At 48.1% G+C, this 55,405-nt stretch carries 60 protein-coding genes, 1 tRNA gene, 1 pseudogene and 1 riboswitch (2 of these 63 only partly in view); of the genes and pseudogenes, 41 read left to right on the forward strand and 21 right to left on the reverse strand.

Annotated features, from left to right (window positions below; translation table 11 throughout):
• The 5 genes from A1sIIB60_RS02290 to A1sIIB60_RS02310 form a co-directional block, all read left to right on the forward strand.
• Nucleotides 1–290, forward strand: the final stretch of a protein-coding gene (locus A1sIIB60_RS02290) for a C40 family peptidase (RefSeq protein ID WP_095688968.1). Its footprint begins 841 nt before the window's first position; the window shows 290 of its 1,131 coding nt (coding positions 842–1,131); its start codon lies off the left edge, out of view; its stop codon occupies nt 288–290.
• 118 nt (nt 291–408) lie between these two features.
• Entirely contained in the window at nt 409–1,266 is an 858-nt protein-coding gene (locus A1sIIB60_RS02295) for a C40 family peptidase (RefSeq protein WP_095688969.1), read from the forward strand.
• Nucleotides 1,267–2,046 carry a WD40/YVTN/BNR-like repeat-containing protein gene (locus A1sIIB60_RS02300; protein ID WP_095688970.1) on the forward strand — a complete coding sequence of 260 codons (780 nt, stop codon included), beginning with the start codon at nt 1,267–1,269 and terminating at the stop codon, nt 2,044–2,046.
• On the forward strand, nt 2,043–3,074 hold the full coding sequence (locus tag A1sIIB60_RS02305) for a zinc-dependent alcohol dehydrogenase family protein (RefSeq protein ID WP_095688971.1): 1,032 nt from the start codon (nt 2,043–2,045) through the stop codon (nt 3,072–3,074). Before A1sIIB60_RS02300 ends, A1sIIB60_RS02305 begins: the two co-directional genes overlap by 4 nt.
• 153 nt (nt 3,075–3,227) lie before the next feature.
• The gene (locus A1sIIB60_RS02310) at nt 3,228–3,365 is read left to right on the forward strand and encodes a DUF2256 domain-containing protein (protein ID WP_190277198.1); all 138 of its coding nucleotides are present in this window, start codon (nt 3,228–3,230) and stop codon (nt 3,363–3,365) included.
• On the opposite strand, the gene A1sIIB60_RS02315 is transcribed toward A1sIIB60_RS02310, so the two are convergent.
• Nucleotides 3,366–4,430, reverse strand: a complete 1,065-nt coding sequence (locus A1sIIB60_RS02315) for an NADH:flavin oxidoreductase/NADH oxidase (protein WP_095688972.1) — start codon at nt 4,428–4,430, stop codon at nt 3,366–3,368.
• Between the two features lie 75 nt (nt 4,431–4,505).
• On the opposite strand from A1sIIB60_RS02315, the gene A1sIIB60_RS07265 reads away from it, so the two are divergent.
• Nucleotides 4,506–4,655, forward strand: a complete 150-nt coding sequence (locus A1sIIB60_RS07265; RefSeq protein ID WP_190279221.1) for a hypothetical protein — start codon at nt 4,506–4,508, stop codon at nt 4,653–4,655.
• 109 nt (nt 4,656–4,764) lie between these two features.
• On the opposite strand, the gene A1sIIB60_RS02320 is transcribed toward A1sIIB60_RS07265, so the two are convergent.
• Genes A1sIIB60_RS02320 through A1sIIB60_RS07270 form a run of 3 tightly spaced genes read right to left on the reverse strand, consistent with a single transcriptional unit; the run spans nt 4,765 to nt 7,083 of the window.
• Nucleotides 4,765–5,841: an HpaII family restriction endonuclease gene (locus tag A1sIIB60_RS02320; RefSeq protein ID WP_095688973.1), complete on the reverse strand. Its 1,077-nt coding sequence runs from the start codon at nt 5,839–5,841 to the stop codon at nt 4,765–4,767.
• A gap of 1 nt (nt 5,842) precedes the next feature.
• Complete coding sequence (locus tag A1sIIB60_RS02325; protein WP_223298713.1) at nt 5,843–6,799, reverse strand: DNA cytosine methyltransferase; 957 nt, start codon at nt 6,797–6,799, stop codon at nt 5,843–5,845.
• Nucleotides 6,799–7,083 (reverse strand): hypothetical protein, encoded by a 285-nt coding sequence (locus tag A1sIIB60_RS07270; RefSeq protein ID WP_190279222.1) that lies wholly within the window; start codon nt 7,081–7,083, stop codon nt 6,799–6,801. The genes A1sIIB60_RS02325 and A1sIIB60_RS07270 overlap by 1 nt, the downstream gene beginning before the upstream one ends.
• A gap of 211 nt (nt 7,084–7,294) precedes the next feature.
• Here A1sIIB60_RS07270 and A1sIIB60_RS02330 point away from each other — a divergent pair.
• The 6 genes from A1sIIB60_RS02330 (at nt 7,295) to A1sIIB60_RS02355 (ending at nt 10,995) form a co-directional block, all read left to right on the forward strand.
• Nucleotides 7,295–7,371, forward strand: a tRNA-Val gene (locus tag A1sIIB60_RS02330).
• 184 nt (nt 7,372–7,555) lie between these two features.
• Complete coding sequence (locus tag A1sIIB60_RS02335; RefSeq protein WP_095688975.1) at nt 7,556–7,795, forward strand: mycoredoxin; 240 nt, start codon at nt 7,556–7,558, stop codon at nt 7,793–7,795.
• A 112-nt stretch (nt 7,796–7,907) separates the two neighbouring features.
• Nucleotides 7,908–9,521 (forward strand): hypothetical protein, encoded by a 1,614-nt coding sequence (locus tag A1sIIB60_RS02340; RefSeq protein WP_095688976.1) that lies wholly within the window; start codon nt 7,908–7,910, stop codon nt 9,519–9,521.
• 63 nt (nt 9,522–9,584) lie between these two features.
• Complete coding sequence (locus A1sIIB60_RS02345; RefSeq protein WP_095688977.1) at nt 9,585–10,091, forward strand: hypothetical protein; 507 nt, start codon at nt 9,585–9,587, stop codon at nt 10,089–10,091.
• Nucleotides 10,088–10,489 (forward strand): DoxX family protein, encoded by a 402-nt coding sequence (locus A1sIIB60_RS02350; RefSeq protein WP_095688978.1) that lies wholly within the window; start codon nt 10,088–10,090, stop codon nt 10,487–10,489. Before A1sIIB60_RS02345 ends, A1sIIB60_RS02350 begins: the two co-directional genes overlap by 4 nt.
• Nucleotides 10,490–10,512: 23 nt before the next feature.
• On the forward strand, nt 10,513–10,995 hold the full coding sequence (locus A1sIIB60_RS02355; protein WP_095670904.1) for a phosphate-starvation-inducible PsiE family protein: 483 nt from the start codon (nt 10,513–10,515) through the stop codon (nt 10,993–10,995).
• A gap of 2 nt (nt 10,996–10,997) precedes the next feature.
• On the opposite strand, the gene A1sIIB60_RS07350 is transcribed toward A1sIIB60_RS02355, so the two are convergent.
• Nucleotides 10,998–11,120, reverse strand: a complete 123-nt coding sequence (locus A1sIIB60_RS07350) for a hypothetical protein (RefSeq protein ID WP_257789641.1) — start codon at nt 11,118–11,120, stop codon at nt 10,998–11,000.
• Nucleotides 11,120–11,497, reverse strand: a complete 378-nt coding sequence (locus tag A1sIIB60_RS02360; protein WP_095677241.1) for a hypothetical protein — start codon at nt 11,495–11,497, stop codon at nt 11,120–11,122. Before A1sIIB60_RS02360 ends, A1sIIB60_RS07350 begins: the two co-directional genes overlap by 1 nt.
• 143 nt (nt 11,498–11,640) lie before the next feature.
• Here A1sIIB60_RS02360 and A1sIIB60_RS07300 point away from each other — a divergent pair, with 143 nt between their 5' ends.
• Complete coding sequence (locus A1sIIB60_RS07300) at nt 11,641–12,189, forward strand: cytochrome b5 domain-containing protein (RefSeq protein ID WP_223298714.1); 549 nt, start codon at nt 11,641–11,643, stop codon at nt 12,187–12,189.
• A 1-nt stretch (nt 12,190) separates the two neighbouring features.
• Here A1sIIB60_RS07300 and A1sIIB60_RS02370 read toward each other — a convergent pair whose 3' ends face one another.
• The gene (locus A1sIIB60_RS02370; protein WP_095688979.1) at nt 12,191–12,649 is read right to left on the reverse strand and encodes a cupin domain-containing protein; all 459 of its coding nucleotides are present in this window, start codon (nt 12,647–12,649) and stop codon (nt 12,191–12,193) included.
• Between the two features lie 44 nt (nt 12,650–12,693).
• Here A1sIIB60_RS02370 and A1sIIB60_RS02375 point away from each other — a divergent pair, with 44 nt between their 5' ends.
• On the forward strand, nt 12,694–14,004 hold the full coding sequence (locus tag A1sIIB60_RS02375) for an O-acetylhomoserine aminocarboxypropyltransferase/cysteine synthase family protein (protein ID WP_095677243.1): 1,311 nt from the start codon (nt 12,694–12,696) through the stop codon (nt 14,002–14,004).
• Complete coding sequence (locus A1sIIB60_RS02380) at nt 14,004–14,483, forward strand: CoA-binding protein (protein WP_095688980.1); 480 nt, start codon at nt 14,004–14,006, stop codon at nt 14,481–14,483. Before A1sIIB60_RS02375 ends, A1sIIB60_RS02380 begins: the two co-directional genes overlap by 1 nt.
• Nucleotides 14,484–14,494: 11 nt before the next feature.
• Here the strand turns inward: A1sIIB60_RS02380 and A1sIIB60_RS02385 are convergent, their stop codons facing one another.
• Nucleotides 14,495–15,967 (reverse strand): cryptochrome/photolyase family protein, encoded by a 1,473-nt coding sequence (locus tag A1sIIB60_RS02385; protein ID WP_095670910.1) that lies wholly within the window; start codon nt 15,965–15,967, stop codon nt 14,495–14,497.
• A 42-nt stretch (nt 15,968–16,009) separates the two neighbouring features.
• Nucleotides 16,010–17,242 carry a hypothetical protein gene (locus A1sIIB60_RS02390; protein WP_095688981.1) on the reverse strand — a complete coding sequence of 411 codons (1,233 nt, stop codon included), beginning with the start codon at nt 17,240–17,242 and terminating at the stop codon, nt 16,010–16,012.
• Nucleotides 17,243–17,380: 138 nt separating this feature from the next.
• On the opposite strand from A1sIIB60_RS02390, the gene A1sIIB60_RS02395 reads away from it, so the two are divergent.
• The 4 genes from A1sIIB60_RS02395 to A1sIIB60_RS02415 all read left to right on the forward strand — a co-directional run bounded on the left by A1sIIB60_RS02395 (nt 17,381) and on the right by A1sIIB60_RS02415 (nt 21,229).
• The gene (locus A1sIIB60_RS02395) at nt 17,381–17,779 is read left to right on the forward strand and encodes a hypothetical protein (protein ID WP_095670912.1); all 399 of its coding nucleotides are present in this window, start codon (nt 17,381–17,383) and stop codon (nt 17,777–17,779) included.
• Between the two features lie 453 nt (nt 17,780–18,232).
• Nucleotides 18,233–19,117 carry a methylisocitrate lyase gene (gene prpB / locus A1sIIB60_RS02405; RefSeq protein ID WP_095688982.1) on the forward strand — a complete coding sequence of 295 codons (885 nt, stop codon included), beginning with the start codon at nt 18,233–18,235 and terminating at the stop codon, nt 19,115–19,117.
• Nucleotides 19,118–19,119: 2 nt separating this feature from the next.
• Nucleotides 19,120–20,574, forward strand: coding sequence for a bifunctional 2-methylcitrate dehydratase/aconitate hydratase (locus A1sIIB60_RS02410; protein ID WP_095688983.1), 1,455 nt, complete (start codon nt 19,120–19,122; stop codon nt 20,572–20,574).
• A gap of 4 nt (nt 20,575–20,578) precedes the next feature.
• Nucleotides 20,579–21,229: a UbiA family prenyltransferase gene (locus tag A1sIIB60_RS02415; protein WP_095677250.1), complete on the forward strand. Its 651-nt coding sequence runs from the start codon at nt 20,579–20,581 to the stop codon at nt 21,227–21,229.
• 19 nt (nt 21,230–21,248) lie between these two features.
• On the opposite strand, the gene lexA is transcribed toward A1sIIB60_RS02415, so the two are convergent.
• Complete coding sequence (lexA, locus tag A1sIIB60_RS02420; RefSeq protein WP_095670917.1) at nt 21,249–21,923, reverse strand: transcriptional repressor LexA; 675 nt, start codon at nt 21,921–21,923, stop codon at nt 21,249–21,251.
• Nucleotides 21,924–22,067: 144 nt separating this feature from the next.
• On the opposite strand from lexA, the gene A1sIIB60_RS02425 reads away from it, so the two are divergent.
• The 4 genes from A1sIIB60_RS02425 (at nt 22,068) to A1sIIB60_RS02440 (ending at nt 27,366) form a co-directional block, all read left to right on the forward strand.
• Nucleotides 22,068–22,445, forward strand: a complete 378-nt coding sequence (locus A1sIIB60_RS02425) for a LysM peptidoglycan-binding domain-containing protein (protein ID WP_095670918.1) — start codon at nt 22,068–22,070, stop codon at nt 22,443–22,445.
• Between the two features lie 217 nt (nt 22,446–22,662).
• Nucleotides 22,663–23,226: a transcriptional regulator NrdR gene (gene nrdR, locus A1sIIB60_RS02430; RefSeq protein ID WP_095677251.1), complete on the forward strand. Its 564-nt coding sequence runs from the start codon at nt 22,663–22,665 to the stop codon at nt 23,224–23,226.
• A gap of 22 nt (nt 23,227–23,248) precedes the next feature.
• Nucleotides 23,249–26,098, forward strand: coding sequence for a vitamin B12-dependent ribonucleotide reductase (locus tag A1sIIB60_RS02435; RefSeq protein WP_095688984.1), 2,850 nt, complete (start codon nt 23,249–23,251; stop codon nt 26,096–26,098).
• Between the two features lie 143 nt (nt 26,099–26,241).
• Entirely contained in the window at nt 26,242–27,366 is a 1,125-nt protein-coding gene (locus A1sIIB60_RS02440; RefSeq protein ID WP_150131909.1) for an MFS transporter, read from the forward strand.
• Here the strand turns inward: A1sIIB60_RS02440 and A1sIIB60_RS02445 are convergent.
• Together A1sIIB60_RS02445 and A1sIIB60_RS02450 are read right to left on the reverse strand one after the other, a co-directional pair.
• Nucleotides 27,363–28,124: an SDR family NAD(P)-dependent oxidoreductase gene (locus A1sIIB60_RS02445; protein ID WP_095688986.1), complete on the reverse strand. Its 762-nt coding sequence runs from the start codon at nt 28,122–28,124 to the stop codon at nt 27,363–27,365. The genes A1sIIB60_RS02440 and A1sIIB60_RS02445 overlap by 4 nt on opposite strands.
• Nucleotides 28,124–28,981, reverse strand: coding sequence for a fumarylacetoacetate hydrolase family protein (locus A1sIIB60_RS02450; RefSeq protein ID WP_095688987.1), 858 nt, complete (start codon nt 28,979–28,981; stop codon nt 28,124–28,126). The genes A1sIIB60_RS02445 and A1sIIB60_RS02450 overlap by 1 nt, the downstream gene beginning before the upstream one ends.
• A gap of 105 nt (nt 28,982–29,086) precedes the next feature.
• Between A1sIIB60_RS02450 and A1sIIB60_RS02455 the strand changes: the two genes are divergently transcribed.
• Together A1sIIB60_RS02455 and A1sIIB60_RS02460 are read left to right on the forward strand one after the other, a co-directional pair.
• On the forward strand, nt 29,087–31,081 hold the full coding sequence (locus A1sIIB60_RS02455; RefSeq protein ID WP_095688988.1) for an ATP-dependent DNA helicase: 1,995 nt from the start codon (nt 29,087–29,089) through the stop codon (nt 31,079–31,081).
• Between the two features lie 7 nt (nt 31,082–31,088).
• A complete protein-coding gene (locus A1sIIB60_RS02460; protein WP_095688989.1) occupies nt 31,089–31,685 on the forward strand; it encodes a TetR/AcrR family transcriptional regulator in 597 nt (198 codons plus the stop codon).
• Here the strand turns inward: A1sIIB60_RS02460 and A1sIIB60_RS02465 are convergent.
• On the reverse strand, nt 31,665–32,633 hold the full coding sequence (locus A1sIIB60_RS02465; protein WP_095688990.1) for a hypothetical protein: 969 nt from the start codon (nt 32,631–32,633) through the stop codon (nt 31,665–31,667). The genes A1sIIB60_RS02460 and A1sIIB60_RS02465 overlap by 21 nt on opposite strands.
• A gap of 2 nt (nt 32,634–32,635) precedes the next feature.
• Nucleotides 32,636–33,157 (reverse strand): hypothetical protein, encoded by a 522-nt coding sequence (locus A1sIIB60_RS02470; RefSeq protein WP_095688991.1) that lies wholly within the window; start codon nt 33,155–33,157, stop codon nt 32,636–32,638.
• Nucleotides 33,158–33,274: 117 nt separating this feature from the next.
• On the opposite strand from A1sIIB60_RS02470, the gene A1sIIB60_RS02475 reads away from it, so the two are divergent.
• The 3 genes from A1sIIB60_RS02475 to A1sIIB60_RS02485 are packed head-to-tail and all read left to right on the forward strand — an operon-like array spanning nt 33,275 to nt 35,735.
• A complete protein-coding gene (locus tag A1sIIB60_RS02475) occupies nt 33,275–34,159 on the forward strand; it encodes a heme/hemin ABC transporter substrate-binding protein (RefSeq protein WP_190279223.1) in 885 nt (294 codons plus the stop codon).
• Nucleotides 34,156–35,130 carry a FecCD family ABC transporter permease gene (locus tag A1sIIB60_RS02480; RefSeq protein ID WP_095688993.1) on the forward strand — a complete coding sequence of 325 codons (975 nt, stop codon included), beginning with the start codon at nt 34,156–34,158 and terminating at the stop codon, nt 35,128–35,130. The genes A1sIIB60_RS02475 and A1sIIB60_RS02480 overlap by 4 nt, the downstream gene beginning before the upstream one ends.
• Nucleotides 35,121–35,735: an ABC transporter ATP-binding protein gene (locus tag A1sIIB60_RS02485; protein WP_095688994.1), complete on the forward strand. Its 615-nt coding sequence runs from the start codon at nt 35,121–35,123 to the stop codon at nt 35,733–35,735. The genes A1sIIB60_RS02480 and A1sIIB60_RS02485 overlap by 10 nt, the downstream gene beginning before the upstream one ends.
• Here A1sIIB60_RS02485 and A1sIIB60_RS02490 read toward each other — a convergent pair.
• Nucleotides 35,697–36,164 (reverse strand): NUDIX hydrolase, encoded by a 468-nt coding sequence (locus A1sIIB60_RS02490; RefSeq protein WP_095688995.1) that lies wholly within the window; start codon nt 36,162–36,164, stop codon nt 35,697–35,699. The two genes, A1sIIB60_RS02485 and A1sIIB60_RS02490, sit on opposite strands and share 39 nt — an antisense overlap.
• 89 nt (nt 36,165–36,253) lie before the next feature.
• Here A1sIIB60_RS02490 and A1sIIB60_RS02495 point away from each other — a divergent pair, with 89 nt between their 5' ends.
• From A1sIIB60_RS02495 to A1sIIB60_RS02515, 5 genes are all read left to right on the forward strand, one after another.
• Nucleotides 36,254–36,991 carry a PKD domain-containing protein gene (locus A1sIIB60_RS02495; RefSeq protein ID WP_095688996.1) on the forward strand — a complete coding sequence of 246 codons (738 nt, stop codon included), beginning with the start codon at nt 36,254–36,256 and terminating at the stop codon, nt 36,989–36,991.
• A 5-nt stretch (nt 36,992–36,996) separates the two neighbouring features.
• Nucleotides 36,997–38,016 (forward strand): DUF4192 domain-containing protein, encoded by a 1,020-nt coding sequence (locus A1sIIB60_RS02500; protein ID WP_095688997.1) that lies wholly within the window; start codon nt 36,997–36,999, stop codon nt 38,014–38,016.
• Nucleotides 38,002–38,114: riboswitch (SAM riboswitch) on the forward strand. It overlaps the preceding gene by 15 nt.
• Nucleotides 38,115–38,122: 8 nt before the next feature.
• A complete protein-coding gene (gene metX, locus A1sIIB60_RS02505; protein ID WP_095688998.1) occupies nt 38,123–39,211 on the forward strand; it encodes a homoserine O-acetyltransferase MetX in 1,089 nt (362 codons plus the stop codon).
• Nucleotides 39,212–39,274: 63 nt separating this feature from the next.
• Complete coding sequence (locus tag A1sIIB60_RS02510; RefSeq protein WP_095688999.1) at nt 39,275–40,942, forward strand: RNA polymerase sigma factor; 1,668 nt, start codon at nt 39,275–39,277, stop codon at nt 40,940–40,942.
• Between the two features lie 30 nt (nt 40,943–40,972).
• Complete coding sequence (locus tag A1sIIB60_RS02515; protein WP_095689000.1) at nt 40,973–41,161, forward strand: CDGSH iron-sulfur domain-containing protein; 189 nt, start codon at nt 40,973–40,975, stop codon at nt 41,159–41,161.
• Here the strand turns inward: A1sIIB60_RS02515 and A1sIIB60_RS02520 are convergent, their stop codons facing one another.
• Complete coding sequence (locus A1sIIB60_RS02520) at nt 41,162–41,374, reverse strand: DUF7455 domain-containing protein (RefSeq protein ID WP_095527495.1); 213 nt, start codon at nt 41,372–41,374, stop codon at nt 41,162–41,164.
• Nucleotides 41,375–41,598: 224 nt separating this feature from the next.
• Here A1sIIB60_RS02520 and A1sIIB60_RS02525 point away from each other — a divergent pair, with 224 nt between their 5' ends.
• Both A1sIIB60_RS02525 and A1sIIB60_RS02535 read left to right on the forward strand, forming a co-directional pair.
• Nucleotides 41,599–43,710 (forward strand): DNA gyrase/topoisomerase IV subunit B, encoded by a 2,112-nt coding sequence (locus tag A1sIIB60_RS02525; protein WP_223298715.1) that lies wholly within the window; start codon nt 41,599–41,601, stop codon nt 43,708–43,710.
• A 15-nt stretch (nt 43,711–43,725) separates the two neighbouring features.
• Entirely contained in the window at nt 43,726–44,961 is a 1,236-nt protein-coding gene (locus A1sIIB60_RS02535; protein WP_150131910.1) for a hypothetical protein, read from the forward strand.
• Here A1sIIB60_RS02535 and abc-f read toward each other — a convergent pair.
• The 4 genes and pseudogenes from abc-f to A1sIIB60_RS02555 form a co-directional block, all read right to left on the reverse strand.
• A complete protein-coding gene (abc-f, locus tag A1sIIB60_RS02540; RefSeq protein ID WP_095670940.1) occupies nt 44,958–46,556 on the reverse strand; it encodes a ribosomal protection-like ABC-F family protein in 1,599 nt (532 codons plus the stop codon). The genes A1sIIB60_RS02535 and abc-f overlap by 4 nt on opposite strands.
• A gap of 55 nt (nt 46,557–46,611) precedes the next feature.
• A pseudogene (locus A1sIIB60_RS02545) lies at nt 46,612–48,123 on the reverse strand (DNA gyrase/topoisomerase IV subunit A); the annotation flags it as partial.
• 25 nt (nt 48,124–48,148) lie between these two features.
• A complete protein-coding gene (locus A1sIIB60_RS02550; protein ID WP_095689004.1) occupies nt 48,149–49,054 on the reverse strand; it encodes a carbohydrate kinase family protein in 906 nt (301 codons plus the stop codon).
• A 15-nt stretch (nt 49,055–49,069) separates the two neighbouring features.
• Complete coding sequence (locus tag A1sIIB60_RS02555; RefSeq protein ID WP_223298716.1) at nt 49,070–49,984, reverse strand: pseudouridine-5'-phosphate glycosidase; 915 nt, start codon at nt 49,982–49,984, stop codon at nt 49,070–49,072.
• 32 nt (nt 49,985–50,016) lie between these two features.
• Here A1sIIB60_RS02555 and A1sIIB60_RS02560 point away from each other — a divergent pair, with 32 nt between their 5' ends.
• Nucleotides 50,017–51,120: an alkaline phosphatase family protein gene (locus A1sIIB60_RS02560; protein ID WP_095689006.1), complete on the forward strand. Its 1,104-nt coding sequence runs from the start codon at nt 50,017–50,019 to the stop codon at nt 51,118–51,120.
• On the opposite strand, the gene sepH is transcribed toward A1sIIB60_RS02560, so the two are convergent.
• Nucleotides 51,117–52,025, reverse strand: a complete 909-nt coding sequence (sepH, locus tag A1sIIB60_RS02565) for a septation protein SepH (RefSeq protein ID WP_095670945.1) — start codon at nt 52,023–52,025, stop codon at nt 51,117–51,119. The two genes, A1sIIB60_RS02560 and sepH, sit on opposite strands and share 4 nt — an antisense overlap.
• Before the next feature lie 170 nt (nt 52,026–52,195).
• Here sepH and rplS point away from each other — a divergent pair, with 170 nt between their 5' ends.
• The 5 genes from rplS to A1sIIB60_RS02590 all read left to right on the forward strand — a co-directional run.
• Nucleotides 52,196–52,777 carry a 50S ribosomal protein L19 gene (gene rplS, locus A1sIIB60_RS07365; RefSeq protein ID WP_095689007.1) on the forward strand — a complete coding sequence of 194 codons (582 nt, stop codon included), beginning with the start codon at nt 52,196–52,198 and terminating at the stop codon, nt 52,775–52,777.
• A 14-nt stretch (nt 52,778–52,791) separates the two neighbouring features.
• A complete protein-coding gene (gene lepB / locus A1sIIB60_RS02575; protein ID WP_095689008.1) occupies nt 52,792–53,445 on the forward strand; it encodes a signal peptidase I in 654 nt (217 codons plus the stop codon).
• 13 nt (nt 53,446–53,458) lie between these two features.
• Entirely contained in the window at nt 53,459–54,064 is a 606-nt protein-coding gene (locus A1sIIB60_RS02580) for a ribonuclease HII (RefSeq protein ID WP_095677258.1), read from the forward strand.
• Between the two features lie 64 nt (nt 54,065–54,128).
• The gene (locus tag A1sIIB60_RS02585; RefSeq protein WP_095677259.1) at nt 54,129–54,506 is read left to right on the forward strand and encodes a YraN family protein; all 378 of its coding nucleotides are present in this window, start codon (nt 54,129–54,131) and stop codon (nt 54,504–54,506) included.
• On the forward strand, nt 54,503–55,405 hold the 5' portion of the coding sequence (locus tag A1sIIB60_RS02590; protein ID WP_095677260.1) for a YifB family Mg chelatase-like AAA ATPase. Its footprint extends 618 nt past the window's final position; only the first 903 of its 1,521 coding nucleotides appear in the window; the start codon lies at nt 54,503–54,505; the stop codon falls past the right edge of the window. Before A1sIIB60_RS02585 ends, A1sIIB60_RS02590 begins: the two co-directional genes overlap by 4 nt.

Raw genomic sequence — 55,405 nt, forward strand, 5'->3', positions numbered from 1 at the left:
TAAAGGTAGTTGAATTTGCTAAGAAACAAGTCTTAGCCGGCAAGCCATATATCTGGGGTAGTGAAGGACCAAATGCCTTTGACTGTTCTGGTCTTGTTTATGCCGCCTTTAAATCGGTTGGACTAGGTTGGCCGATTTGGGATCGCTTAAACTCAAGCCTTTATTACACCTACACAAAACAGATCCCAATTGCAGAGATGCAACCCGGTGATCTAATTTTCTACTCATATAAGGGAACCCAAAGCACCATTCACCATATAAGTATTTACGCTGGAAATGGCATGATGTGATAAGCGCGCTAGGGCCGATCTCGCTGTCGCCGTAAATCAATCACAGCAGGCACAGGCATCATATGAAGTAGCAGTAGCCGCCGTTGCCGGTACGCATCGCGAGATCGGTAAGTTGGCGATGAATGCATATATTTCAGGCGGTGGCTTAACAGATCTCGAATCAATTCTGAGTTCTAACGGACCACAGGATGTAATAGATCGATTATCAACTTTAGATAATTTAGGTGAGGGAAATAAAACTGCGCTAAGACGATTTAAAGTCGCTGAAGATATAGCAGAGGCGGCGAAGATTAAGGCAGAAGTTGCCAAAGCAAATCAAGCTGCAGTGACCGTCCGTGTTGCCGCGGCAAAGAAAGAGGCAGATGATGCCCGTAGCGAGCAGCAGAAAGAAGTTGATAAATTACAGGCTGTTCAAGATAAGTTGCAGCGAGATTTAGCATCAGCGAAGAAAGTTCGCATTACCTTGGAACAGAAGCGACAGTTGGCGATCTTGGAAGAAACGCGCGCTAACGAAGCTAGCAAAACCAAGACGCAGTCAAAAATTTGGAAAGGCGGAGGACCAACTGGCGTCTCCCGGATCAGGACCACGGAAGAACAACGTTTAAAGGTAGTTGAATTTGCTAAGAAACAAGTCTTAGCCGGCAAGCCATATATCTGGGGTAGTGAAGGACCAAATGCCTTTGACTGTTCTGGTCTTGTTTATGCCGCCTTTAAATCGGTTGGACTAGGTTGGCCGATTTGGGATCGCTTAAACTCAAGCCTTTATTACACCTACACAAAACAGATCCCAATTGCAGAGATGCAACCCGGTGATCTAATTTTCTACTCATATAAGGGAACCCAAAGCACCATTCACCATATAAGTATTTACGCTGGAAATGGCATGATGTGGGAAGCGCGTTCTACCAAAACTGGCCTTCGTTATTCAAATATCTATAGCGTCGAAGGCATGATGCCATATGCAGGAAGAGTTTAAATGCGACCAGTAAAAATTATGGCAACGGTATTTGCGCTAGCGCTTACACAAATCTCACCGTTAAGTGCCGCCACCTTTGATTCGGTCTCACATATTCACGGGATCAAAGCATTTAATAACACAATCTTGATGGGCACTCACGAAGGCTTATTTGAGTTTGTCGCTCAAAACAGTATGAAACCAATCGGTAAAGATCGCTTTGACATCATGGGTTTGGACAGCAACGGCGCAACTCTCTTTGCCAGCGGACACCCAAGTGCAAATTCAAAGCTACCCAACCCAGTCGGCCTCCTGCGCTCAGTTGATGGCGGCAAAACTTGGAAGTCATTATCGCTCCTTGGCGAAGTAGATTTTCACTTTCTAGAAGTATCTGGTTCTCAAATTTATGGTGGTAATGCGACAGATGGTTCGCTGATGTATTCCAAGAATCTAGGTAAAAGTTGGAAGCGAATCGGTGAAATGAAATATACAGATATCGCAATTTTACCTGGCACACAGGGTGGCGCCTTAGCAATTGAAAAGGGAAAGCTATTTAAAACCAGTAACTCATTTGCGAATTCCACTGCGGTATCTTTCAAATCTGAAATAGCGGCTGTGGAGAGCGTTGGCAAAGATCTTTACATTGCTTCAAAGAATCAGATCTTCCGCTCAACGGATCAGGCCAAAAGTTGGGAAATCTTTAAAAGCTACAAAGCTGATATTTCAGATTTCTCAGTCTCATCAAAGATATTGGCAGCCATTGTCGCCGGAGAGGTATTAACCATTAAAGTAGGCGCATGAACGCTATCTACTTCACGCAATTCAAGGGACCACTTGAAATCAAAGATATCCCGGTCCCAACTGCAACAAACGATGGCGTCGTAATCAAAGTAGAAGCAACGGGTTTATGTCGCAGCGATTGGCACGCTTGGATGGGCCACGACTCTGACATCGTCTTGCCACATGTTCCAGGCCACGAACTTGCAGGTGTTATCTCCGAAATCGGCAGCGCAGTTACCAAATTTAAAGTTGGCGATCGCGTAACCGTTCCCTTTGTCTGCGGCTGCGGAAAATGCCAATACTGCACACGCGGTGATGCTCAAGTCTGCCCAACCCAAACTCAACCTGGCTTTACCGGCTTCGGCTCATTCGCTGAATACGTCGCGATCAATAACGCCGACTTCAACTTAGTAACAATTCCCGAAAACGTTTCCTTTGCAACCGCCGCAGCTCTTGGTTGTCGCTTTGCAACTTCCTATCGCGGCCTCATTAAACGTGCACACGTTAAAGCAGATGAGAAAGTTATTATCTACGGATGCGGCGGCGTTGGCCTAAGCGCAATCATGATCGCCAAAGCCCAAGGCGCACACGTTTACGCCGTCGACATCAACGATGCCGCACTTGAAATCGCACAATCACTTGGCGCCGAAACAATTAACTCCAGCAAAGTCGATCCCGTTGCCTTCATGCAAAACCTCGGGGGAGCAGATGTCGCAGTCGATGCACTAGGCAGCCAACAAACCGCCAGCGCATCCGTACTTTCACTTGCTCGTCGTGGTCGCCACTTACAACTCGGACTCTTACTCACAGCAAACGGTTTAACTGATATCCCAATGGCCCGCGTTATCGCTTGGGAGTTAGATCTTCTTGGTTCACACGGAATGGCCGCAAAGGATTACCCAGAAATGTTGGCGCTCGTTGCCAGCGGCAAGTTAAACCCGGCATCACTAATTACACGTGAAGTTGGCTTAGTTGAAGGCGCCAAAGCACTCGCTGAATTAGATTCCCAACCTTTCGGTGGCATCACAGTCATTACACCTGAGCTTTAGCAACTAATTCACTAAAGCTTTGCAAAGTAAAAGCCCGCGGATTTCTCCACGGGCTTTTCCTGTAACTCACACTCCTGCGACGTGGTTAAAAGATACAGCCGATTTCTCCACGAAGTTCTCTTAATTACTCTGCGTAACAACTATTCTTCTAATGTGATCGCAAAGACCAAGAACGGCTTCCCGCCAAAGATCTGCGCAACCTGCGGTCTGCCCTTTGAATGGCGCAAGAAATGGGCGCGCGATTGGGAGAACGTTAAATACTGTTCAGAGAAATGTAAGAACGGAAAGTAATTAAATAGTTCGGCCGCGATCAAGCGGCAACGACCAGTCAATCTTCACACCCAACGCCTCTGCCGCGTTCATCGCCCAACGTGGATTGCGCAACATCGCACGCGCCAAGAAAACCGCATCTGCTTCTTCAGTCTCAATAATGTATTGCGCTTGCTCTGGCTCGGTAATCAATCCAACTGCCGCAGTTGGAATTCCCGCCTCTTTACGGATCGCAGCCGCAAAGGGAACTTGAAAACCTGGCGTTGCCTTAATCGGTGCGTTATGAACGGCGCCCCCTGATGAAACATCAATCAGATCAACGCCCGCAGCCTTTAACTTCGCCGCCAATTCAATCGAATCAATTAAGTTCCAACCTTCATCAACCCAATCAGTTGCCGAGATACGAACAAAGAGCGCCACTTGATCACCAATCGCAGCGCGCACCGCAGTGGTTACCTCCATCAAGAAACGGATCCGATTCTCAAAGCTGCCACCGTATTCATCGGTGCGATCATTAGAAACCGGTGAATAGAACTGGTGCAACAAATAACCATGCGCTGCATGTATTTCAATTACATCAAAGCCAACTGCCACAGCACGTCGAGCCGCATCAGCAAACTCACTTACCAACTGCGCAATCTCAGCAACCGTTAAAGCACGTGGCGCCGGATATCCCTCAAAGGCTTTATCCGTTGATGAAACCGCTTGCCATCCGCCTTCACCAATTTCAGCCATTCGCGTTGTATCCCACGGACGCATCGTCGATGCCTTGCGTCCAGCATGTGCCAACTGAATTCCCATCTTCACGCCCTGCGAATGCGCAAAATCAACCATCGGTGCAAATGCCTGGGCATGCGCGTCATCTTCAATCGTTGGACAACCAATTGAGATTCGCCCCTCTGGAACAACACCAGTTGCCTCAACCATGATCAACCCCGGCGCACCCGTTGCAAACGCTCCCAAGTGCGCGCTATGCCACGCACCCACAAAACCATCCGTTGCGCTGTATTGGCACATAGGAGAGACCCAAACGCGATTCTGAAATGTAACTCCGCGCAGAGTAAATGGATCAAAGAGTGTGTTCATATCTCGATCTTACTCTGAAATAAAATCACTTACCCAGTAAGATTTAAACAAGAGCGATCAAACAAGGAGAATAAAATGGGCGCTTGCGCTTGCGGATACACAACGGATCCAGAGAAGAACTGCAACGGCACTCACAATGTAGTCAAGGCTGTTAAAGCCGACATCATCGCAAAGCTCGAAGCCAGCGGCCACACAGATGCCGCGGAGTCGCTAAAAGCTAAGTAATCTCTTTATCTTTAAAGTAAAAAGAAAACCCCGCCATCTCTGGCGGGGTTTTTCGCTGTTACTCAGCAAAAGCATCCTTTTGACGAAGGGTGATAAAGCGGTATCAGATTTAGTTGGAAAATCTAATTTGGAGGTTTAATTTGATTTTATCTACGCCCTCATCTGTATAAATAAAACCATATTTATGCTTTTTCGTGTCACCACGCTCGAAAGCTACGTTATTGAAAAGATACTCTTCAAATTTCTTTCTGTTGTACAAATAGTAAAAAACAATGTCACCATTCTTTTTCACAACAAGAATTCCGCTGAACTTAGTAGTGTCGCCATCCCATGATTTGCTAGGTCGCAAACCCATCGCTACGGCTCCAAGAAATTCTTTTAGTTTGAAAATTGGTTGCCTTGAACCCACGGCTTCTTCTGGAAAGACATTCTGAACTGCAGCAGAGAATGTTTTATCTCCCGTTAAATAGTATTGAAGCAGGACTTTTGCCAAATAATCAGGAAATTTCATGTCTAAAAGTGTCAAGTTTTCATAAAAATTCGGATTCGCCGTTTCCAAAAATTCAAGATGAAATCCAGCTGCATATAAAGAATTTATGTTACTAATATGTTTACCGTGCTCGAACTTTGGATAAGCTCTAGCTACATTTGGATCGTCAGGGACAATTTTATAGATGAAATTTGTAGCTCCAGAGGCATTTAAAAGAGTAGCTCTTGCACCAATTTGGGATTTTATGCTGAATCCAACTCTAGGTGTTGCTACTTGAGTGACTTGATCCTCTAAAACGAGATCCAGATCATTCTCGTGGCTGCTAGAGGCTGCACTAATTCTCGTTCTTTTCAGAAGTTGCATCAGTTCAGAACCAGTTGCCAATGCGAAAGTTTTTTTATGGGTGCCATCTGTTAATTCGTTGAGCATCAGTTCAAGAGAACGCTGTATCAGGCTGCGATCAATATGCCCAACTTCGTTCCCACCGACCAGAATTGCGACGTCGGATGGACCAATCACATAATTTGTTTCTGGAGCATCTACGGTTTCAGCCAAGTAAACCTGTAAGACTTTATAGAAAATCTCAGGTATAGCTGATTGTTCTTCATCAGCAGCAAATGCTCCGCCATGGACCAATAAATATCCGAGAGTATAAAGTTCGCTCCACTCACCAATATTTCCCCGTGGGTCAGGCATATTATCCCCTGGGATTCTCTAGGGAGTAAATAATCTGTTTCGCATAATCTTGAATCGCAGAAACCGCGACACTGTTTCCCAGTTGCTTCATTGCCGCTATATCAGAAACTGGAAATTTGAAACTTGCTGGAAATCCTTGCATTTTTAAACCTTCACGTGGAGTAAGGCGCCTGACTTTGCCATTCACGCGATACCCATCCCAGTTGCGGCGGTCATCAATTGGCGACGTTCTCCCCCCAACGCGGAGTGTGTAACCGATTTCACGATCAACTTTCCCGTCCATCACGTCGGACATGTTGAATTTTAGTTCCCGTTTTTTTGGAAATTCAAAGACCGTATCAGGATTTCGGAATCCAACCATAAATAGTCTTGGTCGATGTTGAGGTAATCCATGGTCTGAGGCCTTAACAATCGCATGGTGGAATGAGTAGCCGAGATCCTCCGTTAGAGTCTCTTTAATTGTTTGAAAGGTTCTTCCACCGTCATGCGAGTAAAGTCCTCGCACGTTTTCTAAGAAGAATGCCTTTGGCTTCTTTATTTTGATAATTTCGGCAATATCGAAGAATAGGGTGCCACGTGTATCTTCAAATCCCTTTTTGAAGCCTGCCTGACTAAACGGTTGGCATGGAAATCCGCCAGTTAAAATGTCAAAGTTTGGAATAATTGATTTCTTCACTTGCGTTATGTCGCCAACAAAGTTGTTGGACTTAAACAACTTTGGAGAAATCTTCTTAAAGTTCGCCTCGTAAGTAAGCCGCGCATCCTCATCCCATTCAGATGCGAAAACGCACTCTGCGCCAGCTTTATGGAAGGCTAAATGGAAGCCGCCAATTCCAGCGAAAAGGTCGATAAATTTGTACTTAGACAATGCTTCTCCTCTTAATGATCCGACTTTATCTGCTGACAGGGCTGAAATCTGCTCGGAAACGTTCGTTGCGTGTATTTCGGTTGAATTCACTACCGATGCTTCCCAACCTGTTTTAACTTCCGCAGCGCTTTCGGCGTGATCTTGCCACCGAAAGTTCCGCGCTTTGGTGCAGTGAGAAAGCCGATATCCATTGCAGTGCTCACGCATTCTCCGATGAATTCTTCGGGGAGGACGAGTTCGTAGGCGAGGTCGATAACGGGGATCTGTGAACCGGTGAGGACTACGCGGTTATAGAGCCAAGCGATTTCAAGGAGGTATTCCTCGCTATCGGAGTCGGGTGTAAGGGTGCGGGCGCGTTCGAGTGCGAAGTCCATGTGGGGAATCTATGGGTGGGGTGTGACATGGGGAGAGAAAGCGAAAACCCCGCCATTGCTGACGGGGTTTTCTGCTGTGCTCTTAAGAGCACCTCTATGACGAAGTAGTAAAAGGATATCAAAAAGTTCTTAATTCTATTCTCGAAGTTATACACAGTTAAGAGATTAAAAAATTTGACTCAGCCAGATGGCATTTAAGTTGCGCATGTGTCTGGCTGTAGCTCAGCGGATAGAGCACCTCTATGACGAAGAGGACGGTCGTGGGTTCGAATCCCGCCAGCCAGACCACACATTAGAGGCCCTGGGATTTCGTCACCCGGGGCTTCTTTGTTTTTATTTGAAGTTATGTGGAAAAGCGAAAACCCCGCCATTGCTGACGGGGTTTTTCGTTGTAGCTGCGGATAGAGCGCCTTCTGACGTAGTGCATTTACTTTAACAAACATTTATCAGTGTGCGCCAGTACTCTTAGGGCATGTCATTTGTTATGTATTCAACTAGCTGGTGTGGTTACTGTAAGCGTTTGAAATCTCAATTAGGTGAACTCGGAGTTACTTTTGAAGAGATCAACATTGAGGAAGTACCGGGAACGGCTGAGATCGTTGAGAAGGTAAATGGTGGCAATCGCACGGTGCCGACTTTGGTTTTCTCAGATGGAAGTGCGATGACCAATCCTTCGGCTAAAGAAGTTGTTGCGAAGTTGGCATCGCTTTAATTGCGCTAACTGGATATATTTAACGCTGAAAGAAGCTCCGGATTTAGTCACCCGGGGCTTCTTTCTTTTGTAGGTATTCCTAAATGTCGGTCGCTGGCTTTAGGATCATTGCGTGAAGCGCATAGTGAAATTGATTGCGGTAGTTTTGCCGCTGACATTGATAGCGAGCAATTCTTATGCTGCAGTTAAACCTGGTGCGGCCTGTAAGAAGGTTGGACAGATCACTACCGTTTCGGGAAAGAAGTACACCTGCGTTAAAAAGGGTAAGGCGTTTGTTTGGGATAAGGGTTCAGTTGTTTCCAAGCCATTACAAACAAAGCCATCTTCTCCCGCTCAACCAGAGCCGGTTGCTACAAAGAGCGCTGAACCCGTAGCTGCAAAGGTTGATTACTCGAAAACTTTTTCAACCGACCAGGGCTATTACACAGACTTTAGCGGCCCCTGCCAAGAGGATCGCGCACTGGATGTTGCGCTAGCAGAGATCCAGAAGTACTTCACTGATTTTCAATGGTGTGCCGGTCAAATGCGCATCAATAAATACGAATTGGGCAAAGATCGACCAAGTAGCACTTACGATGCAAAAACGTTGTTCAGCGATACGGAACCTTGCAAATTAGTCACGCCAACAGGAGTTCAAGGAAGTCTGGGATACACCACCGCAGAGCCGTGGCGCAATCAGTACGACTCGATTCGAAAATTCCCTTCACCGAACGCGGTTATTCAACTCATTCCAGTCTATTCAACCGATAGCGCACAACCCAAGAATTCACCTGCTCAAGACTACGACGTCTATATGAAGTTGCTCAAAGACTGGTTTGAATATTCGGCTGACTTTCCATCATCGGTAGATATAAGAATTCCGGATCAGTATATAAAAATGAATTCCAAGTTAGGTGACTATAAGATTGTCCACACTGCGCGCCACGATGCTCCAAATCACGTTCGCTTTAATCGCGATCTTGTCGCTGCCGTTGATCCGGTTATAGATTTCAAGGGCGTGAATATCGTCATCGTTGTACCCCCTGCTGGCTCAGATGCGAGCATTCTCGCGCAAGCATCAATTGGTTCCCTAAACACTGCAGAGGGATTTGTCGCCCTGGGTTCAACTCAACAGGCGCACCTGGCTGCTAATCCAAATAGAGAATTTTTGTCTGAGCTAGGTCATCCATTTTGGTGGATACACGAGCTCTTTCATGCTGGTGTCGGATTTGATGATCATTACGGCGATAAGTTGCAGAACATCAATACCGAGTACGGCATGGGTTGGCTCACCATGATGACGCCATGGGGTGGAGATTTAACCACTTGGGAAAAGTGGCGACTTGGTTTCATCAAAGATTCGCAAGTTCAGTGCGTAACAAAAGGTGGTTCAAGCATCCATTGGATTGCGCCATCTACTGTTCAAACGAATGAAAGCAAATCAATCATTATTCGAGTCTCTGCCACCAAGGCGATAGTTGTTGAAACACTTCGACCTGCAGGTCTTTACTACAAACTTCCTAAGCAGAGCCAAGGCGCCTTGGTTTACGAATTGGATATAACCGAGACACGTCACGGTTTTGGAATGAAGTTATCTCTACCGATCGGGCGAACGGTCACCAGTGAGCCATTCTTTATGGCGTCATACCCGTTGAAGCAGGGCGAGAGCACAATTTCTAATGGGTACAAAATAACGATTGTTGAGTCAGGGACTTTTGGAGATATTGTTAAGGTAGAAAAAGTTTAGGTGCTCGCAATTTAAGACGCAGGTGAATACTCCGAGACCTTTAAGTGAAAATTAGGGAGCCGCATGAAGAAGATAATTGCAGCAACTCTGGCTCTGACTTTGCTTGGCATGGCGCCGGCAGCTGCGCATCAACCGGTGGATTTGTTAAATAGCGACACCACGCCAAGTGCTGGGCCTCTGTTGGTGGATGGCACAGTCTCATTTGCGGTGCGCGCATCATTTACTAAGGCTGGACAGAAGAAGGCATTTCGCGCCGCCTTAAAAGAAGGCGATCAGTTGGATGTTCAATACCTAATCATTGATAAGAAGCCAGAGAATAAACTGAAGAATTCTAAATTACCGCTACTGGTTATAACTTCGCCGTCGGGTAAGAAGACAACAATGAAATTCACCGAGCGAACTGAGTTCTTGGAAACTTATAGTCGGACCATGTATTTGTATTTATCGCGCATTAGCGAAGTCGCAGAACCTGGGATCTATAGCTTCATGATCACTGCGCGTACTAAATCTGCGATAACGCTCGGGGTTGGTGCGAGAGAAGTGCCTGGCGAAGTTCTGCGCGGGCAATGAGATTCGTCCAAGGTTTTGCACGGGTAGCCCTAGGTATTGCGCTTGGGTATGCGGGGTTTACACATTTAACTTCTAGCCGTTTGGAATTTCAGGCACAGGTTCCGAACTGGGTTCCATTTAGCGCTGACTTTGTGGTTCTGGCATCTGGTGTGGTGGAGATTGTCTTGGGTCTGGCGTTGGTCTTTTTAGTTAAGTACCAAGTGCAAGTGGGTTGGGTTGTGGCTGCGTTCTTTGTGGCGATCTTTCCGGGAAATATCTCGCAGTATGTAAATGGGATAGATGCATTTGGGTTAGATACCGACCGGGCGCGGTTGGTGCGTTTGTTCTTTCAGCCGCTGCTTGTGGCGTGGGCGCTATGGGCAACTGGGGCGTGGCGAGCGGTTCGACGGGCGAGGTAAAGAACGCGGGTGTACCGTTTTCTATGGCAAAAAAAGAGATTGAATCTGAAGATAAAGTCTATGGAGAGAAATCCATCCTTCCACTGAAGTACGTGGACATGATGGAAGATATCTTTCACGCAGTTCTTGCACTCGCCTTGTTGGGTATCGGCATTGGCGCATTTTTCTTTAGCATCAAACGCTTAATTGAGACTGCGCCCTTCTTTCCAAATGGAATGATCCAAGGCGTAAATGACATCTTGTTTATCGTCATCATTCTTGAAATCTTGCGCACTGTTATCTCGCGCTTTACCGATGGCGTTTACCAGCTCGATAAGTTTTTGATTATTGGTGTCATCGCTGCTGTGCGACATATCTTGACGGTGGGCGCATCGCTTACCTTGCAGACAGGCAAGAGCGATGTGGCATTTGAGCGCGCGATTTACGAGATGGGGTTAAATGCCCTGATAGTTGTTGCTTTGGTATTTGCGATCTTCTTATCGAAGAGCGCGCATCGCCGTAAGTAGAACTACTCGAAATCTCCGCCGCGGCCGGTAAGGCGCTTCGGGTCTTTGCGCGGCCGATCAAAACGCGTTGCCAGAGCAATGACCGCTATCGCATTGATGGCAATTAAGACAAGACCGATCTTCATTAGGCGCCTAGTACTGCCCAGACAACGAGAGCGAAGATTGCAATATCAAATGCGATGATCGCAATTGCTGAAAGTGAAACAAGGCCGCGTGAATCTGCGATCTTTTCAGTCATTGCAGATGGCTTCTCTACTTTGCGAAGATCAACGATCAACGCTTCGCCTTCACGCACTGCTGCGTATTGGCTGATAGTTGCAAGGATTCCGGTAACGGCTGCAACGCCAAGGGCTAAGTACTTCGCGCCATCTGATGCGGTTTCAAAGGAACCGATTGCAGCAAGAGCGACAATTGCAATAAGAACTAGAGCTGGGGCAACTTGTGCCTGAATGATTTGAAGACGTAGGTGGTTCCACTGCTTGATAAGTGACTTTTCGTCCATGAGCGTTTCCTCTCCAAGAAACTCTGTTATCCGTTTGGATACCTTAAAGGTTAGGCGCACGGAAGGAGAAGTGCGACCTGAAAAATCCATGTGAATTTTGGTTCTAGCGCGCATAGCCCAGCACGCTGGTTTACCCTTTCGCTATGAAAATTTATGCGATCGCCACTGGCGCAACCGTTGCTCTGGCTCTAGTTGTTGCCCCATCTGCCTCTGCCGCTGCTAAAGAAGGTGCGGCATGCAAGAAGGCGGGACAGTCTTCGACAGTATCTGGTCGCAAATTTACTTGTGTGAAAAAGGGAAGTAAGTTGGTTTGGAATAAAGGTGTGGTGGTTAAGAGCGCACCAACTGCATCGGCAACTGCTGCTGCAAGTGCGGCACCTGCTGCACCAGCGATGAGTGCAACTCCAATGGCAACCAAATCTGCAGAGCCAAGTAAATCTGCAGCTCCAGCTTCAACGGGTTACACAATGGAGCGCGTAAAAGCTAACGGCACATCTTCTAGTTGTTGGACTGTAATTAATGGATATGTTTACGATTTAACGAAATGGATTGGTTCTCATCCAGGCGGATCAGGTGCAATTACATCTTTATGTGGCACAGATGGCACATCAGAGTTTCTTGCTATGCACCGTGGACAGGGAAAGCCAGAAGCGCGCTTAAGTGGTTATGCGCTTGGCAAACTAGAAAAGTAAGTTACGAGCGAATAAAAGCGGCAACTTCAGAATTGCTCTTCATTTCGGCAAGTTCTTCAGCGGTTGGCAGAGTTGGGCGATCGCGTTTTACCTTGACCATACATAGGAAGCCAAGCACTTCGTTTTCAGCGGCGCGGAATTGGTGCCACGCCCATGATGGAACGTAGACCAAGTCATGAATTGCTAGAGGTAGAACTTCATCGCCAACTAAACAAGAGCCCTTACCTTTAATCGGAATCACTAGGTGGGTGTGCTCGTGCTTTTCGAGAGTGGTGTGGCCGCCGGCATCTACTTCGAAGTAGCGAACTTCCATACCTTCTTGATGTTCTTCACCAAATAAGACGCGGCGGGTTACATCTTTAAATGTGGCATCGCCATCTTCATCTTTGTAGACGAGCTCTTCAACGTTGCGCCAGCGATGAGGTTCATCTTGGGTAACGTGGAATTTGCTCGTGCTCATTCGGCGATTATAGCCGCGATACGGAATTGGTGTTTAATTGGTTTATGAGCGAACACAAGTGGGGCTTTAAAACTAAGGCTCTGCACGCTGGCACGCAGCCAGATCCACAAACTGGTGCGCGCGCACTTCCGATTTACCAATCATCAGCATTTGTCTTTGAAAATACCGAAGATGCCGGAAATTTATTTGCGCTACAGAAGTACGGCAATATCTATAGCCGAATTGGTAACCCAACAGTTTCAGCCTTTGAAGAAAAGATTGCAGCACTTGAAGGCGGCATCGGGGCCGTTGCAACATCTAGCGGACAAGCAGCGCAGTTCTTAACTTTCGCAGCTCTTGTCGGTACAGGCGATCACGTAGTTGCATCATCTGCTTTATATGGCGGCACGTTGACTCAGTTAGATGTCACCTTGCGCCGCTTCGGTGTGGATACAACTTTCGTAAAGTCGGATAAGGCTGAAGATTTTGCCGCGGCGATCACTGATAAAACCAAGTTTCTTTATGCCGAGATGGTGTCCAACCCAGCATCACAAGTTGGCGATATTGAAGCACTGGCAAAGGTGGCACACGATGCTGGCCTGCCTTTAGTTATCGATTCAACTGTTGCCACACCATATTTAGTGCGCCCAATCGAATTTGGTGCTGACATTGTTCTTCACTCAGCAACCAAGTTCTTAGGTGGACACGGCACAACACTGGGCGGTGTAATCGTTGAATCCGGCAAATTTAATTGGGGTAACGGCAAGTTCCCTATGATGACCGAGCCAGTTCCTTCATACGGTGGAGTCTCTTGGTGGGAGAACTTCGGTGAATTTGGATTCTTAACCAAGGTTCGCGTTGAACAGCTGCGCGATATCGGAGCATCGCTAAGTGCGATGTCAGCTTTCTTATTGGTGCAAGGCGTTGAAACGCTGCCACAACGTATGCGCGATCACGTCATCAATGCCAAAGCCGTCTCGGAATGGTTAGAAAGTGATTCACGTATTGCCTGGGTCAAGTACTCAGGACTTGCTAGCCATCCACATTATGCGCGCGCTAAGAAGTACATGCCAGAAGGTCCTGGTTCAGTATTTTCATTTGGCGTTAAGGCATCAGGTGATTTATCTGGACGCCAAACAGGTGAGAAATTTATTAACTCGGTGCAGTTAGCGAGCCACTTAGCCAATATCGGAGATGTGCGCACGCTAGTGATTCACCCAGCAAGCACCACGCACCGCCAGTTAACTGATGATCAGTTGATTGAGGCCGGAGTTCCACAAGACTTGGTTCGCATAAGCGTAGGCTTGGAAGATATTGAAGATATCTTGTGGGATCTAGATCAGGCTTTAACAACTGCAACAGGTAAGGCTCGCTAATGGCATTTACTGAACCAAACGCGATGGAGCGTTTGAAGTACATGCAGGATGCCAAGACCGTTGCAATCGTTGGGGCATCAGATAACCCATCACGCGCTAGTTACTTTGTTGCAACTTATTTACTCTCGGCCGCGCACTTTAAGTTGTTCTTTGTAAACCCGAAGGTCGATGAGATCTTAGGCCAGAAGGTTTATAAGTCACTTGCTGATATTCCAGAGCCAGTGGACATTGTCGATGTTTTCAGAAAGGCATCAGATATCCCTGGCGTCCTTGATGAGGCGATCGCAATAAAGGCTAAGACTTTCTGGATGCAGCTCGGAATTAGCGATGATGTATCTGCCGAACGTGGCGTGGCTGCGGGGCTAAATGTTGTGCAAGATAAATGCATAAAGATCGAGCATGCCCGCTTTGCTGGCGGGCTTAACCTGGCGGGTTTTAATACCGGGATTATCTCTTCCAAGCGCAATAAATCTATTTAGTTAAAGTTAATTTAAATAGTTCCTGCATCTAAACCCTTTAGAACTTCTTTCGCGCGCACCTTTAACTCAGGTAGATCAGATAAGCGATTAAGACCGAAGATCTGCTGGCTCATGCGGTGGTTCTTCTTAAAGGTTTCAGAGTGACGATCTAGGAAATCCCAATACAAAGTAGTAAATGGACAAGCGGTATCGCCGGTGCGCAGTTTGGGGTTGTAGGCGCAGCCTTTACAGTAATTAGACATGCGCGAGATATAGGCACCGCCTGCCGCATATGGCTTAGTCATCATCGCACCGCCATCTGCGTGAACGCCCATACCAATAACGTTGGGAACCATTACCCATTCGGTGGCATCGATAAATACTTCGCGCATCCAATCGAGAAATTCTTGTGGGTTGGTGCCGGTGATCAGGGCTAAATTACTTAAGACCATAAGGCGCGGGATGTGGTGAACCCAGGCGCGATCTTGAATATCTGTGACGATAGTTTTAACGCAGTTCATCTGGGTCTTGGTGGGATCGCTAAAGAGCGGCAGAAGTTTCTTGGTGGCGTTAAGTTGATTGTTATCGCGGTATTCAGGGCCTAAGTACCAGTACATGCCATTTACATATTCGCGCCAGCCAATTACCTGACGGATGAATCCTTCGGCAGATTCGATCGGAATATCACCGGTGTTGAACTTCTTTACTGCGGCATCGATAACTTCGCTGGCGTGAAGAAGTCCATTGTTTAGGTATGGGCTAAGAAGTGAATGGTGGAGCGCCCAGTTATCAAGTGCCATGGCATCTTCATATGGCCCAAATGTTGCAAAGTGGTTTTCGATGAAGTTATTTAACTGAGCAAGTGCGCCTTTGCGAGTAGTCGCCCATGTTGTGGTGGGAGTGAAGCCCAGTTCTTTACCAACCTCAAGATCAATCGCATCTGGTTTATGTTCTAAATACTTGGGCCAGGTGTAATTTTTTGGGGGAGGCAAGCGGTTCTCTTTATCGAAGTTCCACGCACCCCCGGTTGGTTTGCCGTTTTCGATCAAGATATTTAAGCGAGCACGTTGAGCGCGATAGAAAGTCTCCATCAGATAACTCTTCTGCGAATCTGCCCAGATAAAGAAGTGCTTGCGGGTGGTTAGGAAGAAGTCGTTTTCTACTAATTCTGCGCCGAATCCTTTGAGTTGTTCCATCTGGCGATGAGATGAAGGTTCGGCGCAGATTAACTTGTGGGTCTTATATTTCTTTTGAACCTTGGTTATGCCATCGATTGTGGTTGGAGCTTTCTCATATTCCACGGTGAAGCCTTCATCGCGCAGTGATTGTGCAAAGTGGCGAGCGGAGGAGATAAGAAAGTGCAGGCGCTGTGGGTGCCAGTTCCGGCCGGTGGTCATGCGCGCACTTTCGACCATCACAATTACATCTTGCTTAGGGTCAGCGTTCTTTAGCGCGCCAAATTTGCGGTGCAGGTGATCAAAAGGAAGATAGATCAGCTGCGACATGCGTAAAGAGTAATTGGATCAGCGTTTTTACGCGCCTTTTAGCTACTTCTTTTTAAAGCCAGTTGGGCACTTAGGTGGTGCGCCGGTTACTTTCTTGGAGGTCTTGCCTTTGACGCAAGTGATTGTGGATTTCTTTGGCGCAACTGTTTTAGTAGCCTCCGCTGGCTTCTTAAAGCTAACTGCCAATCGCGGTGATGAGTAAGAGAACCCGTAGGCACGCAGATTGATCCAATCGTTCTTTGCGTCATAGGTCGCAGTCACTGTTGCAACCTTCTTGGTGCCATCGTCATAGGAAACTTCAACTTTGGCATATCCGGCAGCGATTGCTGGGTCGATACCCCACCAATCACGTGCGCGATTTCCTTTAACTTTCAACTCCAGCCAGCCTTCGATCTCTTTGCCGTTTTCATCAAAGTGAACGTTGCCAACCTTTACAACGATCTGCTGGCTATCGCGATCAAAGCGGAAATCACTTAGACACCACCAGCCGTTGGTTCCGAGGATCACATCATCGGCGCGAGTATCTGAAGTTTTATTTCCTGCATCCCAATAGACCATGTTGACTGCCATATTGCGTTGAGTTGATGCGGCTTTCAAAAGATTAGATTCGCAGACCGGATCGTTCGGGCGGGCTGCCGGGCTATTTTCAGGGAGTCCCTTAACGGTAATTAAATCTCCAGTGACGCTAACTTGTGGATCGCGAACATTGGAGAGCACCCATTTGATTCGCTTGGAAAAGCCTGGGCTCTTTAAAATAAATTGAAAGTAGTAGCCCGCTGGAAGAGAAGCCTTATTCATATCATTTGAAGTTAAATAGATCTGCAGACTGCTATTCATCAAGTGAACGCTGGCGCTGACTTCACTTGATCCATCAGTAGTTGTTACACCAGCAGGTAGAGTCCAGATATGAGCTAATCCGCCGAAGTCCTTTACTGAAGAGTAATTCTCAATTTGTTCTCCTTGAGGAGATGAAATCATTTGCCACTCTTGAACGGCAGTAGTTGGGTCGAAGTTTGGTTGCTTCTTGTATTTCATTTCACCAACTTCGGTGCCATCTTCTTTAATAACCTTGATGCTCTGAGTGCAATCTGTTGTGATCTTCCACTGCTCATCGCAAGGGAGCCAAACTCCGTAACGCACATCGGTGATGCCAGTTTGCTTCCACCACTTTGGTTCAGGTGGCATCGGAAAAGGATCGGCGGCGCTGGCGGGGGTAAGAGTGGTTGCAGCCAGGAGTAAGGCGATTGCGATGCGAAGCGCTGAACGAGTTTTCATGGCTACTTCACCGTTTCTTTTGCCACTTTTTATGCGCCCAGTGCGGTTGTCGGCGCGCTGGATTAGAGTCTAAATCTAGGTAGTCCTATGCCCATCGGCAATAGCAGGTGGCGAACTTGTACTCACAAGGAGGCAGAAATGTTCGAACTATTGGCTCTTACGGCGGTTATCTATCTCTTTATCAATCGCAGGAAGAAGGTGCGCAAGCCGCGGGGGATCGATGCCGAACTCCGCGAGCTAGTCGAGAGCACTTATTACTCCGATGCGATGGCCGCTGAGATCAAGGGTTATCTGCTTTCAGTTGTTGGCGATGATCGCGATGGCGCCGAGAAATTTTCCGATGCACGAATTGCGCAGGCGCAATCTATTTTAGATAAGGCCGGGCCTTCCGCTTTTTACTGGATGACTGAAATCGCAACGCAATTAGCGGTTTTATCTGCCGCCAAGATCAATGGCATCGCCACAAATGTTGAAAGCGAGATTGGCGCTGACCCAGTAACGCCGGAAAGCGTTGTTCGCATCGTCGTTCAAGGTTAAGAAAATTACAGAAAGTAGTTTTAATTATTTGATTAAATTATTTGATTGCACTTGCAGAGAAAGAATTTTGATATATATTTAGTGGACCGCGCCGGTTCGCCAGAACCGACACGGCCGCCAGATGCGAATTAAAGATTGCTGAGATCCGGCCCGTCGTTATTTCGACGGGCGCTTCGCATTTCCACGTATCTAAATACGAGGTCGGCTAAGGCAACGACAAGCGTCACCCAATCGGTAGCTCTCATTTCATTTGCACTCCTTTCTCCATTCTCAGCCTTTGCTGAGTGAACAAATGGGTCGCTGGCGGCGCGCATCTGCGTGGAGTTAAGGATTAAGGCGTGCGAAAGGTATTGGTAACAAGCCGCCAAGATTCAGATTTCTCCTTGGCTGTGGATATATCTCAATCAGCCGCTCGGATTAGTTAATTAATTGGCCGCTGATTAGAATGCGCAGATGAAGCCAGAATCGGCCGGAAGTAAATTTAAGAAGGCGCTGCAGGAAGAGAAGCCACTGCAGATTGTTGGTGCAATAAATGCAAATCATGCGTTGCTGGCAAAGCGGGCTGGATACCGCGCCATTTACTTATCTGGTGGTGGGGTCGCCGCAGGTTCACTGGGTGTTCCAGATCTTGGAATAACAACTTTAGAAGATGTCTTAACTGATGTTCGTCGAATAACTGGAGTTTGTGATCTGCCCCTGTTGGTTGATGCCGATACAGGTTTTGGGCCATCGGCTTTTAATATCGGTCGCACTGTAAAAGATTTAATCAAAGCAGGCGCAGCTGCAATGCACATTGAAGATCAGGTGCAGGCAAAGCGTTGTGGCCATCGCCCGAATAAAGAGATTGTTAGCAAGGGCGAAATGGTTGATCGCATTAAGGCAGCCGTTGATGCGCGCACGGATGCAGATTTTGGAATCATGGCGCGCACAGATTCGATTGCAATTGAAGGTATCGATGCTGCGATTGAAAGAGCACTTGCCTACATTGAAGCTGGTGCTGATTTTGTTTTCCCTGAGGCGATCCGCGATCTGGAAAGTTATAAGAAGTTTGCCGCCGCTGTTGGTAAGCCGATCTTGGCTAACATCACCGAATTTGGTTTAACCCCTTTATTTACTCGTGACGAACTCGGCGCCAATGGCGTGGGAATGATCTTGTATCCGTTGTCAGCTTTCCGCGCGATGAACAAGGCGGCCGAAAACGTTTATGAGGCGATTCGCCGTGATGGAACCCAAGCCGGTGTCATCGATTCGATGCAGACCCGCGAAGAGTTGTACGAGCGAATTAATTATTATGAATTCGAAAAAGCGCTAGATCAATTCCAGAGCGAAAAGGATTAGTAATGTCGGCAAATATCACCCGTGTAAATCAGGAGTTCGATAAAGAAATCGTAGATATCGTCGATTACGTCTTTGATTACGAAGTTACTTCGGATCTGGCATATGAAACTGCGTGGTCATGTTTGATGGACACCTTGGGTTGTGGCCTGGAATCACTCGAATACGAAGCCTGCACCAAGTTGCTTGGTCCGCTAGTTCCAGAACTTCAGGTTAAAGATGGTGTGCGCGTTCCGGGCACCGCTTATCGCTTAGATCCAGTGCAGGGTGCATTTAATATCGGTGCCCTTATCCGTTGGTTAGATTTCAATGACACCTGGCTTGCCGCTGAATGGGGACACCCATCAGATAACTTAAGCGCGATCTTGTCTGTCGCTGACTGGATCTCGCAGCATCCGCAATATGGCACCGGTAAGAAACTCACTATGCGCGATGTAATGACTGCGATGATCAAGGCCCACGAAATTCAGGGCTGCATCGCACTTGAAAATTCATTTAACAAAGTTGGTCTAGATCACGTGATCTTGGTAAAGATCGCATCCACCGCTGTGGTTTCGCAGATGCTCGGTTTAACTCGCGAGCAAGCGCTTAACGCGGTTTCACTTGCTTGGATCGATGGACATTCACTTCGCACATATCGCCATTACCCAAATGCGGGATCACGTAAATCTTGGGCGGCAGGCGATGCCACATCTCGCGCGGTGCGTCTTGCACTTATGGCCAAGTTAGGTGAGATGGGTTATCCATCTGCACTAACTGCCAAGACCTGGGGTTTCTACGACACCTTGTTCCGCGGCAATCACTTTAAATTCCAACGCCCATACGGTTCATATGTAATGGAGAACGTGCTCTTTAAGATTTCCTACCCAGCAGAGTTCCACTCACAAACAGCGGTAGAAGCAGCATTTACGCTGCATAAGCAGATGGTTGCTGCAGGAAAGACCAGCGATGACATCGCCAAGATCAGCATCCGCACCCACGAAGCATGTATCCGAATCATCGATAAGAAGGGGCCGCTTAATAACCCTGCAGATCGCGATCACTGTATCCAGTACATGGTTGCGGTGCCGTTGATCTTTGGTCGTTTAACTGCCCGTGACTACGAAGATGTAATCGCGGATGATCCACGAGTTGATGCGCTGCGCGCGAAGATGCACCTGCGCGAAGATGAAAGCTTTACTGCAGATTACTTTGACCCCGCAAAGCGTTCGATCGCTAATGCAATGACCATCGAATTTAACGATGGAACAGTGCTTGGTGAAGAAGTCGTCGAATATCCAGTAGGCCATGCTCGTCGTCGCGCTGAGGGAATTCCGTTGCTAGTTGAGAAATTCAAGATCAACTTAAACCGCATCTTCGACGCCAATCAACAGAAGAAGATCTTGGACCTTTGCTTAGATCGCAAAGCGCTGGAGGCCACTGAAGTTAAGGACTTCATGGCGATGTTGGTCAAGGAATAAACCTTTGAAGAAATTGCGCGGCCTGCTTAAAGCCTCACACTTTGGGCCGACGCTAATTGTCACGAGCATTTCTTGGTTCTTTGCCGCGCATTACTGGTGGGAAGGACCCGCCTATGTAATCGCTTTTGGTGTATTTACCGGTCAATTGGTTGTCGGCTGGAGCAATGATCTATATGACTATAAAGATGATTTGATGCATAACCGGCAGAACAAACCACTTGTATCTGAACTTATCTCGCAAAGCTATTTAAAGCGCTGGTTAACTTTCATGGTGCCGTTCTCATTTGTGGCAAATTTGCTTGGCCCGCTTGGGTTTAAAGGCGGCTTGGTTTATATGTTTGGAATATCAATGGGAGTTGCCTACAACTTCTACTTTAAATTCAATGTCTTCTCATGGTTTCCATACGCGCTGGCTTTTGCGGCGCTACCTTCATGTATTGCGATATCAAAAGATGTAACTCCACCAGTATGGATGTGGCTTGGGGGAGCGTTGCTGGGATCTGCTGCACACTTTATAAATGTAATTAAAGATATGGATCAGGATCGCGCAAGTGGCATTGGTGGTGCGCCACAGCGAATCGGTAAGCGCAACTCAATAGTGGTTGCAGGGCTGTTGATCGCCCTAGGGCTTTCAACGCTAGTTGTATTTAACTAATTTAAATTAAAGTAATTAACTAGCGAACGCTGCGCATAACAGCGGTGACTTTGCCCAAGATCTCGCAATTATCGCCATTGATTGGCTCGAATGCGGGGTTGGCAGGAAGTAACCAGATGTGGCCGTTCTTGCGCTGGAAAGTCTTAACAGTTGCTTCGCCATCGATCATCGCGGCAACGATCTCGCCATTGTTGCAATCCTTCTGTTCGCGAATAACAACGTAATCACCATCGCAGATTGCGGCATCGATCATTGATTCACCGACAACTTGCAACATGTAGAGGTTGCCCTTGCCGACCAAAGTTTCAGGGAGTGCAAAAGTTGATTCAACGTTCTGTTCTGCGGTGATTGGGCCACCGGCTGCGATACGACCAACGAGTGGAACCTGCTTGGTGGCTTCGACTTCGAGTTCGGATTTCTCGCCAGGCATTAATACTTCAAGTACTCCGCCGCGAGTTGGGTGGGCGGTGATAAAACCCTTTTCCTGCAAGATCTCGAGCTGGTATTTGACGGAGGCAGGGGATGAAAGGCCGGCGGCCTTAGCGATCACACGCATTGACGGTGGGTAACCCTCGTCGTCCATGCTCGCCTTGATGACCTGGAGGATCTTGAGCTGGCGGGCGGTTAGCTTCTCCTCGTCGGAGGTGAAGTCTGGGAGCTCGGTTACTTTGCTGGATGCGGGTTTCTTAGCCATGGGCTAATCGTCCCACGCCTAGGAAAAAAAATCAAACATATGTTCGAAAATAACTTGCCGATGTCGGTGGCATGGGGTTTAATTGGCCTTGTTCGAACAACTGTTCGAATACCTTCCCCAAGGTAGTACCAGCAGGAGAAAACCATGAGCACAGTTTCTTTAAACGCAACAAGCGCGCAAACCCTTATAAATCAAGGGTTTCAAGGCTATTCAACCAATCCGTCCGGCTTTCGTTTAAATCGCCGTGGTCGCCTAGCCCGTACGTTCGTGGTTCTCTCACTCGCTGTGGTCCTAGCCAGCGTCTTTGGCTTCCAGGCCGGGGCCGGCACAACCGACACCGTTGGCGCCCCAACATCTTTTATTGAGATCACCGCAGCCCCTGGGGATACCCTCTGGTCGCTGGCTACCCGTATGGCAGATGGCGGAGATGTTCGCGCGCTCGTAGATGAGATCGCTTCCGTTAACTCGCTGGCAACGGCTGAGCTCCAGGCAGGCCAGAAGGTACGCATCCCGCTCGATTAGTTTTGAATTAGTTTTAAGAGATAGCCCCGACACGCCCTAGCAATGGTTAATGCGTACTCATCAGGAAAACTCTCAAGATTTGCTTTATAGTTCCCACTATATGTAGGGGTCGAAACGAAGAAAACTTCCATAAGTAGTGTTTTTAGGGTAGTTTCAGCGGTTCGCCAATACATCTAAATTTGGGAATATCTAGTATTTCGAAGGGAGACACGCCGAGATGATTTGCCCGTTCTGCAGCCACGATGATTCTCGAGTTGTTGACTCTCGTCCGGTCGAAGATGGCACTCAGATCCGCCGTCGCCGTGAATGCCCACAATGTGGCGAGCGCTTCTCAACTCAGGAAGTCGCTCTTCTCAACATTATTAAACGATCTGGTGCAACCGAGCCATTTGCTCGCGAAAAAGTTTTGGTTGGCGTACGTAAAGCCTGCCAAGGTCGCCCAGTCGGCGAAGATGATCTAGTCCTGTTGGCCCAGCGCGTTGAGGAAACCCTTCGCCGCACTGGCAAAGCAGAAATCGAAGCTCAAGAAGTGGGCTTGGCAATCCTTGCGCCACTTCGCGAACTCGATGAGGTGGCTTACCTGCGATATGCCTCGGTATACCGTAACTTTGCCTCCCTTGAAGATTTCGAAGGCGAGATCGCGTTACTGCGAGCGGTGCCTTCGAGCGCTATTTCCCACAGCGCAAACTCAGCAAGTGCAAATTCCTCAGTAAATGCAACAAAAGAACAAAGCGACGCCCCATCGTTAAAAACGAATCAAACAACAACGAGCAATCGTTAAAAGAGAAGACGGGAAAATAAAAATGTCAGATACGGTCATCAACCGACCAATCAAGATCAAAGCTCATAACACCGTAAAGGGTAAGGGCTTAACGATCGAACGTATTTATACAAATGAGGGAATTCATCCATACGATGAAGTTAAGTGGGAGCGTCGCGATGTTGTCCAGGCTAACTGGAAGACAGGCGAGACAGTATTCGAACAACTCGGTGTTGAATTTCCAGATTTTTGGTCAGTAAACGCATCAACAATCGTTACTACCAAATACTTCCGCGGGGCAGTGGGAGCAGAAAATCGCGAGTGGTCTCTAAAGCAGGTCATCGATCGCGTAGTTCTTACATATACAAAGGCCGGAAAAGAATTCGGTTACTTTGCAACAGATAAAGATGCAGAGATCTTCGAGCACGAGCTAACACATATGCTCTTGCACCAGATCTTCTCCTTTAACTCACCAGTTTGGTTTAACGTCGGAACAGCAGCACCTCAGCAAGTAAGCGCATGCTTCATTTTGTCGGTTGATGACACGATGGATAGCATCCTTAACTGGTACCGCGAAGAAGGAATGATCTTCAAAGGTGGATCAGGTGCAGGACTTAACTTGTCACGTATCCGTTCATCAAAGGAACTTCTAAAGTCCGGTGGAACAGCCTCTGGCCCAGTTTCATTTATGCGTGGTGCAGATGCATCTGCAGGAACAATCAAATCTGGTGGCGCAACCCGTCGCGCAGCCAAGATGGTTGTTCTAGATGTTGATCACCCAGATATCGAAGAATTCATCGAAACCAAGGTCAATGAAGAAGACAAGATTCGTGCACTACGCGATGCTGGCTTTGATATGGATTTGGGAGGCAAAGACATAATCTCTGTGCAATATCAGAACGCGAATAACTCAGTCCGCCTTTCAGATAAGTTCATGCAAGCGGTTGAAAACGGAGAGCAGTTTGGTTTAACAGCTCGCTCAACTGGCGAAGTTATCGACACAGTTGATGCGCGCGAACTCTTCACAAAGATTGCACAAGCTGCATGGGCATGTGCTGATCCTGGAGTTCAATTTGATGACACCATCAATGATTGGCACACAACTCCAGAGTCAGGTCGCATCAACGCGTCAAACCCTTGCTCTGAGTACATGTCACTAGATAACTCATCATGTAACTTGGCTTCACTTAACTTGATGAAGTTCCTAAAGGATGATGGATCATTTGATGCCAAGACATTTGGACGCGCATCTGACTTGATCATCACTGCAATGGATATCTCAATCTGTTTCGCAGATTTCCCAACTGAAGCGATCGGCGACACAACTCGCGCCTTCCGTCAGCTCGGAATCGGATACGCAAACCTTGGCGCACTTCTTATGGCTTCAGGTCTTGCCTACGATTCAGAGGGTGGACGCGCTCTTGCTGGTGCAATCACTTCACTTCTAACCGGAACAACATATAAGCGCTCAGCAGAACTTGCTGGCATTGTTGGTCCATATGCAGGCTTTGCACAAAATGCTAAGCCTCATGCCCGCGTAATGCGCAAGCATGCAGCAGCATCATCTGCAGCTAAGCAGCTTTCAACTCTAGATATCGATGTCTGGACTGAAGCAAATAAGGCATGGGATGCATGTCTATCAACTGGCGACAAGAACGGCTGGCGTAACGCACAGATCTCTGTGCTTGCACCAACCGGAACAATCGGCTTGATGATGGATTGCGATACAACTGGTATCGAACCTGACTTCTCATTGGTTAAGTTCAAGAAGCTCGTCGGTGGCGGCTCAATGCAGATCGTTAACCAGACAGTTCCAGCTGCGCTACGTAAGCTCGGTTACAACGAAGAGACAATCGAAGCGATTGTTGAATTCATTGCAGCCAATGGCCACGTAATCGATGCTCCAGGGCTAAAGACAGAGCACTACGAAGTATTTGACTGTGCACTAGGTGCGCGTTCAATTGCTCCAATGGGCCACGTACGCATGATGGCTGCTTGCCAGCCGTTCCTATCAGGTGCGATTTCAAAGACAGTTAACCTCCCAGAGGATGCAACTGTTGAAGAAGTTGAAGAAGTTCACCTTGAAGCATGGCGCATGGGTATTAAGGCGCTCGCTGTCTACCGCGATAACTGCAAGGTTGGTCAGCCACTTTCTGATGGAAAGGCTAAGAAGAAGGATGCTCCTGTAGAAGCTGCAGCAGCGCCAGTTCGTAAGCGTCTTCCAAAGTCACGTCCATCAACTACAACATCATTCTCTGTTGGCGGCGCTGAGGGTTACATGACCTCAGGTGCATACGCTGACGGTGCACTTGGTGAAGTATTCCTAAAGCTCGGCAAGCAGGGTTCAACTCTTGCCGGAGTAATGGATGCATTCTCAATCGCAGTTTCAATCGGACTCCAGTACGGCGTTCCACTAGAAACATTCGTTGAGAAGTTCACAAACTTGCGCTTCGAGCCAGCAGGTATGACAGATGATTCAGATATCCGCATGGCGCAATCCATGATGGATTACATCTTCCGTCGTCTTGCACTTGATTACTTACCATTCGATCAACGTTCAGCGATGGGGTTGTTTACATCCTCAGAGCGTGCACGTGCGCTAGAAACAGGCGAGTACACACAAGATGCAGCACCTGCGAGTGCTGATACCCCAAAAGCAGTAGCTGCTCCTGTGGCGGCTCCTGCGGCTGTACTAATAACAACTCCTAAGCCAGTTGAGGTAAAGATCGAAGCAGCACCACTTGATCGTGCAATCGGTTCATCATCTGATCTCCTTGAATCAATGGGAATCAAATCAGATGCACCGCTCTGTATGACATGTGGAGTCAAGATGCGTATGTCAGGTGCATGTTTCGTATGCGAAGGCTGCGGAAATACATCTGGTTGTTCATAAGACTTTAAACCACCCCGTTAAAAAGCCCCGCTGATTAATTTCAGCGGGGCTTTTTTTATTAAACAGTTCAATTCGCTAGATTTCTTCAAATGCAAGGGCTTGGCAAAGATAAGATATGTACTTCGCAAGTTAAGGAGAAGTAATTGCCACAAGCCCTGCCCCGCAAGTTGGTGCATCGCTTGGTGACCTTAAATGCGATGAGCTCGTTTCTAATGGGTTCTCTCGGATTTTCAATTCAACTAATTAAACGCGACTTTGAGTTAACCCGCGTAGTAGCCAGTTGGCACAACATCGGCTGGGCGGCAGCCTTGGTATTTATCTCATTTATATTGCTCGGTCATGGCCATCGCCGGCCTGCCCACCAAACTATTCGCTTTGGTTGGGCGCTATTAATTCTTGGTTCACTTGTCTATTGCCTTAGCCCAAATATTTATTTCTCAGTACCTGCCGTGATCCTTACTGCAACTGGTTCGGTTATCGCAGGCAACACAACGACGGCAATCTTGGGCGCGCATTCAAAGACGGCGCTGAAGAATATGTTCCGATCAACCGGAGTCGGTTTGTTTGCGGCATCCGTTTCTCCAACGGTAATTGGCATTACGACGCAGGCAGATATTCCTTGGCGCGCAACAGTTGCAACAACTGCTGTGCTTATTGGGCTAGTTGCCTTAAAGATCGTTCCTGAATTAGAAGCTCGTCCAGAGCCAGACCATGCCGATAGCAAGATCATCTGGAATAACACGATGATCGCAATTCTTCTCTTTGCTTTTATGACGATAACAATGGAAGTTTCACTATCGGCTTGGGCGCTAGATCTTTTAACTGAGCGTGGATCAGAGGTTAAATCTGCGGTTCTATTTGCAACCATCGCACCTTATTTCGTGGCGCTAACTCGCATCTATCTTTCAACTAAGAATGAACATAACCTGTATCGCATCTGGCGATTCTCATTTGTGGCGATCGGATCAGGTGTATTGCTCGTTATCTTTGCATCATCACCAACGCTTACCTTGGCAGGTTTGATTATTGCCGCTGCAGGTATTGGGCCATGTGCATCTATTGCTATCGCAAACGCATCTTCGACCGCGCAGGGTTCAGATCGCGGTATCGCCGCCTTTGTGATTGGTATGGGCATTTCAAATGGCACATCACCATGGATCATGGGATTTGTCAGCGAGAACTTTGGATTTGCCGCAGCCTACGGAGTCATCTTGCTTGCACTAATTGCTGCAACTTATTTCTTTGCAACTATAAATAAGAAAAATTAACGAGGAAGGCGAAGCCCCTGCATTCCGCCATCTACGCCAAGTGCGGTGCCCGTTGTAGATGCTTGTGCAGGATTTGCCAGAAAGATAATCGCGCTAGCAACTTCTACAGGTGAAACAAGACGCCCGATTGGTTGGCGCGCTTGCAAGGCGGCATATTCCTGATCAGGGTTATCTGCCTTAGAAAGTAAGTTTTTAATCCAAGGGGTATCTGATGTTCCAGGGTTAACGCAGTTAACGCGAACACCGTGAGCAATTCCATCGGTTGCCATAGCAAGAGTAAGTGCGTAGATCGCACCTTTGCTTGCACCGTAAACCGCGCGATTTGGAACGCCAGCTGTTGCAACTAGCGAACAAGTGTTAACGATTGCGGCATGTGAACTGGCCTTTAGGTATGGCATCGCTGCAGCGCTCATGCGCCCTGTGCCAAAAACATTTACATTGAAAACTCGTAGCCATTCTTCTTCGGTGGCTTGCTCGACGGTGCCGATAGCGCCGATGCCAGCGTTGTTGATCAGAATATCTAGCGTCTTGCTCTGGCTGGCGAATTCAACAAATGCTTTCTTAACGCTATCGGGGTTGGCGATATCGCATTCAATAAATGTTGCTAGCTGACCCATATCACCAGAGCGAAGATCAAAGCCGAATACCTTCGCACCTTGCTCAGTTAACTTACGGGCAACTTCTAAACCGATACCAGAGCCTGCGCCTGTAACAATGGCGGTTAAGCCTGCGAAATCTTTACTTATTGATTGGCTCATTACTTGACCTCTGCTTTATAGGCTTTAACGTGGTTGGTAATTTCGCCGATACCTTCGATACCGGTCTTAAGAACGTCGCCAGCCTTTAGATAAATAGGTGGCTTAAAGCCCATGCCTACGCCGAAAGGCGTTCCGGTATTGATGATGTCACCTGGGCAGAGCTCCATAAATTGGCTGATGTACCAAACAATGTGGTTGATTCCGTATAACAAATCATCGGTATTGGAATCTTGCTTCATCTCGCCATTTACTGAACACCATAAGCGCAGGTTATGAGCGTTAATTGAATCTGCTGAAACGATAACTGGACCAACTGGATTAAAGGTTGGGAATGATTTGCCCTTAACCCATTGCCCGGCGCGCTCCATCTGCCAGTGGCGCTCTGAAACATCCTGCGAGATTGAGTAACCCAAGATGTGCTCGGCTGAATCTTCAGGAGAATTTAGATAAAGCGCGGACTTGCCAATAACAATGGCGAGTTCAACTTCGTAATCTGTGGCTGCGCTATTTGGTGGAATAACAACATCATCATTTGGACCGGTGATTGAATCTGGTGCTTTCATAAAGATAACTGGCTCAGGTGGAGTATCGAACCCCGCCTCTTTGATATGCGCTAAATAATTAAGACCTACGCAAATAATCTTGGTTGGCTTATTGATAACTGCGCCGTAGCGAAGACCGGCAAGTGGAGTGCGGGGAAGTGAATTCAGATCAGCGTTGGCAACGCGTAGATAACCACCGGCTTCTAAATTTTCGCGATCCCAGTCGCTGACAAGTGAGTCAACATAGATTGCGTTATCACCATCGATAACTGCTGGGCGTTCTGATCCGCGTTCACCAATTCGTGCGATTTTCATTGTTCCTCCAGGTCTTACACAACCTTATATGAGCAAGTAAGGCTTGGTCACGGGCGGTGTCACTGATTTTCGCTACTGTGGCCCCATGGGGATTGAACTACAAATATGAGTGATCTATCGGCGAAAGTGCGTTCGGCCCTAGATGCAGCAGTCGCCGCCATTGGGGGATCACCACGTGAAGGCCAGATCGAAATGGCTGAAGCGGTGGCAAATGCGCTCACCGATCGCCACCATTTAATGGTGCAGGCCGGCACTGGAACCGGAAAATCTCTAGCTTATTTAGTTCCAGCCCTCGTTCATGGCCGCAAAGTTTTGATTGCAACAGCAACTCTTGCGCTGCAACGTCAATTAGTAGAACGAGATTTACCTGCCGTTGTGCCAGCACTTGAAAAAGAGTTAGGCCGTGAGATCACTTATGGAATTTACAAAGGCGTAGGCAACTACATCTGCTTGCAGAAGATGAATACCGATGAACCAGATCCTGATGGCCAAGTTTTATTGGAAGTTAGTTACCTAGAAAAAGATGCCAAACGCTTACATGCTTGGGCAAAGACGCCCGGTGTTTCAGGTGATCGTGATGATGCACCAGATGTCGACCGCAGAGTCTGGGCGGCAAATTCACTTTCTGGACGCGAATGCGTTGGCGCCGATGTCTGTAATTACGGGCCACAATGTTTTGCAGCACTCGCTAAAGCGAAGGCACAGACCGCAGATGTTGTAGTCACCAACCACACCTTGCTTGCGATCGAAATCGTTGATTCACATCCGATCTTGCCCGAACGCGATGCGGTGATCTTGGATGAAGCCCACGAGTTTATGGATCGCACTACGCAGGCAGTGACCGAAGAGCTCACATCTGCGCGCGTGATTCGCGCAGCCGCGATGGCGCGCAAACATATGCCGGGCAAGTTAGCTGATGCGCTCACTAAAGCTGCCGATAATTTCCACGATGCGATGGCAGATTATGGCGATCAGATCCGCGGTGACTTTGCCGCACAAGGTCGGCTTGAAGAAATTCCTTCTTCACTTGAGGCACCGATTCGTAAAGTTAAAGATGCGGCAGCTGCGATCGTGCAGATCATCAACGCCGATGACGACATTATCGATTCTGATGCGATTGCAGAGCGCGCCCGTGTAAAAGGTGCGGTCTCTGAGATCAATACAACTTGTGGCAAATTGTTAAAGATGGGCAATACCCACGTGCTCTGGTATGAACCAACCTTTTCAACACTGCATTTAGCACCGCTTTCTGTCTCTGAAGTTCTCCGTTCAAACCTATTAACCAAGACTCCAGTGATTGCGACATCTGCAACGCTCACCGTTGGCAATGGCTTTGATGCGATGGCGCGCAGTATTGGTTTCGTCGTTGGTTCAGATGCAGACACTGAAAGTGAAGATGGCGATATTGATCCGGCAAATGTGCAGATGCTCGATGTTGGCTCACCATTTGATTTCGCCAATCAAGGCGTTCTATATATGCCAAAGCATCTACCTGAACCAGGTCGCGATGGACCAAGTCCTGAAGTCTTAACTGAACTCGGCGAGTTAATTGATGCAGCGGGTGGACGCACCTTGGCGCTATTTAGTTCATGGCGCGGTGTTGAAGCAGCCGATGCCCATCTGCGCAGCGTTTTAAAAGAGTTACCGATCACCATAATTACTCAGAAACGTGGAGATGCAGTTGGTCCGCTCGTTGAACGTTTTGCGAAAGATGAAACATCAATTCTGCTCGGCACGATGTCGCTCTGGCAGGGCGTTGATGTTCCAGGTTCATCTTGCATCTTGGTTGCAATTGATCGAATTCCATTTCCGCGTCCTGATGAACCGGTTATGTCAGCTCGTGCATCGTTGGCAGATGCCGCAGGTGGCAGTGGCTTTATGCAAGTATCACTACCGCGCGCAGCGCTACTGCTGGCGCAAGGCACTGGCCGCTTAATTCGCAGCGTTGATGATCGCGGGGTAGTGGCCATTTTAGATTCGCGAATTGTGACCAAACGCTACGGAAGTGTCCTACTTAACTCGATGCCGCCGCTCTGGCGCACCAGCGATCGGGCTGTGGTGATCGATTCACTGCGCAGGCTTTCGCAAACCATGAAATAATTTTTTTATGCCCAAGATTTCCACGCAAGATCTAGCCTCGCATCGCGATTGGCGCCGTAATCAATTGATTTCAGCGGCCACCCAGATCGCACTTGAGGAAAGCTCTGCCAGCATCTCAATCGCAGCAGTGGCAGCGCGCGCCGGGCTGTCGCGAACTTCAGTCTATGAATACTTTTCGAGCAGCCAAGATCTCGTTGCCGATCTGTTAATCGAAGAGTTAAAGAACTTTGGCGAACTCTTACGCGGCGCCATCGAAGATGAAAGCGATCCGATTTCTGCGCTAACTATCTGGATCGAAACATCCCTTAACTATGTGGGCGATGGACGACACCTACTTGCCAAGTCACTTCACGCCACAACTTTGCCGCGCGAGCGAAACGCTGAAATAGGTGCGGCCCACCGTCAGATGTTGGCGCCACTTAGCAAAACTTTTGCTTCTCTTGGCATCACAGATACCGCACGCGCTTTCGCGCAGTTGCAGGCGATCACAGATGTAGCAACCCGCCGCATCGAATCAGGCGCCGCAACGCCACAAGATGAGATCGCAGTTACAACCGATTTCTATATCGCCGGAATTAAGACGTTAGCTAACTCTAATTCTTAGCTCTTGCTTAAGCGCTAGCCACATTCCTTCTTTAGCCGGCGCTGTTGCGACGATGGTGCAGATCCCGCGCTTCTGAGCCTCTATTAGATTTAACTCAACGCGACAGTTCTTACTCAAACTTCTGTAAGAAATTGTCTCGCCGAAGTTGGTTTCAGCAGGCATCGCCTTTGGCTTACCCTTTTTGAGTTCCTTGGTAGCGCGCTCAACCTTCTGAACTCCAGGTTCGAGAATAAATGGGTAGTTTGCAGAACTTGCTGCGAACTTATCGTTGCCGGCAGTTCGGTGAGCAAGTGCGCACTGGCCAGCTCCCTTGAGCGCAGTTAGCGTTCCATTTGCGTATGAGCATTCCGGAGTCAACGAAGTTAGTGTCACTGGCAGACCAGATTGCGCAGTTGCAACAATCTTTGCGCTCTGGCGATAAGCAAGTGCCATCGGAACATTTCGGGTTAGCGGCTTGGTATTCAATGTAACTGTTACTACATCAGCCGGTAGCAAAGGCGCGGCAGCACCTTCGCGGAAGGTAATCGGAAGGAATAAATCTTCGCTGGTATCTGCAGTTGCAGAACGATCCAGGCGGAAGAAGATTCCACAAGATGTTTTGGTGCAGTCAACCGCTACGCCGCGACCAGTGATCTGTGCTGCGACCTTAAATGCGATTGGCCCGGTTGCACTTACTGAACCGACTTCACCTTTAGTACTGATCCAGAGCTGTAATTCATCGCTGCAGGTTGCAGGACGAGCACCAGCGACTGGGGCGATGCATTGCTGCATATACAGTCCGCCCTTGGTCGTAAACTTTGTAAAGCCGCCATTGACGATGGCACCTGCTGGATCAAGATTTGTTAGCGGGCCGCTCTGGAAGACAAATGTCTCCGCGCTGGCGCTAGGCGCTGTGAAGACAGGTATAGCCAGTGCTAATACTGAGATTAACGTAATTACTTTCTTCATATCTATTTCCTTTTCTTAAATGTGACTGGAATAAAAAGATCACGCGATCTATCCCCTTCACGTAGATGATCTGATCTAACTGTTAAAGCGCATTTACTTTTGCGGCAATCGATCTTGCCGATTTTTTCCGAGACTCCGACGCTCTTCGTAAATCTGCCACCGGCGCGGAAAGGTTCTGCCAGATTTGCGGCATAGGGTGGTGCATTTGATGAGATCCAGTAAGAAGCATCGCCGATGCCGGATTTGTTAACGCCACCACCACAAGGAGTCGGAGCAGCACCTGATTTTGGCATCACGCAGTACGCAAGATAGATACCGACGGTTTCATCAAAACCTTTTCCGGTGATGACAATTTGGGCCTGACCATTTTTATCAACTGCTATATCTCGCGCTTGTGCGCTAATTGATTCGCCAAACTGGCCCTTTATTAATTGTGGTTTCTGCGCAGCGTTGCTCGGTGAAACACTAAGTGAGATCAGAAGCAGCGCAGATAGGGCTGTTGGAAGAAAAGCCTTTGCGCGCATGAGAAAACCTTACTTTTATCTCAGCACGGCCTTATCCGACAACCCACCCGTATCTGTCAGGTAAAAGGCTGAGATGATTTAAGGGTGCTAAAGAATGGTCGATACCGGCATCTGACAGTGGCTCTCGCCACAGCGCTTTCTTTAACCGCTTGCAGTTCCAGTGAAGTTGCTGTGCAAGAGATTAAAGCTGCTGCCGCAATAAGTATTGAAGATGGCGGCACTTCTTCAGCAACGCGCGTAATCGCACTGGCAAACGGATCTGCAGAAATTTTGGTTTCTTTAGGCTTAAAGCCAATTCTTATTGGACGAGATATCGCCAGCACTGAAGAAGTTCTTCTAGATATTCCAATTGTTACCTCTGGCCATCAAGTTGTTGCTGAAAATATTTTGAAGTTAAACCCAGATTTAGTTCTGATAGATGATGCAACTGGACCGTTAGCTGCAATTAAGACCCTGCGCGAAAATGGAATCAAGATTGTTCAGGTGCGCCAGGCCTGGACGCTCTCGGATATAAACCTAAAGATTGCCGATATTGCAGGGGCTGTTGGAGCAATTCCGTCGGGCGTTGCCTTGAGCGAGAAGATCAACCAATCACTCTCTGAAGTTAAGAAAGCAGATCGAAAAGCACGTATCGCCTTTCTCTATCTCCGTGGCGGAAACTCCATCTATCTACTTGGTGGGAAAGGTTCCGGGGCGGATTCGCTAATCACGGCGATAAATTCCGTTGATGCCGGCGCAGAGTTTTCGAAAGATCCCTTTACGCCAGTTAGCGCCGAAGTTCTTGCCGAGTTAAATCCAGATGTAATTTTAGTTATGAGTAAAGGCTTGGCCTCAGTTGGGGGAGTTGCTGGTTTAAAGGCGCTTCCTGGAGTTGCCCAGACGAGTGCTGGAAAGAAGGGGCGCATCCTTGCCGTTGATGATTCTCTTCTACTCTCCTTCGGCCCCCGCACACCTGATCTGATTCTTCAGATGGCGGCTTCTGTAGATGAGTTGATGAAATGAAGTTACGTTTCTCGCTAATTGTTATCGCGCTTAATATTGCGGTGGTTGCATCTCTATTGCTTGGTGCAACGCAGGTGGAAAATATCTGGCGTTATCTATTTAACCCAGGCTTTGACAGCGCAAGTACCAACCATTTGATTCTCTGGCAGATACGAATTCCACGCATTCTGGTTGCACTTTTAATTGGCGCAGCACTTGGGCTGGCCGGTGCGATCGCACAATCTGCGGCGAATAATCCGCTGGCAGATCCTGCAATCTTAGGAACATCAGCTGGTGCAAGCCTGGGCGTTGTAATTGGCGTTCTCCTAAACCTTGCTGAAGTTGGTTCAGTGTTGGCCGTTCTCTTTGCAACTATTGGTGCGCTGATTGCAACGGCGCTCACTTTCACTTGGGCGCGCTCTGTTGGAGCTTTAATCATTATCGGAATCGGTACCTCAGCGCTCTTTTCCGCAGTTGTCGGGCTACTAATTACCGCCACAAATAATCCAGAGATACGTTCAATCTCTTTCTGGTCGCTTGGTTCATTAGCGTTAGCTACTTCAGAGAGCCTTTTGATTATCACGCCAGTATTTCTGATCTGTTTCTTCTTCTCCTTTAAAATCGCTCCACAGTTAGATCTACTCTCACTCGGTGATATCTCAGTTCGTCATTTAGGGTTTTCTGCAAAAGCGATACGTCTGAAAGCCTTCTTGATAATTGGTTTATTGGTTGCAGTCAGCGTAAGCACCGTGGGCTCGATCTCCTTCTTGGCGCTTGCGGCTCCACATATTGCGCGCATTCTCATTGGTGGAAAGAATCGAATATTGACGATCGCATCTTCGCTCATCGGTGCCCTGATCTTGCTAGTCGGTGACACGATCGCGCGCAGCGTTCTTCCGCCATACGAGCTACCTATCGGTTTGATTACATCTCTATTGGGTGCACCAATTCTTATCCTGCTAGTGCGAAAGGCGGCGCTGACATGGAAATAATTGAGATCCAAGGCTTAACGCTGCAGCGCAATAACCGCGAACTCTTCGAGGGGCTAAACGCCACCATTACTAAAGGTTCAATTAGCGCAATCATCGGTCCAAATGGTTGCGGCAAGAGTTCGTTGCTCTTGGCTATAACCGGTGACTTAAAGCCAAGTAGCGGTTCTATCTTTATCGCTGAAAAGAATCTGCAAGATCTAAGCGATCTCGAACAATCGCACCTGCGCAGTATGGCGCTACAAGAGCGCACCTTCTGGCTACCGATGACAGTCCGCGAAGTACTTGCCTTGGGGCAGAGCGATGAGGCTAAGAATCAGATTGAGAATATAGCGGACGACTTAGGGCTTACCGAATTGTTGGGCAACTTAGTGACCACGCTTTCGGTAGGACAGGTGCAGCGCATTGAAATCGCGCGCACCTTATTGCGCGACTGCCCGATCTACCTTTTTGACGAACCATTTGCAGCGCAGGATCTAGCGAGCAAAGAGAAGTTAATTGAGATCTTTAAGCAACTGCGCAGCGCAGGAAAGACCATCGTTCTGGTTGCACATAGCGAAGTTGAAAAATTATCTTGGTGTGATCAGATAATCCAACTTGGCTCTTAAGTCGCGCCAAGATTTTGCAAAGCTGGGGTGTAGCGGCAAACGGGTTACATCATCAAATAAGACCCAACGCACTTCATGTGATTCATCATTTAACTCATGCGCCACAAGTTCGCTCGTTGCCTCAGCGATAACGGTGTCATAAGACCAGTTACCGTGGTTATCGTTATGGGTTTGGCGCGGGGTTAACTGCTGTGGATCAATACCGGTCTCTTCTACCGCTTCGCGAATTGCGCCATCAATAACGCTCTCGTGTGAATCACGCGCACCGCCTGGGATTCCCCAAGTATCTCCGTTATGAACCCAGGGTGCGCGGTGCTGTAACAAGATTGCGCCATCGCGATAGATAAGTAAACCTGCTGCGCCATGCAAGCCCCAATGTTTAGAGCCGCAACTGCACTCGACCCAACCATCTCCATCGCGCGCAGCCATGTTCCTACCTTTCCATATGAGCCGTTAACTATCCACATGGAGTAGGTGCGGGGCGTTTTTTATCAGTTGCAAGATCTATCTTCCCGCAGATGAAGCTCCCATTAATTCTGATTACAGCGTTGGTAATTTCTCTACAAACTCTCACTTCGCACGCAGCAGATTGCGTCAAAGCCTGTGTTGATGTCTATACCCAAGATGGGCAATTGGTTATTGAAGCGCGAAAGGGAAGTGGCCCAAGTTCAAGCAAGGTGACCAAACCCAAAGTTGTTAAGCCAAAGGTTGTTGCTAAACCTAAAGTTGTAGCCAAACCTAAGCCGGTTGTAAAGCCTAAAACCGTTGCACCGATCAAGAAAGCCCCCGCAAAACCTGCAAAGAAGCCAGTTAAAAAGGCGGCACCGAAAGTTGTTGCAGCAACTTCACTTAGCGATCGCTTAAGCAAATCACTTCCAACTGGCGGCATTTCATATCAGCCAAATTTCAAACCGTTAATTCACACTCCGGTCTATTTCTGGAATGACTTGCCATCGGTCTTTCGCACCCAAGTTAATTTAATTGGCGAAACCATCGATGTGGTTCTGCGCCCTTCATATTTGTGGTCCTTCGGTGATGGTTCATTTCTTGCGACAACCGATCCAGGTGGGCCATTTCCCGAAGGCAAGATCACACACATTTATTCACAGCCCGGCATTTATCCAGTGCTGCTAACAACAACTTGGAACGGCACTTTTTCTCACAACGCCGTAGAACGCGCCATTACCGGCCAAATCAAAAAAGTTTCAGCGCTGACTATCACCGTGGTGGCAGCTCCAACCCGCTTTATGAATTGAGAGAGATGACCACACTTACATCACCACATGACCTACTTGCCGCAATCCCTTTTCTTATCGGTTATCACCCGGAAGATTCGTTAGTTGTTGTCTCGATTAAAGATAACGCTGTCGGAATGGCGATGCGGATTGATTATCCAGTTGATATTCCCGAAGGTGCTTACGACTTATTGGCTTCACATCTACAGCGAGATTTGGCAACTGGGGCGCTGTTGGTTGCTTATGTTCCAAGCGATCGCAGCGATGGGGAAGTTGTTCTTGCCGATGCAAGTGCGGCGTTAACCCGAATTGGTATTGCTACTGATGAATCTCTGCTCATCCAAGGCGGGCGTTATCGCTCTGTTCTATGTCAGGATCAAGGTTGTTGCCCTGCTGAAGGAAACTTAATTCCCGAGATCGATGGTTCGCGTATTGCCGTTGAACATGTTGTTGCAGGTCGTGCGATGCCCTTTGCCAATCTGCAAGCGCTCACTGATTCAATTTCATCGCTGCCGGTAGCAACGGAGGCTAAATGGTGCGAAATGGTGGACAGCTTTGCGATCCCTAAAGTTCTAGATAACTTGCCGAAGTTACAACGCGATGGCGCAGCTGCGGTAATTGATTTAGCAGGTGAATTTGCCAGTGGACGCATTGGCCAAGATCTCGAACTGACCGCAAGAGTTATCGGTCGGTTAAGGGATATTCAGGTGCGCGACTTTGCACTGGGCAGCCATGATGAAGAGAACGTTGATACCTACTTTCAGATGTGGCGCCACCTAATGCGGATCGCACCAAAGGGTTACGTGGCACCGATCGCATCGTTGTGTGCAGCCTTGGCGTATGAAAGCGGTGATGGCGCACTTGCCCATCGCGCGCTAGATCGCGCCCTCGAAGATGCCAATGGTTATTCCCTGGCGCTCTTATTGCGCCGCGTCTTTACAGCAGGGTGGCCACCCGCATCCTTTGCGGCGATGCGCAGAGAACTACATCCCAAAGTCTGCGCTGGAATTTTTGGGTTAGACTTGCCTCCAGGTCACGAGCTCTAATCGATAGCCCCGGCTGATTAGACGGCAACCCTCCACCGCGGTGGGGTGCTCCGGGTGACGACCAGGTTTGCATCACACGATGTGAGCAAGTGCGTGAAGGAATTAAATGTCGAACTCGATTACTACAGCAGTTACAGGGGCATGGCTAGAAAGCCACGATCCCGGCGATCGCAAATTTGTAAAGATCGGTTTTCTATTACTCGAAAGCGGCGAGACGCTGCCCGATATCACGATCGCTTATCAAACTTGGGGCACACTAAGCGCTGCAAAAGATAATGCGATTTTAATTAACCACGCGATGACTGGTTGGTCTGATGTAACTAGCTGGTGGCCAAATATGGTCGGCCCAGGTCTTCCTTTTGATACCGATAAATACTTCATTGTCTGTCCCAATGTAATTGGCGGATGTCAGGGAAGTACTGGTCCATCGAGTATTGCTCCCGATGGCAAACGATACGGTTCACGTTTTCCAGTTGTCACTGTGCGCGATATGGCCGCTGCCGAACTTTTATTTAGCGATGCCATTGGCATTAAGAAATATCGCTTAGCGGTTGGTCCATCCCTTGGCGGAATGCGCTCGCTGGAATGGGCGATTGAATATCCCGACCGTGTAGGTGCGATCTGCACGATCGGTTCCTCTGCCGTAGCAACTGGTGATCAGATCGGTGGATTCTCAGTTCAAATCCGCGCGATTAAGAGCGATCCAAATTTCAATGGTGGCGATTATTACGAGCAAGCAAACGGCCCAATCGAAGGCTTGGGTATCGCCCGACGTATCGCGCATCTGACTTACCGCACCGAATCTGAGATGGATGTGCGCTTTGGAGGCCAGATGCAGGGCGATGACACCGGGCGCTATGCCGTTGAGTCTTATTTAGATCACCAGGCGGTTAAATTGGCTAAACGCTTCGATGCCAATACCTATATCTCGCTGACTTCAGCGATGGCATCCCATGATGTCGGCCGAGATCGCGGGGGAGTCGTGGCGGCGCTGGAATCGATCAAGATTCCGGTCGTTGTGGTCTCAATTGATACCGATCGTCTCTTCCCACCTCGACTTCAGGTTGAGATTGCCGAGCTGGTTCCTAAGGCGCAACCGCTAATTACTATCTCATCGGACTTCGGACACGATGGCTTTTTGGTCGAATCTGAGTCAGTTGGCGCTGCAATCGCCAAAGCGCTGAGTATAATATAGACATCGCTTCGAGCAGTTCGAAACAAAAGTTTCGAAGATAGTTCGAAAAACCAAAGGATAATTGTGGCTGTATTTAGTGCGCTCAAAAACAAGGCAAAGTCAGCAAAGGCGGCGAAAAAAGCTCCTGCCAAGAAAGCTGTTGCTAAGAAAGCACCTGCAAAAAAGGTAGCCGCCAAGAAGGCACCTGTTAAGAAAGCACCTGCAAAAAAGGTAGCAGCGAAGCCTGTTAAGAAGGCCGTCGTTAAGCCAGTTAAGCCGGTAAAGGTTGCGCTGAAGAAGGACTTATCTGCAAAAGAAGTTCAACAACTTGTAAATTTGAAGAACGACGTCGCTCGCCACAAAGAGATCGTCGAAACACTTGCTGCCAGCGGTATCGATAATTATCGCAAAGCGGTTAAGAAAGAATTTTTGGCGCTCGCCCAAGAAGCGCGCCACCTTGATGAAGTAATTGCAACTGATTCTGAGAAAGCACGCAAAGCAGGACTCGGAACATCTGCGCGAATTCTCTCTAAAGCCCAACTCGCACTAATTGCGCCACCTCCAGCACCTGTTGCTCCAAAGAGCGAAGGTAAAGCCGGCAAGGCTGCGGTAGTTCTAGATGATGAAGGTAACGAAATCGTCGTTGAAGAAATTGAACTTGAAGATGTCGAAACTCTTATCGCTGAAGTCGCTGAAATCATCGAAACAGAAGCAGAAGATAAATCTAATCAGCCACGCGTTGTAAACCTGGCTGAAGAAGCATCTGGAAACGAAGAAAATGCCTTCACCCTTAAGGCCTCTGAAGAAGATGATGCACCTGCGCAGACAGTTATGACTGCTGGTGCAACAGCTGACCCAGTAAAGGATTACCTAAAGCAGATCGGCCGCGTAGCACTCCTTAATGCTGAGCTCGAAGTAGAGCTAGCAACACGTATTGAAGCCGGGCTCTTTGCTGAAGAGAAAATTAAAGAAGATAAGAAGATGGAGAAGAAGTTCAAGCGCGAACTTGAATGGATCGTTGAAGATGGCAAGCGCGCTAAGAACCACTTGCTAGAAGCAAACCTTCGTCTCGTTGTCTCTCTTGCAAAGCGTTACACCGGTCGCGGCATGTTGTTCCTTGATCTAATTCAAGAAGGAAACCTCGGTCTTATCCGTGCGGTTGAAAAGTTCGACTACACAAAGGGTTACAAGTTCTCTACCTATGCAACATGGTGGATCCGTCAGGCGATCACTCGCGCGATGGCAGACCAGGCTCGCACAATTCGTATTCCAGTTCACATGGTTGAAGTCATCAACAAGTTGGCTCGCGTTCAGCGCCAGATGTTGCAAGACCTCGGTCGCGAACCGACTCCAGAAGAGCTCGCTAAAGAACTTGATATGACACCTGAAAAGGTTGTTGAAGTTCAGAAGTATGGTCGCGAACCAATCTCACTTCACACACCACTTGGTGAAGAAGGAGATTCTGAGTTCGGAGATCTCATTGAAGACTCTGAAGCGGTTAAGCCTGAAGAATCTGTAACTTTCACAATCTTGCAAGAACAGTTGATGCAGGTCCTTGGCGGCCTCACCAACCGTGAAGCAGATGTAATCAAGGCTCGTTACGGACTTACAGATGGTCAGCCAAAGACACTTGATGAGATCGGCAAGGTTCACGGGGTAACTCGCGAACGTATCCGTCAGATCGAATCTAAGACTATGTCGAAGTTGCGCCACCCATCACGTTCGCAATCACTTCGCGATTATCTAGATTAAAACTAGATTAAAAAGAAATCGAGTTCTAACGTGGTTAAGCCAAAGGTTTTCATAAACCCCAAAAGTGGTTCTATCCGCATAACCGGTGAAGTTGAAATGGTTGATGCTGATGGCAACGTTCTGGAGACTTTAGAAAATCCAAAGTTCTGCGGATGTGGCCAATCAAAAGAAAAACCCTTCTGCGACGGTTCGCACAAGGGTCTTCTTAAAAAAGATTAATTAGTTCTTAGATTCAACCAAGCGTTCTGATTCGTCTTGGATTGCAACTGCCACAGCCTTTAGCTTTTCAGCGTATTCCTTGCCGTGGTGTGCACAGAACATTAGTTCGCCACCTGTTGCGAGGGTCGCTCGCACATATGCCTGAGCGCCGCAACGATCGCAACGATCAAGTGCATTAAGAGGTGTGGATTCGAGGATTACTTGCTCGGTCATCGCGCTCTCCGTTCATTTAGGTGGGAAGTGGTACTTCTTATGGAACATCAAACCATGTCTCTTTATTCCCCGCAGGAAATAAATGGAGGAATATTGTTACTTTTGCGTTGCAATTCACAGACTTTTCCGATTTTTCGCCCGAAAGAAGGAAATTACCAATATTTGAGACTATTACGGCGCGTTAACGCAAGATCCTTGCAACTACGCCGATAACCTTTGCCTCCGTGGCCGCCAAGAATTCTAAAGATGCTGGAGATCAACTCGATCTCACTGCTCTAGGCGACGCCGAAGATTCCTATACCGCCAAAGACCTGGCAGTCCTTGAAGGCCTTGATGCGGTTCGTAAGCGTCCGGGTATGTATATCGGTTCAACCGATTCACGCGGGCTCATGCACTGTCTCTGGGAAATTATCGATAACTCAGTAGATGAATCACTTGCCGGTCATTGCAAGAAGATTGAAATTAATTTAGAGGCCGATGGATCTATCGAAGTACACGATGATGGACGCGGTATTCCAGTTGATAAAGAACCAAAGACTGGATTAACTGGAGTTGAAGTTGTACTTACAAAGTTGCACGCAGGCGGAAAGTTCGGTGGCGGTTCTTATGCTGCATCAGGTGGTCTGCACGGTGTTGGTGCTTCAGTTGTAAACGCACTCGCCGAACGTCTTGATGCAGAAGTAGATCGCAACGGCAAAATTTACTGGATGTCATTTAAGCGCGGCGTTGCCGGCATCTTCGATGGCGAAGGTCCAAAGGCAGAGTTCACACCACAATCTGGACTTCGCACAATTGGAAAAGTTTCTGCAAAAGTTACAGGTACCCGTATTAAGTGGTGGGCAGATCGTCAGATCTTCTTAAAGGAAGCATCCCTTGATATCGAAGAAATTTACGCTCGCGCACGTCAGACCTCATTCTTAGTTCCAGGCTTAACGCTGATCGTCAATGACAATCGCACCAAAGCCGTAACAACTCAAACTTTCTACCACAAGGGCGGTATCTCCGAGTTCTGCGAATTCTTACAACCTGATCAACCAGTCGGCGAAGTAATCCGCATCTACGGCACTGGCCATTACCAAGAGACTGTTCCAGTCCTTGACGATAAAGGCCACATGGTTTCAACTGAAGTAGAACGCGATATGGAAGTAGATATTGCGATGAAGTGGGGCGATGGCTTTGATGCGACCGTTCACTCATTCGTAAATATCATCTCAACCCCAAAGGGCGGAACCCACGTTCAAGGTTTCGAGCGCGCGATCACCAAAGCATTTAACGAATCACTTCGCAGCACCGGCACTCTGAAGAAGAACGAAGCCGATGTAATCAAAGATGACATCATGGAAGGCCTCACCGCTGTCATCACAGTGCGTATGTCTGAACCACAATTTGAAGGACAGACTAAGGAAGTTCTCGGCACAGCGGCTGCAACACGTATCGTCTCGGCAGTAGTTGCCGACAAGATGAAGGAATTCTTCAACACAACTCGTCGTATCGATAAGGCCAATGGCCGTTTGATTCTCGAGAAAGTTGCTGCGGCATCGCGCACACGTATTTCTGCACGTACCCACAAAGACCTGCAACGCCGTAAGAACGCCCTCGAATCATCAGCGCTACCAACCAAGCTCTCTGATTGCCGCTCTGAAGATGTAACTCGTACCGAACTTTTGATCGTAGAAGGTGACTCGGCACTTGGTACCACCAAGGCAGCGCGTAACTCTGAATTCCAAGCGATCCTGCCAATTCGCGGCAAGATCCTTAATGTACAAAAGGCATCACTTTCTCAGATGCTCGATAACTCTGAATGCGCGTCAATCATTCAGGTAATCGGCGCTGGTTCCGGTAAATCATTCGAACTAGCCGATGCTCGCTACGGCCGAATCATCTTGATGTCAGATGCTGACGTTGACGGTGCACATATCCGCTGCTTGCTCTTAACTCTTCTCTATCGCTACATGAAGCCGATGATCGATGACGGTCGCGTCTTTGCAGCGATTCCACCGCTTCACCGCATCGAGTTAATGGGTAGCGGCGGCAAAAAGGGCGAATACATCTACACATACTCAGATGATGAGATGAAGAAGTTAACTGCCGAATTTAAAAAGGCTGGCAAGAAGTGGAAAGAACCAATCCAGCGCTATAAAGGTTTGGGTGAAATGGATGCTGATCAGCTCCGTGAAACCACTATGGACCCAGCGGCGCGCACCCTACGCCGCATAACAATTAAAGATGCCGCAGCAGCCGAGGCGATGTTTGAGCTTCTGATGGGTAACGATGTCGCCCCACGTAAAGAATTTATCTCAACGGCTGAAATCGATCGCGATCGGATCGACGCTTAGCCTTATCCTTTAACCATGTTGGCCAGGATTGCAATTGCAGTTGCACTAGTAGTTACCCAGTTGGCATCTGTGCCCACCGCTAATGCCGTTGAACCGCTTACCCCAATTCTGTCTTGCAGCACCAACCCTGGATTTGCCTGTATTGAAAAAATCAATGTCATTACAGTTGATGGCGAGAAGATTTCGGCAAGGCTTACAGAGACCAGAATTCCTGAGATTCGCACTTACGCACCATCAAGCGTTTTGAATGCGTCCTGGCAAACCTATGAAGTGCCAGGCATCAAACTTGTAGCCGGCAAAGGTGGAAAATTTCTAATTAGGCCATTCTATTTTCCAGTTGGAAACCTAGACTGTTTTTATAATCCTTGTGTATCAGGGGGTGAATACGTTGAGTTTGCTATAGCACCGATAACGTTTGATGGAGTTTCCAATCTAAAAGATCTCGGCTATACCTATGAAATATTCTTTAGAGTCCCTGATAACTTCTTAATGACTGCAAGTTTGGGTCGGGGGATGCGGACGCTAGACATTTCCAAAGCTAGCGGTAACGATATGGCGCCAATTTCAGGCTTTAAAAACTATCGGATGAGAATCGAGCCCATGGCTTATTCTTCATTTGCGTTGAATGAAGCTTTAAACGGCAAATTAGTCGAAAGGGCTTCCGAGGAATCGGATAATGGAGCCATTTGGTTTACGGGCTCTCGAGATTCAAATGTCACTTCTTTAGGAGAGTGCAAAAACCTGGAACTAATAAACGTTACGGGGAATGTCTTTTACTTGAATACTCCCAAGTGGAACCCAGTAACTAAAAGTATAGAAGTAGGAACAACTGCACCACATTTTAAATCTGACGGTTCACTCAATTCCGGTTATTTTCAAGCGAAAGTCACCACTGAAATGGGCAAATGTCTCTGGGGAGTTGATCTGACAAAAGCTGTGGAAGCCAATATCTCTCTGAATTATGAAAGTGGCGAGAAGGTCCAAGTTGAGACTTGGAGTGGGAAATTGGTCGGAAATGAATATGTACTTACGGCAAGTGGCTTTCACTTTTCTTCGCCAAAAATATCTTTCAAATTAATAGAGGGATCAAAACCTGCAGCAAGTCCTAGTGCAACTGCAACTTCTGAAGCTACATTGGCGCCCACGGGAGTGAAGGTAATCAAAGCCATTACCTGCGTAAAAGGGAAATTGATAAAGAAAGTTAGAGCGGTTTCGCCTAAGTGCCCAGTAGGTTACAAAAAGAAGATTTAATCGATAGAAACTAGATCGAAGTATTCGTCTTTCCAAATATCTTCATCGCCATCAGGCAGCAAGATCACGCGCTCTGGCTTAAGGGCCTGAACAGCGCCTTCATCGTGAGAGACCATGATTACTGCGCCTTGATATTCACCAAGTGCGCCCAAGATCTCTTCACGAGATGCGGGATCTAAGTTGTTTGTTGGCTCATCTAACAAAAGAACGTTTGCGGCAGATACAACCAAAGTGGCGAGTGCTAAACGAGTTCTTTCTCCACCAGATAAGACCTTCACTGGTTTATGAACATCATCGCCAACGAACAAGAATGAACCAAGAACGTTACGCGCTTCTGGTTCGCGCAAGTCATCCTTGGAAGACATCATGTTTTCCAGAATTGTGCGATCAAAGTCGAGCATTTCATGTTCCTGGGCGTAGTAACCAAGTTTTAAGCCATGTCCATGTTCAACTTTTCCAGTATCGGATTCAAGTTGATTGGCCAGGATCTTAAGAAGAGTAGTTTTTCCAGCACCGTTAAGTCCCAAGATAACAACGCGTGAGCCCTTATCGATAACGCAGGAAACGTCGGTGAAGATTTCGAGAGAGCCGTAGTTCTTGGAAAGTTCTTCGCCAGATAGGGGAGTCTTTCCGCAAGGCGCTGGGGTTGGAAAGCGAAGTTTGGCGACCTTATCTTTAACGCGAACGTCATCTAGTGAGGAACGAAGTTTCTCAGCGCGACGTAACATGCCTTGAGCGGCAGTTGCCTTAGAAGCCTTAGCGCGCATCTTCTCGCCCTGCTTCTGCAAGATCTCAGCTTTCTTTTCAGCGTTGGCGCGCTCTTTCTTACGGCGATGCTCATCTTGTTCGCGCTGCAGGAGGTATTGCTTCCAGCCCAAGTTATAAACATCGATCACGTTACGGTTGCCATCGATATAGAAGACCTTATTTACAACTTGTTCGATCAAGTTAACATCGTGAGAGATGATGACAAGTCCGCCTGAATAAGTGCTGAGGTAGTTGCGAAGCCAAATGATTGAGTCAGCATCTAAGTGGTTCGTTGGCTCATCCAGAAGCAGAGTTTCTGCGCCAGAGAACAAGATACGGGCAAGTTCGATACGGCGGCGCTGACCACCAGAAAGTGTGTCTAGCTGATTGCCAAAGACTGCTTCAGATACGCCAAGTGAAGTTGCGATTGCTTCTGCTTCAGATGTTGCGGCATAACCACCGGCGGCTTGGAACTCAGCATCGACGCGTGAGTAACGCTCCATTGCTTTTTCGAGGGCTTCACCTTCAGTTGTTGCCATCTCTTCTTCAACTTGGGTCATACGCGCTGCGATCTGATCTAATCCGCGCGCCGATAAAATTCTTTCAATAACAGTGCCTTGATCTTCACCAGTGCGGGGATCTTGTGGCAGATAACCGATCTTGCCGGTGCGTTGTACTGCGCCACCTGCGGGGAGTGTTTCACCAGCAAGTACCTTGGCGAGCGTAGATTTTCCTGCGCCATTGCGACCAACGAATCCGATGCGATCTCCGTGGTTGATGCGAACATTTACTCCTGAGACCAGAAGTCGCGCACCTGCGCGTAGTTCAAGAGCACTTGTAGAGATCATTTGACGAAGTCTCCCACAAGGGAGAAGTTAAACGAAATTAAGCAGCGCCAATTCGTGTGCGACGCGGGGTAGCGAATGATTTTCCGACTGCAGTTAGCTCGGTTGCAACCTGCGCCTTGATATTTTCTTCAGATTTTAGAAGATCGCTAAGCGCGGCGATAGTTGTTTTGAGTTCTTTCTGTTCAGTCTCAAGTTCGAGTTTGCTCATCTTGGTCAAACGACGAAGTGGCATATCGAGGATATAAGTTGCTTGTTCATCATTTAACTTAAAGTCCTTGATCAACTTTTCCTTTGCAGCGGCTGCATCATCGCTACCGCGAATAATCTTGATTACCTTATCGATATCAATGATCGCCTTAAGCAGACCATCGACCATTGATAGGCGGCCTTCTGCTTTGGCTTTGCGATATTCAGAGCGACGACGTACAACTTCGATGCGGTGATCGATAAAGACTTGTAGTAATTCCTTAAGTCCAAGAGTTTGTGGGCGACCCTTAACCAAGGCAACAGCGTTAATGGCGAAGGCATCTTCCATCGGAGTTAACTTATAGAGCTGTTCTAGAACTGCCTCTGGTTCAAAGCCGTTCTTTAGCTCGATAACTACGTTGGTTCCGGTCTGGCCATCAGTTAGATCGATGATGTCTGAAATACCTTGAATCTTCTTCGCCTTAGCAAGATCTGCAATACGTTCAACAACTTTTTCAGGGCCGATGTTAAATGGAAGTTCCTTAATGGTGATACCCATCTTGCGAGAGGTAACTTTGCTGATTTCAACAGATGCGCGAACCTTAAATGAACCCTTACCGGTGGCATATGCCTCGCGTACGCCTTCGGCGCCAACGAGTTCTCCGCCAGTTGGAAAGTCTGGCCCAGGGATGTGCTTCATCAACTGATTAAGCGTCGCCTTAGGGTTATCAATTAAGAACTTAGTTGCAACGATAACTTCACCTAGGTTATGTGGCGCCATATTTGTCGCCATACCAACTGCGATACCTGAACCGCCATTTACCAAAAGGTTTGGATACGCGGCAGGAAGAACAAGTGGCTCAAGCAATTGGCCGTCATAGTTTGGACCAAAATCAACGGTGTCTTCATCGGCTTCAGCAACCATCGCCATTGCAGCGTTGGCTAGACGAGCTTCGGTGTAACGCATCGCTGCCGGGCCAGAGTCGAGTGAACCAAAGTTTCCGTGGCCATCGATTAGTGGAACCTGCATTGAAAAAGATTGCGCCATACGAACAAGTGCATCGTAAATCGCTGAGTCACCGTGCGGGTGCAACTTACCCATTACTTCGCCAACAACACGTGCGCTCTTTACATGGCCGCGCTCTGGACGAAGACCCATATCGGCCATCTGGTGCAAGATGCGGCGGTGAACTGGCTTTAAACCATCGCGCGCATCAGGAAGTGCTCGTGAGTAAATAACTGAGTATGCATATTCAAGAAATGATTCTGACATTTCAGATGAAACATCGATATCTACAATCTTGCCGGGATATTCACCGGGCTTTGGACCAACGACCTTCTTCGCCTTGGTCGATGCTGCGGCCTTCTTCTCTGTTGCCATGCGCGCATTCTGCCAAGATAACTAGCTAAATCGCGGTACCTACACGCGGTCTGCCGCCGACGATTGCAACACAACCTGCCGCTAACTCTCCACCTGCCTGTAAAGCAGCGGTTAAATCGTGGTCCTTCGAATATGAGGCGATAAATCCGGCGGCAAAACTATCTCCAGCCCCTGTTGTATCAACAACGGTAGCTGCAACTGCAGGAAGGCTAATGGAATCAAAACCGCGTGCTTTGGCGATAGCGCCAGCAGAGCCGCGTTTAATTACGACAACCTGCGAGAAATCAAGCAGGTAATCAAGAGCGCGTTCAATATCAACTGAGCCAGTTAAGTAAATCGATTCTTCTTCATTTAGGAATAAAACATCCATCATTGAAAACCAGTTATGTAACTCTTTATCTGCAACATCTTTCATCGCACCAACAGATGCGGGATCAAAATAAATCGGTAGCCCATCTGCCTTGATCTTCTCAATCATCGCTAAAACACCATCACGGGCTAAGGGATTGAGAAGCGCGTAACCAGAGATGTAAACAGCTTGAAATGAACCCAGATCAGGTAGGTCTGTCACGGTTAGTCGTGAATTTGCACCTTTATCCGGAAACATAGTGCGCTCACCTGATGAGTCAACAAGAACTACAACAACGCCGGAAGTTTCACCTGGAATTATTAGATCTCCATGGTTTACGCCTAAGGCATCGAATTCTGCAACGATCGCAGCACCTGCTGGATCATCTCCAACGTGGCTAACGATTGTGCTCCGTGCATCGGTGCGAGTAAGCCAAGCGGCGACATTTCCTGCGGCTCCACCACTGCTGGTGCTGATGCGGCTTGCGGTATCGCTGCCGTAGTTAATCTTTTGTGGGGAAACGTTTATGCGGGCGATGACATCGAGCATTACATCGCCGATACATAGAACGTTAATTGTCATTTAAATACCTAATAGTTAGTGGTGCTGCTTAGCAACGGCGATATCAGCGGCAAGTGCTGAGTTAGATTTAATGATTTCGATATTCACTGAAAGCGATTCGCCTTCGCTGGCGGTGTGGAAATGTTCAAGAAGGAATGGAGTTACCGCTTTGCCGATGATGCCTGCTTTACGCGCACCGGCTAACCCGCTCTTCAAAATTGCATCATGGCGCTTGCGATCCATCTCGTGCTTGACCGGATTTGCAACAACTAGCGCGCTCTTATTGGTCTTTAGCGCCTCACGTGAATGAATAATTTGTGCGATCTCGGCAGCGCTGTCAACGCGGTGCTCGATCGTAAAACCAGAATCAGTTAGGTAGAAACCTGGAAAGGCAGTTGTCTTATATCCAACTACGCCAATGGCTAGTGTTTCTAAACGCTCTAAAGTTGCTGCCACATCGAGAATCGATTTAACACCAGCACATACAACAGTGATATCTAATTGGGAAAGCGCCGTAAGGTCGGCAGACTCATCAAAAGTTTCATTGGCATCGCGGTGAACTCCGCCCAAACCACCAGTTGCAAATACACGGATTCCGGCAAGTGCGGCTAAGTGCGCAGTTGCGGCAACTGTTGTCGCTGCGCTCTTCTTGCTCGCCGAGATAATTGCTAGGTCGCGACTAGATGCCTTAGCGATGTCATCGCGATTAGCAATTGCCTTTAATTGGTCATCGGTTAAACCAATATGAACAACTCCATCGATTACCGCAATAGTTGCTGGAACTGCGCCATGATCACGGACGATATCTTCGACTTCACGCGCTACCTCTAAATTTTGTGGGCGCGGCAGACCATGACTGATGATCGTTGATTCGAGTGCAACTATTGGTTTTCCTTCAGCCAGCGCTGCAGCAACTTCTGGCGATGGAGTAAAAGGCATACGGTGGCTCATAAGACCAACCTTACCCGTGAGAAGATACCTCCGTGCATCTCTCGCAAATCACTCCATCGCTCTTTGCCAGCCTAGGTTTAGCCGATGCCAGTGATCAAATAAATTGTGGTGCTAGCCCCAACGGCCGCGAACTTCTATTTCTAGTAGATGGCTTAGGCGCAGATGCAGTTGAAAAGTTTTCAAGCTATATCCCTACTCTTTCCTCGCTGATTCGCCATGGCGCAGTGCGCACTTCTTTTCCATCTACAACTGCGACAAGCCTGGCAACGCTAACTACAGGTGTTAATCCAGGAACTCACGGAATGCTGGGTTACACCGTGCAAGTTCCGCGCAGTGGTGGCCGAATTCTTAACTCACTCAAGTGGGATGAACGCGTTGACCCAGCGATCTGGCAACCTGTCCCGACTTTATTCGAGCGCGCAACGGCTGCAGATATCAGCGTTACCCATGTTGCGGCAAAGCGTTATGAAGATACTGGTTTCACGCGCGCTGTTTTCCGCGGTGCAAATTACCGCGGTGCCAATATCCACGAAGATTTAGTCACCGAAACGGTGGAGGCGTTAAAGAAGACGCCATCATTTGTTTACCTCTATGTAAATGAACTAGATGTTGCAGGGCACAGCGATGGCGTAGGTTCAGAGAAATGGTTGGCCGCTCTTGTCGCCATCGATCAGCTAGTTGCGAACTTACTGAAAAAACTTCCACGTAAAACTAGGCTTTGGTTAACTGCCGATCACGGCATGATCAATGTCGGAGAAAAGATAGTTATTGGCCAAGACAATGACTTAGCCACTGATATCGCAACCATCGCCGGCGAGCCTCGTGCGCGCCACCTTTATTTGGCAGATGGTGCTCCGCTTAGTGCACATAAAGAAGTGGCATCGCGCTGGGAAGAATATTTGGGGGAGAAGGCCACTATTTATCTACGCGATCAAGCGATCGCAGCAGGGCTCTTTGGTAGCGATGTCTCACTTGATGCATCAGATCGCATGGGTGATGTAATCGCAATCGCACATGGCGAAATGATCTTGATCGAGGCTGAACGCGAAAAACAAGAAGGCGCAATGGTCGGTCACCATGGTGGAGCAACAGATATTGAAAGCTTTGTACCGCTGCTAACTCATGTTACGAGTTAGTTTTCGGGGGTTGGTTCCTCGGTAGTTTTGCGACCAAACATAATTTCATCCCATGAAGGAACTTTGGCGCGTGCAGTAATTCCATCTTGGCTATCGCCTGGAGCTGGTGTCTCGCGAATTGAAACTAAACGAGGAGTCTCACGGCTAACTTCGGCTTCAAATTCTTCATCTGTTGGATCGTTATCAGGAAGATCATCGAGAATTGAAGAGATGCTGCGCACCGGTGCGCTATCGATACGAATGGGTTCGCGTGGTTCAGTGCGTTCTTCTATACGTGAAGGGTGTGATGGTTCGGCATAAACCAAACCTGGTTCGATGCGGCGCACAGGCGCTGCTTCACCGGTCATCCACGCCGCGTTGTCATCGAGCGGAGTAATTGAACGGCGATGGGTATCAAATGAGAACTGTGCAGATCCAACGCCATCGCGGTTTGGATAGTGGAGTTCGATTGTCCAACTGCCATCTTCTAAACGCCAGGTGTTCCAATCGATCGCATCGATATCTACGCCGCGTGGTGCAAGTTTTGAAATAACGATGTCGAGAAATGTTGGCGCATCTTTAGCGGTCTCTTTACCATCGCGACGTGGAGTCAGACCATGTACTTGATCGATAATAAATAAACGCTCTTGCAGAATTGGACCAGAAAAACGTTCGACTTTATCTACTGAAATATTTCCATCGCGTGCAATGACTTCCATAGTTTCGCCTGCGCGCAGACGACGTTGAATCTCTTTAACGCTCATCACTTCGTTCTCATCGCCAACCGGGACTGAAGTTAAACGTGGTTGGTTTACCGTGGCGCGCAAAGTGTCGCTGATTCGCAAAGTGTGTTCATTTCCGTCGTTATCGGTGAGCGCTAGGTGCACCCCATCTGGGGTCTTGCCGGTTAGGCGTAGCTCACTCATGTGGGCGAGAATACCCGCAGCGGGTGAGAAAGTCGGGCAGGGTGAGCCTCTGGCTGAACGGGAGGGAAGGGCCGATTTACGCTCGGCGCCCCTTCTGTGGCAAGATACGCAGTCTGCACAACACTTTTAGTTGCGCTTGTAAACGCTTAAAAATAGATGAGGACCTTACGATGAATATTCTTGATGCCGTTGATGCGAAGTCACTTCGCCATGACGTCCCACAATTTCGCGCTGGAGACGAATTAAAGATCCACGTCCGCGTTATCGAAGGTAGCAAGAGCCGTATCCAGGTCTTCCAAGGAATCGTTATCCGTCGCCAAGGCGATGGCGTTCGCGAAACTTTCACAATCCGTAAGGTCTCTTACGGCGTTGGAGTAGAACGTACCTTCCCAGTACACACACCAGTTATTGAAAAGATCGAACTCGTAAAGAAGGGCGATGTACGTCGCGCCAAGCTTTACTACCTCCGCGATCTTCGCGGTAAGGCTGCCAAGATTCGCGAAAAGCGCGATGGCATCGAAGGCTACGGCGATGGAATCCTTTCAACTCCTGAGAAGGAAGTAATCGTTGAAGCTCCTGCGGCAGTAGTCGAAGAAGTTGTGGCAGTGTCCGAGCCAGCTGCGACCGAAGTGGTGGCAGAGGTTCCAGCTCAAGAAGCGACTACAGATGTTGTGGTTGAAGCTGAAGCAGCAGTTGAAGAAGTTGCGGTTGTTGAAGAAGCGCCAGCAGCTGAAGACAAGCCTGCTAACTAAGTAACTCTTCTCTAATGCCACGCAAGGGCTCGCTATTACGCGAGTTACCTATTCTGGTTGTTGTCGCGCTCGCAGTTTCGCTCGTCATCAAATCATTTCTAGTTCAGTTCTTCTATATACCTTCTGGGTCGATGGAGAACACCCTTCAGATAAATGATCGCGTTGCGGTAAATAAAGTCCCATTAATTAGCAAGTCAATTAATCGCGGAGATGTAGTTGTCTTTCGCGATCCAGATAACTGGCTACCTGAGCCATACAGTGCAGATGGAAATAAATATATAGCCAAGATTAAAGAAGGCTTTGTTGCCGTTGGCGTTCTACCAAATCCAGCAAAGCAATATCTGGTTAAGCGAGTAATTGGCGTTGCCGGCGATAAAGTCGAATGCTGTGCCAAGAATAAGAAATTAATGATCAACGGCGTTGAAATTGATGAGCCATATATCTTCGCGGGAAATACACCTAGCGATACTAAATTTAATGTCACCGTACCTGAAGGCAAGATCTGGGTAATGGGAGATCACCGTGGCGCCAGCGCTGATTCACGTTTCCATCAAGACGATATAAATCAAGGAATGGTGCCAACTTCTAAGGTAACCGGGCGCGTTATCGGAATTATCTGGCCAATTAAGAATTTTGGATTAGTTGGCTCTTACTCTTCGCTTAAGTAGCTAGTTGCTTTAAATGGTGAAGGTAATTGAATCGCTGCTAATTGAAGCAGGTATCACGCCACTTGCCGGAGTAGATGAAGCAGGACGCGGTGCATGCGCCGGACCCCTAGTAATTGCATCAGTAGTGCTCGCCGATCCCTTTGCACCAGAGTTAGCAAAAGTTCGTGATTCAAAAGATGTATCTGAATCAGAGCGAGAAAAGTTATTTGATCTCGTAACATCTACAGCGCTTTCTATTAGCGTGATAACTGTGCCAGCGGCCGAAGTTGATTCTCGCGGTGTGCACGCGGCAAACCTCGATGGCATGCGCCGTGCGGTGCAGGGCTTATCGGTCACACCTAACTACGTGCTTACAGATGGTTATGCCATTGAAGGTTTAGCGATTCCCAATGTGGCAGTTTGGAAAGGCGACCAAGTCGTTACATGCATTAGCGCTGCTTCAATTATCGCTAAAGTTACTCGTGACCGCATAATGCGCGAATTAGATACTGAATTCCCAAATTATGGCTTTGCCAAACATAAGGGCTATATCACCAAAGTCCACACCGAAGCGTTGCAAGAACACGGCCCGTGTATAGAACACCGCCGCTCTTTCGCAAATATTGCAGTGCTCCTTTAATTATTACCCACAAGCGCTTTCAGCTTTGGATTAACTGTCTGGACCTTTCTCTAACCTGCGCGCCATGGGCAAAGTAGGCGAGAAGAAGAACAATCAAAAGACTGGTGCATTTGGCGAACAAGTAACCGCTGATTACTTGATTGCACGTGGAGACGAGATTCTGGACCGCAATTGGCGAGTGCGCGAAGGCGAGATAGATCTGGTTTCGCTAAGTAGCGATGGCGTTTTTCACTTTATCGAAGTAAAGACTCGTTCATCACTTGCCTTTGGCCACCCCTTTGAGGCAATCAATCGCGATAAAGCCCATCGCATGCAACGTTTAGCACTTGCTTGGCTGGCTACCCATGGATGCTTAGGTTGCGAATACGCGATCGATGTTGTGGCTGTTCTTATTGCAGTCGATGGAACACATACCTTGGAATATCGAGGGGCGATCCTATGAGCCTTGGTCAAACGACTTGTGTTGCTCTGCATGGCCTCGACGGTGCGATTGTCACTGTTGAAGTAGATATCGCTGATGGCCTGCCGATGTATTCGCTACTTGGATTACCGGATGCGGCGCTTAACGAATCTCGCGATCGAGTACGTGCAGCGCTAATTAATTCAAATGAAGTCTGGCCCAACAAGAAAGTAACTGTCTCGCTATCGCCTGCTTGGTTACCAAAGAGCGGTTCGGGTTTTGATCTATCTATTGCGCTAGCGATTTTGATCGCTCATGGTGCGCTGCCGCAAGAACCACTCGAAGACGTTGTTATCTTGGGCGAGCTGGCACTTGATGGTCGTATCCGTTCGGTGCGCGGAGTACTGCCAGCGCTAATTGCGGCATATAAATCAGGGATCAAAAGGGCTCTTGTTTCGCCAGAAAATTATGGGGAAGCATCGCTCATGACACAGATGGAGATCTTAACTTTCCCAAACCTGGCACAAGTTCTACGTTTCTTGCGAACCGGAGAAATTACATCTGCGCCGCAACTTGATCTAGAACTTTCAGTAGAAGAAGTTCAACCTGATTTCTCCGATGTTGCAGGTCAAACACGTGCTCGATTTGCAGCAGAGGTAGCAGCAAGTGGGGGACACCATTTGCTCTTGATCGGTCCACCAGGTGCGGGTAAGACAATGATCGCAGCGCGGCTGCCAACTATCTTGCCCGCACTTGGTATTGATCAAGCACTTGAAGTAACAGCAGTTCATTCAATTGCGGGTTCTCTTGGAACTCGTTCGCCAATGTCTTTAGTTGCGCCAATAGTTTCGCCTCATCACAGCGCATCACGCGTTGCCATGGTTGGCGGTGGATCGCATGCGATAAAGCCAGGTGCTTGTTCGCTGGCACACCACGGAGTT

Origin of the sequence: Candidatus Planktophila lacus (assembly GCF_002288385.1) — a bacterium.
In the GTDB taxonomy this organism is placed as follows: domain Bacteria; phylum Actinomycetota; class Actinomycetes; order Nanopelagicales; family Nanopelagicaceae; genus Planktophila; species Planktophila lacus_D.

Excerpts from the sequence above, each read along its gene's own strand:
- A1sIIB60_RS02350 (WP_095688978.1), top strand. The coding sequence starts at position 10,088 with ATGAGATTCGTCCAAGGTTTTGCACGGGTAGCCCTAGGTATTGCGCTT.
- A1sIIB60_RS02470 (WP_095688991.1), bottom strand. The coding sequence starts at position 33,157 with ATGCGCGCAAAGGCTTTTCTTCCAACAGCCCTATCTGCGCTGCTTCTG.
- A1sIIB60_RS02555 (WP_223298716.1), bottom strand. The coding sequence starts at position 49,984 with ATGAGCCACCGTATGCCTTTTACTCCATCGCCAGAAGTTGCTGCAGCG.
- A1sIIB60_RS02375 (WP_095677243.1), top strand. The coding sequence starts at position 12,694 with ATGAGCGAACACAAGTGGGGCTTTAAAACTAAGGCTCTGCACGCTGGC.
- A1sIIB60_RS02370 (WP_095688979.1), bottom strand. The coding sequence starts at position 12,649 with ATGAGCACGAGCAAATTCCACGTTACCCAAGATGAACCTCATCGCTGG.
- A1sIIB60_RS02585 (WP_095677259.1), top strand. The coding sequence starts at position 54,129 with ATGGGCAAAGTAGGCGAGAAGAAGAACAATCAAAAGACTGGTGCATTT.
- A1sIIB60_RS02500 (WP_095688997.1), top strand. The coding sequence starts at position 36,997 with ATGACCACACTTACATCACCACATGACCTACTTGCCGCAATCCCTTTT.
- A1sIIB60_RS07265 (WP_190279221.1), top strand. The coding sequence starts at position 4,506 with ATGGGCGCTTGCGCTTGCGGATACACAACGGATCCAGAGAAGAACTGC.
- nrdR (WP_095677251.1), top strand. The coding sequence starts at position 22,663 with ATGATTTGCCCGTTCTGCAGCCACGATGATTCTCGAGTTGTTGACTCT.
- A1sIIB60_RS02455 (WP_095688988.1), top strand. The coding sequence starts at position 29,087 with ATGAGTGATCTATCGGCGAAAGTGCGTTCGGCCCTAGATGCAGCAGTC.
- A1sIIB60_RS02320 (WP_095688973.1), bottom strand. The coding sequence starts at position 5,841 with ATGCCTGACCCACGGGGAAATATTGGTGAGTGGAGCGAACTTTATACT.
- A1sIIB60_RS02410 (WP_095688983.1), top strand. The coding sequence starts at position 19,120 with ATGTCGGCAAATATCACCCGTGTAAATCAGGAGTTCGATAAAGAAATC.
- A1sIIB60_RS02520 (WP_095527495.1), bottom strand. The coding sequence starts at position 41,374 with ATGACCGAGCAAGTAATCCTCGAATCCACACCTCTTAATGCACTTGAT.
- A1sIIB60_RS02390 (WP_095688981.1), bottom strand. The coding sequence starts at position 17,242 with ATGAAAACTCGTTCAGCGCTTCGCATCGCAATCGCCTTACTCCTGGCT.
- A1sIIB60_RS02450 (WP_095688987.1), bottom strand. The coding sequence starts at position 28,981 with ATGAAAATCGCACGAATTGGTGAACGCGGATCAGAACGCCCAGCAGTT.
- abc-f (WP_095670940.1), bottom strand. The coding sequence starts at position 46,556 with ATGATCTCTACAAGTGCTCTTGAACTACGCGCAGGTGCGCGACTTCTG.
- A1sIIB60_RS02360 (WP_095677241.1), bottom strand. The coding sequence starts at position 11,497 with ATGGACGAAAAGTCACTTATCAAGCAGTGGAACCACCTACGTCTTCAA.
- A1sIIB60_RS02490 (WP_095688995.1), bottom strand. The coding sequence starts at position 36,164 with ATGGCTGCGCGCGATGGAGATGGTTGGGTCGAGTGCAGTTGCGGCTCT.
- sepH (WP_095670945.1), bottom strand. The coding sequence starts at position 52,025 with ATGAGTGAGCTACGCCTAACCGGCAAGACCCCAGATGGGGTGCACCTA.
- A1sIIB60_RS02395 (WP_095670912.1), top strand. The coding sequence starts at position 17,381 with ATGTTCGAACTATTGGCTCTTACGGCGGTTATCTATCTCTTTATCAAT.
- A1sIIB60_RS02380 (WP_095688980.1), top strand. The coding sequence starts at position 14,004 with ATGGCATTTACTGAACCAAACGCGATGGAGCGTTTGAAGTACATGCAG.
- A1sIIB60_RS07270 (WP_190279222.1), bottom strand. The coding sequence starts at position 7,083 with ATGGACTTCGCACTCGAACGCGCCCGCACCCTTACACCCGACTCCGAT.
- A1sIIB60_RS02335 (WP_095688975.1), top strand. The coding sequence starts at position 7,556 with ATGTCATTTGTTATGTATTCAACTAGCTGGTGTGGTTACTGTAAGCGT.
- A1sIIB60_RS02425 (WP_095670918.1), top strand. The coding sequence starts at position 22,068 with ATGAGCACAGTTTCTTTAAACGCAACAAGCGCGCAAACCCTTATAAAT.
- A1sIIB60_RS07300 (WP_223298714.1), top strand. The coding sequence starts at position 11,641 with ATGAAAATTTATGCGATCGCCACTGGCGCAACCGTTGCTCTGGCTCTA.
- prpB (WP_095688982.1), top strand. The coding sequence starts at position 18,233 with ATGAAGCCAGAATCGGCCGGAAGTAAATTTAAGAAGGCGCTGCAGGAA.
- A1sIIB60_RS02460 (WP_095688989.1), top strand. The coding sequence starts at position 31,089 with ATGCCCAAGATTTCCACGCAAGATCTAGCCTCGCATCGCGATTGGCGC.
- A1sIIB60_RS02465 (WP_095688990.1), bottom strand. The coding sequence starts at position 32,633 with ATGAAGAAAGTAATTACGTTAATCTCAGTATTAGCACTGGCTATACCT.
- A1sIIB60_RS02345 (WP_095688977.1), top strand. The coding sequence starts at position 9,585 with ATGAAGAAGATAATTGCAGCAACTCTGGCTCTGACTTTGCTTGGCATG.
- A1sIIB60_RS02535 (WP_150131910.1), top strand. The coding sequence starts at position 43,726 with ATGTTGGCCAGGATTGCAATTGCAGTTGCACTAGTAGTTACCCAGTTG.
- A1sIIB60_RS02580 (WP_095677258.1), top strand. The coding sequence starts at position 53,459 with ATGGTGAAGGTAATTGAATCGCTGCTAATTGAAGCAGGTATCACGCCA.
- lepB (WP_095689008.1), top strand. The coding sequence starts at position 52,792 with ATGCCACGCAAGGGCTCGCTATTACGCGAGTTACCTATTCTGGTTGTT.
- lexA (WP_095670917.1), bottom strand. The coding sequence starts at position 21,923 with ATGGCTAAGAAACCCGCATCCAGCAAAGTAACCGAGCTCCCAGACTTC.
- A1sIIB60_RS02295 (WP_095688969.1), top strand. The coding sequence starts at position 409 with ATGAATGCATATATTTCAGGCGGTGGCTTAACAGATCTCGAATCAATT.
- A1sIIB60_RS02355 (WP_095670904.1), top strand. The coding sequence starts at position 10,513 with ATGGCAAAAAAAGAGATTGAATCTGAAGATAAAGTCTATGGAGAGAAA.
- A1sIIB60_RS02305 (WP_095688971.1), top strand. The coding sequence starts at position 2,043 with ATGAACGCTATCTACTTCACGCAATTCAAGGGACCACTTGAAATCAAA.
- A1sIIB60_RS02445 (WP_095688986.1), bottom strand. The coding sequence starts at position 28,124 with ATGAGCCAATCAATAAGTAAAGATTTCGCAGGCTTAACCGCCATTGTT.
- metX (WP_095688998.1), top strand. The coding sequence starts at position 38,123 with ATGTCGAACTCGATTACTACAGCAGTTACAGGGGCATGGCTAGAAAGC.
- A1sIIB60_RS02480 (WP_095688993.1), top strand. The coding sequence starts at position 34,156 with ATGAAGTTACGTTTCTCGCTAATTGTTATCGCGCTTAATATTGCGGTG.
- rplS (WP_095689007.1), top strand. The coding sequence starts at position 52,196 with ATGAATATTCTTGATGCCGTTGATGCGAAGTCACTTCGCCATGACGTC.
- A1sIIB60_RS02385 (WP_095670910.1), bottom strand. The coding sequence starts at position 15,967 with ATGTCGCAGCTGATCTATCTTCCTTTTGATCACCTGCACCGCAAATTT.
- A1sIIB60_RS02495 (WP_095688996.1), top strand. The coding sequence starts at position 36,254 with ATGAAGCTCCCATTAATTCTGATTACAGCGTTGGTAATTTCTCTACAA.
- A1sIIB60_RS02485 (WP_095688994.1), top strand. The coding sequence starts at position 35,121 with ATGGAAATAATTGAGATCCAAGGCTTAACGCTGCAGCGCAATAACCGC.
- A1sIIB60_RS02550 (WP_095689004.1), bottom strand. The coding sequence starts at position 49,054 with ATGACAATTAACGTTCTATGTATCGGCGATGTAATGCTCGATGTCATC.
- A1sIIB60_RS02315 (WP_095688972.1), bottom strand. The coding sequence starts at position 4,430 with ATGAACACACTCTTTGATCCATTTACTCTGCGCGGAGTTACATTTCAG.
- A1sIIB60_RS07350 (WP_257789641.1), bottom strand. The coding sequence starts at position 11,120 with ATGAAGATCGGTCTTGTCTTAATTGCCATCAATGCGATAGCGGTCATT.
- A1sIIB60_RS02300 (WP_095688970.1), top strand. The coding sequence starts at position 1,267 with ATGCGACCAGTAAAAATTATGGCAACGGTATTTGCGCTAGCGCTTACA.
- A1sIIB60_RS02435 (WP_095688984.1), top strand. The coding sequence starts at position 23,249 with ATGTCAGATACGGTCATCAACCGACCAATCAAGATCAAAGCTCATAAC.